Raw genomic sequence first — 57,237 nt, forward strand, 5'->3', positions numbered from 1 at the left:
TCTTCGCTGTATCTTGATCGCTTCATTGTCCGTCCCTTCGGTGGGTCGGACTCTAATCGCCGGTGGAGGAAAAATCCCGTGGCAGGTCAACCGCTGCCCGACAAATCTGCACGGAAAGTGAGGCAGATCCAATATTGCACGCCTAGAGGGGTCAGCTTTGTGAGCCGCTTGACAGCCACTGGTTCGACACCAGTCCCTTCACTGAAGAGGCCCGCCGCGATACTCAGCGAGATCCGACGTAGGTTGCCGCATTGCTGATTTCCATCGAGCCGCGAACCGGTTCCGGTGCGACCTCATGAAATAAATCCCACCTTATTGGATTTTTTTCATTGGCGTTTGACGATTCGTCCCGGCGCTTTTTATTTCTTGCACTGTGCAACATGCATCATGTTGCGAGATTAATTTCAGGGGTTGGCGGGGAGGCCGACCTTCATGGCGCTGCGGCCATCCCGCAGATAGGGAGGATAATATGAAAAGCACGACTTGGGCGGGGCGCCTTGCCACCGCCACGGCAGCGTCTTGCCTGATGGTTGCGGGCACGGCCCAGGCTCAGGACACCTTGCGATGCGCCCCGGGCGAAACCTATGTGATGAACGTCATGGTCTCGGCCCACCCCTATTGGGTGCCGGTCTATCAGGGCTTCAAGCAGGCCGCGTCTGCCTTTGGCTGCGAGACCGTGCTCTCGGGCACGCCTGATTACGACATCACCAAGCAGATCGCTTCCTTCGATCAGGATCTGGTCAAGCAGCCCGCCGGGATCCTGCTGCATCCGATGCAGTCCGACCCGTTCATCGAGCCGATCAACCGCGCCATCGACAGCGGGATCGACGTCGTGACCTTCGCCGCAGATAGCCCGCTGTCGAAGCGCACGGCCTATGTCACCTCGGACAATCTGGCAGAGGCCAAATTCGCCGCGGAAGAGATCGTGAAGCAGGTGGGCGACAGCGCCGAATATGCCGTTCTTGAAAACCCTGGCCAATCGAACCATGACCTGCGGGTGACGGCGCTGATCGCCTATATGGAGCAGCACTATCCGAACATGAAGCTTGTCGGTCGGCAGGCCTCGAACCAGGATGCGACCGCCGCATATCGGGCCACCGCCGCGATCCTGCAGGCCAATCCGAAGCTTGCCGCGATCTGGATACCCGAGGCGGGCTCGGCCGAGGGCGCGGTGACCGCCATCCTCGAGGCGAAGGCCGATGTGCTGGTGATGCATGCAGACATCACCCCCGCGACGCTGGAGCATATCAAGGCGGGCAACATCCACATGGCGCTGAATCCGAACCAGGGCATCCAAGGCTATATGGGGTTCATGGCCGTGTTCCTTGCGGCGCATCACGATGGCTTCGATCCCTTCAACGACTACAAGGTCTCGGGCTACAATCCGATGCAGATCCCCTTCATCGACAATGGTTTCGCAGTCATCACCAAGGCCAATGCCGACAGCTTCGACCTGAACGCCTACATGCAGGGCCGCGACCCCGGCTGACATAAACGCGCCCTCTGGCCGCCCGTCCGCCACCGGGCGGCCATTTCCGCAAAGCCACGAGCGTTTGATGACCGAGACACCCATCCTTGAAGTCAGGGGCGTGACCAAGAGCTTTGGTCCGATCCACGCGCTGCGAGGCGTCGATTTCCGCCTGATGGCGGGCGAGATCCACGCCCTGGCCGGCGAGAATGGCGCGGGGAAATCCACCCTGATGAACATCATCGACGGCATCCTGCAGCCCAACGGGGGTGAGATCTTCTGGCAGGGCCGCCCGGTCCGCATCCCATCGCCCACCGCCGCACAGGCGCTTGGCATCGGCTTCGTCCATCAGGAGATCGCACTTTGCCCCGACGTCTCGGTGGCCGAGAACATCTTCATGGCGGCCACCAATATCAGCCGCGCGCCCTTCATGGACTATCGCGCGCTTGAACGGCGGGCGGGTGAAATCCTGTCTCAGATCTGCGGCATCGATCAGCGCCGGATGGCGGGCGATCTGGCGATTGCCGAACAGCAGTTGGTCGAGATCGCCAAGGCGCTGACGCTGGACTGCAAGGTGTTGATCCTGGACGAGCCGACCGCTGCGCTGACCAACCGCGAGGCCGAGGCGCTGTTCCGCATCATGCGCCGCCTGGCCGACCGCGGCATCGCGATCATCTTCATCTCGCATCGAATGGCCGAGGTGTTTGAGAATTGCGACCGCGTGACGGTATTCCGGGACGGGCAATACATCGCCACGATGAACATCGCCGACATCACCCCCGACGATGTGGTCAAGGCCATGGTCGGCCGGGTGATCGGGGATCTTTATCCGCCCAAAGCGCGCGCCGGCAGCATCAGCGAGCAGGCTGTGCTGGAAGTCAGTGGCCTGACCGACGGGTGCCGGTTCCACGACGTTTCGTTCCGCCTGCGCAAGGGCGAGATCCTTGGCATCGGCGGTTTGATCGGCGCGGGCCGCAGCGAGATCGTTCGCGGCATCTGCCGGCTGGAGGGCGAGGTTCAAGGCGAGATTGCGCTGGACGGCCGCCCGCTGGCGCTGCGCGACTATCGCGACAGCATCCGAGCGGGCCTTGTTTACCTGTCCGAGGATCGCAAGGGGGATGGCGTCTTTCTGGACATGTCGATCGCCGCGAATGTCTCGGCCCTTGACATCAGCCGTGTGGCGAGCCGCGCCGGGCTGATCTCGGAAGCGCGCGAGCGGGCACAGGCGGACGAACTTGGCCGCAGGCTGAACCTGAAATGCGACCAGCTTTCCGACCCGGTCGCCTCGCTTTCCGGCGGCAACCAGCAGAAGGTCGCGATCGCCAAGATGCTGACGGTCGGCCCGAAGGTGATCTTTCTCGACGAGCCGACACGCGGCGTCGACGTGGGCGCGAAGGCCGAGATTCATCGCATCCTGCGCGATCTCGCCGGGAAAGGCACCGGGATCGTCGTAATCTCGTCCGAAATGCCCGAGCTGATCGGGCTTTGCGACCGGGTAATCGTGGTCTGCGAAGGCCGCATTACCGGCGAGGTCGAGGGCGAGCGGATGACCGAGGAAAACATCATGCAACTTGCCTCAGCCGCCTTGCCGCGCGGACGGGTGGCCTGAGGGGGAGGCGCGACATGGAGAACTCGATGAAACTGGCAGGCACCGACCGGACCCGGAGCACGGGTCTGGCAAGGCTGCTGAAAATGCGCGAGACCGGGCTGATCGCGATCATTCTGGTGCTGTTTGTGGCGATGTCCTTCGCCTCGCCCTATTTCCTGACCTGGGTCAACATCCGGGCCATGGTCATGGCTTTCGCGGTCGAGGGGATCGTCGTCGTCGGCATGACGGTCCTTCTGATCTCGGGCGGGATCGACCTTTCGGTGGGCTCGGTCACGGCGCTGGCCATGGTGATCGCGGGGCTGTTGTTTCTGAACGGGGTCGACCCCTGGCTTGCCTCGGCCATCGCCATCGCGGCCTGCACCGGGATCGGCGCGCTGATGGGATTTTTTGTGACCAGGATCGGCTTGCACCATTTCATCGTCTCACTGGCAGTGATGGTGATCGCGCGCGGGCTATGCCTGCTGGGCACCGGGGGACGTCCGCTTGGCCTCTACACCTTGCCCGAAAGCTTCAAGTTCATCGGGCAGGGCTCGATCGGACCGATCCCGGTGGTCATCCTGATCTTTGTCGTGGTCGTGGTGGTCTTCGACTTCCTGCTGCGCCGCTCGACCCCGTTCCGCCGTGTGTTCTATACCGGCTCCAACGAAAAGGCCGCCGCCTATTCCGGCATCCGCACCAAGAAGGTGATCTTCCTGACGACCACGTTATGCTCGGCGCTGAGCGGGGTGGCGGGGGTGATCTACATGGCGCGCTTCGGCTCGGCCCAGCCGACCTTCGGCACCGGGATGGAGCTGAACGTGATCGCCGCTGCCGTGATCGGCGGGGCCAGTCTCAAGGGGGGATCGGGCACCATCCTTGGCGCGATCCTTGGCGCGGTGCTGCTTTCGGTGGTCTCAAGCTCGCTCGCACTGCTTGATGTGTCGGTCTATTGGCAGGACATCATCCGCGGCTCGATCCTGCTCGCTGCGGTGACGGTCGATCACTACCTGAACAAGAAACGCGGCTAGGGGGCAAGGTGATGGTCGACACGCTGCTTGACTATGCGCTGGCTCGGCAGATCCAGACGGTTCTGGTGATGCATTTCATCGAAGGCATGAAGCAGTCCAAGATTTCCGAACGCTTGAACCTGTCCACCTCCAAGGTGAACCGGCTGATCGCGCAGGGCCGCAAGCTGGGCATGGTCCAGATCGAGATCAGCAGCCCGTGGCAGCGGCTGACCGACCTTGAAAGGCGGCTGGTGGCCGCAAGTCGCCTGCGTTCCGCCGTAGTGACGCCGACCCTGTCCGATAAACCCGACACCCAGCTTGGGCAGGTCGGCGGGGCGGCGGCGAACCTGTTGGTCGAAACGCTGCGAGACGGCGATGTGGTGGCGATCACCGGCGGCAAGGCGATCTCGGCCGTGGTCGAGAAGCTGTCGCCCGAACGCTCGCTGGACGTGACCGTGGTGCCGCTGACCGGGGGGGTGCAAGGCAAGTATTACACCGACGTCAACCACCTTGTGTCGCGTATGGCCGAGCGGTTGGGTGGGCGCGCGATGCTGGTTCATGCCCCGCTCTTGGCCGAGAACCGCGAGCAGCGCGAGATGCTATGCGCCATGCATCCGGTGCGGGAGGTGTTCGAACTGGCCCGCCGCGCCAATGTGGTGCTGACCGGCATCGGCTCGATCGCGCCACGCGGGTCGAGCTATTACGACCTGGCGCCGCTGAGCGAGGCCGACGGCAAGGCCCTGGTCAATCTGGGGGTGGGGGCCGAGTTCATGGCCTATCTGATCGGCCAGAACGGCCGGGTGGCGGATTATGCGCTGAATTCGCGTCTGGTCGCGGTGCATCCGTCCGAGCTGGCCTCGTGCAGGCAGGTGATCGGGGTCGCGAGCGGCGCACAAAAAGTCGACCCGATCCGCGCAGTACTGCGGGGCGGGTTCCTGAGCACATTGGTGACGGATGAGCGCACGGTCGAGGCCGTGGTGGCGAGACTGGAAGGAGAGGTTCATGTCGCATGACATGCTGACGCGCCCGATCGGGGGATCCGGGATCACGGCCTCGGTCATCGGACTGGGCACCTGGGCGATAGGCGGCTGGATGTGGGGCGGCACCGACCGCGCCGCATCCATCGCGGCCATCCAGGCGGCGATCGACGAGGGGGTAAGCCTGATCGACACCGCCCCGGCCTACGGTCAGGGCGTGGCCGAGGAGATCGTCGGCGAGGCTTTGCAGGGCCGCCGCGACAAGGTCGTCTTGGCGACGAAATGTGGCCTGATCTGGCACGCGCGCCAAGGCAACCACTTCTTCGACTACGACGGCCAACCCGTGCATCGCCACCTTGGCCGCGCCTCGATCATCCATGAGGTCGAGCAGAGCCTGCGCCGCCTGCGGACCGATTGCATCGACCACTACATCACCCATTGGCAAGATCCGACCACGCCGGTCGAGGAAACCATGGCCGCGCTGGAGGAGCTGAAGCGCGCGGGCAAGATCCGCTCGATCGGGGCCAGCAATTGCTCGGTGTCGGATGTGCGGGCCTATCTGGGGGCGGGACAGCTTGACGCCGTGCAGGAGGAGTATTCGATGCTGAAGCGCGACATCGAAGACACGCTGCTGCCGGTCTGCCTGCAGGCGGGCGTCTCGGTCCTCAGCTATTCCTCGCTGGCGCTTGGTCTCTTGTCCGGGCGGATCGGTCCGGATCGGGTGTTTTCGGGCGATGACCAGCGCAAGGACAATCCGCGCTTCTCGCCGGAGAACCGCCGCAGGGTGGCGGCGCTGATGGAGGAGATCGCCCCCGTCGCCCGCGGTCATTCGGCGACGCTGGCGCAGGTGGTGATCGCCTGGACCGCGCAGCAGCCGGGCATCACCTTCGCACTTTGCGGGGCGCGCAATCCCGAACAGACGCGCGAGAATGCCGCGGCGGGCCGCCTGCGGCTGACCTCCGCCGATCTGCAAACGATCTCCGATGCGGCGAGGCGCCACCTGACCACGCTCAACGCCTGAGCCAGTCCCGAAGACCAGTTTCAATGCCGCCGGAGCCGCTTCCGGCGAATGGATGAGCCATGTCCAGAACCCGAGCCGACGAGATCGAGAGCCTGCGCCGCGACAGCGATTTCGATGTGCTGGTCGTCGGCGGCGGCATCAACGGGATCGGCGTGTTCCGCGAACTTGCCTTGCAGGGACTGCGGGTGCTGCTGGTCGAGCGCGAGGATTTCTGCTCGGGCTGCTCGGCAGCGCCGTCCCGCATGATCCACGGCGGGTTGCGCTATCTTGAAAATGGAGAGGTGGGTCTTGTCCGGGAATCCCTTGCAGAACGGGACAACCTGCTGCGCAATGCCCCCCATCTGGTCCATCCGCTGCCGACGACCGTGCCAGTGGCCTCGCGGTTCAGCGGGCTGTCGAACGCCGTTGCCGGGATCTTCGGCGGCAAGGGAAAGCCAGCCCCGCGCGGCATCGTTCCGGTCCGGCTGGGGCTGATGCTTTATGACCTGATCACCCGCCGCAATCGGCTGCTGCCCCGGCACCGCGCCCATTCCGCGGTCGAGACGCGCCGCCTGTGGCCCGAACTTACGCCGGAGGCGCGTTGGTCGGCCACGTATCACGACGCCTGGATTTCGCATCCCGAAAGGCTGGGAATCGAACTGATCCTCGACACCGCAAGGGACGCGCCGCAATCGGTCGCCCTGAACTATGCCAGCGTCGCGCCGGGCGCGCCGGGCTTTATCCTGACCGATGGCGAAAGCGGCGCATCGCTGCCGTTCACCGCCCGGCTTGTCGTCAATGCAACCGGGGCCTGGCTTGACCGGACCATCGCCGAACTGGGCGGGCGGCAGGACGGGCCGCTGGTTTCAGGGACCAAGGGCTCGCACCTGATCCTCGACAATCCGGCGCTGTTCAGCGCGCTGAACGGTCACATGATCTATTTCGAGAATGCCGATGGCCGGGTGTGCATCACCTTTCCCTATTTGGGACGGGTGCTGGCGGGATCGACCGACATCCGCGTCGACCGCCCCGGCCGCACGCGCTGCGACGAGGCCGAGGCCGAGTATATCCTCGCCTCGCTGCGCCTGATCTTTCCGGGGATCGCGCTGGGTCCTGGGCAGATTGTCTTCAGCTATTCCGGCATCCGCCCGCTGCCCACCAGCAACCACGACTTCACCGGCCGCATCTCGCGCGGGCATTTCATCCGCCGGATTGCGGGCAAAGTGCCGCAGATTTGCATGGTGGGGGGGAAATGGACGACCTTCCGCGCCTTTGCTGAGCAGGTCGCGGATGAGGTGCTGGCCGAACTGCGCCAGCCCCGGCGGCAGCCCACGCAAGACCTTTCCATCGGCGGCGGCCGCGATCATCCGGGGGCGGAGCGGCTTGCGCGGGCCCTGCAGGAGGAATTCGCCATTCCCGCCCCCCGGGCCCAGCGTCTGGCCGCCGTCTATGGCACGCGGGCGCGCGATCTGCTGGCGCATTGCCGCGACGATGACCCGCTGGCTCCAAACTGCCCGCTGAGCCGCGCCGAGGTCGTCTGGATCGCGGCGCAGGAACGGCTGGAACACCTTTCGGACCTGGTCCTGCGCCGCAGCGATCTTGCGATCACCGGCGTGCTTGACGCGCGCATGATCGACGCCGCTGCGGGTGTGCTCGCCGAGGCGAAGGGGTGGGACGCCCCTCGCCGCGCCGCCGAGGTCGCGGCGATCATAGATGAACTGGCGCGCTTTCATGGCGTGTCCCATGCAACTTTGACCGAACGAAGCGAAAGGAACCTGACACCATGCGTCTCAGCCCAAAGGCCCGCATGAACCGGATGTTCACCAATGGCCGCTGCCTTGACGTGGCGCTGGACCACGGTGTCTGCAACGAACCCGGCTTCCTGATCGGGCTGGAAAACATGGGGGGCGTCGTCGATGCACTGATCGGCGCCCGGCCCGACGCTATCCAGATGGCCTATGGACAGGCCGACCTGCTGCAAGCGCGCCCCGAAAGGGACAAGCCCGCGCTGGTCATGCGCATCGACATGGGCAATCCCTATAATGCACAGCGCCACCGGGTGATGTGGTCGATGCTGCAAAACGCCGAGGAGCCGATCATCGGAGCGCTGGAGATGGATGCGGCCTGCGTGGTTGTGAATTTGTTCATGCTGCCGGATGAACCCGAACTGTTCCGCCAGTGCGTCGGGAACATCAGCCGCGTGCGCGCCGCCTGCCACCACTACGGCATGCCGCTGATGATCGAGCCGCTGGTGATGTTGCCGAATGACATTCGGGGCGGCTATCAGGTCGATGGCGATGCGGAACGGATCGTGACGCTGGTGCGGCTCGCCTCCGAGATGGGTGCGGATATCATCAAGGCAGATCCGACCGACGACCCCGAGGCCTTTCACCGCGTGGTGGAAACAGCGCGGGTTCCCGTGCTGGTGCGCGGTGGCGGGAAAGAGGACCTGCGCGCTGTCTTGGACAAGTCCGCGCGGCTGATGGGGCAGGGGGCGCATGGCATGGTCTATGGTCGAAACATTTATCAGCACGACAACCCAAAGGCGATCGTGGCGGCCGTGATGGCGATCATCCATCACGGTGCCAGTGGCGAGGAAGCATGGGAGATCTACAAGAATGGCTGAGGGTATGCGTTATCTTCTGGGTCTCGATGCCGGAAACACCGTCATCAAGGCCGTGCTTTTCGACCTGACCGGCCAGCAAGTCGCGATGAGCGCGATGGACGGCCAGTCCTCGCGCCCCGCGCCGGGTTTCGTCGAGCGCGATCTGGACGAACTCTGGTCGAATGCCCGCAAGGTGATCCGCGATTGCCTGCATCAGTCGGGGATTGCGCCGGGTCAAGTCGCGGCGATCGGCTGCGCCGGGCATGGCAACGGGCTTTACCTGATCGACGCCGCGGGAGAGGCGCTGCTGGGGGTGCAGTCGCTCGATACGCGCGCGGCGGGCATGGCGGCGGAATTGACCGCGCAAGGCGATGCTTTCCACGCCATCGCGCTGCAAAAGCCGTGGCCGGCGCAGACGCCGACCCTGCTCGCTTGGGTCAAGCGTCACCGCCCCGAGGTCTTTGCCCGTGCTGCCACGCTGATGATGAGCAAGGATTTCATCAATTTCCGCCTGACCGGCGAGCGCACCGGCGACATTTCGGACATGTCCGGCGCGGGTCTGCTGCGGCTGCCGGAATGCCGCTATGACGAAAGCCTGATGGCGCTTTACGGGCTGGCTGACGCCATGGCGATGCTGCCCCGGCTGGTTGGGCCCAGCGACATCGCCGGGCGGGTCAGTGCAACGGCGGCGCAGGAGACCGGCCTTGCCGAGGGGACGCCGGTCATAGGCGGCTTTTTCGATGTCGTCTCCTCGGCCCTGGGGGCGGGGTCGGTGCGGGCGGGCTCCGCCTCGATTATTGCCGGAAGTTGGGGAATCAATCAGGTGTTTTCGCCGCACCCGGCGATCAATCCTGATGTCTTCATGGTCGCGTGTTTCGGGCCGGGGCGGTTCGTCAACATCGAATCCAGTGCAACCTCGGCCGCCAATCTGGAATGGTATGTTCGCGAATTCCTTGAACGCGGCGGCCATCACGACGATCCGTTCGGTTATTGCAACACCCTGATCGCCGGGGTGACCCCGAGGGACGACGGCCCGTTCTTTCACCCATTCCTCTACGGCTCGGGGCAGGGGGCCGCGTTCCGCGCCGGCTTCTACGGAATCGCCGGCTGGCATGGCGAAGCGCATCTGCTGCGCGCATTGTTCGAGGGCGTGATGTTCGAGCACCGCCGTCATATCGGCGTCTTGCGCGGCGCGGGCCTTGCCGTGGCTGCGGCGACGCTAACGGGGGGTGGCTCGCGCAGCCCGGTCTGGCCGCAGATGTTCGCAGACGGGCTGAACCTGCCGGTGACCGTGGCCGCCGCCCGCGAAACGGGCGCGCTTGGCGCGGCGATCGGGGCGGGCGTGGGGGCAGGCCTGTTTTCGGATTATGAGGCTGGCGCCGCCGCGATGTCCTCGGCCGTCACCCGCTATGTTCCCGATCCGACGCTGGTCGCGCATTATGACCGACGCTATTGCCGCTATCTCGACCTGACCTCGCGCATGCGCGGTTTCTGGTCCGGCGAGTGAGCAGAGGGGACGCACCCTGGCCAACCACCCGCGCAGAGAGGTGGCCGCAAGTATTCGGACCAGCAGTTGATTGGTCTCCTGCAGAGGTTGGGGAGCAGCGCAGGATGCCGATGATCCGTTCATCGCTGAATTGGTCCGCTTCAACACACGCAGGCCACATGTACCGCCACGCGTCCTCTGCCGTCATGGGTCTGGTGGCGGCAACCGGCACCTGCGCAATGGGATTATGTGCAGGACCGGCTCGCGGGCCTGGACAACCTGTTATTCCATCAGAAGATCCGCCGCCCGTTCGGCAATCATGATGGTGGCCGCGTTGGTATTGGCCGAAACCAAGCGGGGCATGACCGAGCTGTCGCATACCCGCAGCCGATCGATGCCGCGCAGACGTAACTGCGGATCGACCACGGCGTCGTCACTCCCCCCCATCCGGCAGGTGCCGACCGGGTGATACGAGGTGCGCGCGTGCTGGCGGGCGAATTCCTGATATTCAGACTGTGTGCGCACCTGCAGGCCGGGCAGATGAATGTCGCGCAGATAGCGGCGGAACGAAGGTTGGGACAGAATGTCCTGGCACATCCTGATCCCGTCAACGGCGCGGTCCAGGTCGTAGGGATCGGCGAATGAATTCGGATCGATACGCGGCGCGGCGCCGGGATCGGCCGAGGCCAGCGTCACGCTGCCGCGCGAGCGCGGACGAAGGTGATAGGAGTTCAGCGTGCAACCATGTCCGCCGGGAACGGTGCCGATGCCCTCCTCGATTCCCGCGCCGGGCAGGAAGTGCATCTGGATGTCGGGTGTGGTCTCGTTCCGGTCGCCCCACCAATAGCCGCCCGCCTCGACGATGTTGGACGCGACGGGACCTTTGCGGAACAGCGCATATTCCAGACCGGCCGCCACCTGCCAGTGCCGCCTTTTGTACCGATCGATGCCGAAGGGGCCGCGCAGTGCTCCGATGACGTCAACGGCGGTGTGATCCTGCAGGTTCTGGCCGACCTGCGGCAGATCGCGCAGGACATCAATGCCGTGCGCCCGCAGGTGATCGGCCGGCCCGAGCCCCGACAGCATCAGCAGCTTGGGCGAGCCGATTGCACCCGCAGTCAGGATCACCTCGCGTTCGGCACGGACCAGCGTCGGTCGGCCGTTTTCAAGTATCTCGACACCGATGGCGCAGCCGTTCTGGACCATGATGCGCAGAATCGTCGTATCCGTGCGCACTTCCAGATTCGGGCGCGACGCAGCGGGATGCAGGTAGGCGGTCGCGGTACTGCTGCGGCGGCCATTCCGGGTCGTGGTCTGGTAAAAGCCGATGCCTTCCTGCCGACCGTTGTTGAAATCGGCGTTGAAGGGCAGCCCCGCATCCTGACCCGCCTGCACGAAGGCGCGGGTCAGGGGGTGTGGCGTTTGAGAACTGACCCCAAGCGGGCCGTCGCTTCCGTGACAGTCGCCACCGAAAGTGTCGTTGCCCTCGGCCTTGCGGAAATAGGGCAGGACATCGGCATAGCCCCAGCCCATGCAGCCTTCGCTGTCGCGCCAATCGTTGAAATCCTCGGGACTGCCGCGGGTATAGACCTGGGCATTGATCGAACTGCCCCCCCCCAGAACCCTTGCCTGCGGATAGACCAGTTGCCGCCCACCGATCTGGCGGCCTGCCTCGGTCCGGTAGCCCCAGATCAACCGACCGGCGGTCATCTTGAAGAAACCTACAGGCAGATGGATGTAGGGATTTCGGTCACGCGGCCCAGCTTCGATCAAAAGAACCGAGATGTCCGGGTTTTTGCTGAGTCGCGCGGCCAGGACGCATCCCGCCGAGCCGCCACCGATGATGATGTAGTCGGGCAACCTTACTCCTCCATCCTGCCAGCAAATCCCCGGAATATCTTGGATTTCGGCCGATCATGACCGCGGGGTTCGCGCTCACAATCTGAATTCTCTTGCCCGGCGTCAAGACAGTGAGTAGCGTTGTAACTTGAAGGGTTGTCATACAACAGTGCAATAGCAAAGTCCGATTTTGTCGATCAGTGGGAGGATCTCGAATGTCAGACCAGACGCATTTCCGGGGCATCGCGCGCCGGTCATTCCTTGCGACCATCGCCGGAGGCGTGACGGTTGCCGCGCTGCCGCGCCGCCTGCTTGCGGCCGAGCAACCGACGCTTGTGACGTCGATCCGGTCCTTGTCCAACCCCTATCATGCGGTCTGGAAAACGGGCGCCGACGCCTTTGCCGCCAGCATCGGCCTGAACCACGTCACGCTGGTGTCCGAGGGCAACAGCGAAAAGGGCATTGCCGACATCAAGGCGATGCTCGCCAAGACGGGCGGCAACATGGTCCTCAACTCTGACCCGAACGACACGCCCGATGCCCGCCCCATCGTCGAGGCCTGCGCCGCAGCCGGGGCCAGCGTGGTGACGCAATGGAACAAGCCGACCGACCTGCATCCGCGCGACTTCAATCCATTCTATGTCTCGCATATCGAGTTCGACGGCATCGCCAGCGGCAAGCAGATCGCCGAGATCCTGTTCAAGTCGATTGGTGGATCGGGGGGGATCATCGCGCTTGGTGGCCAGATATCGAACACCGCCGCGATCGAACGCAAGACCGGGCTGGAGCAGGCGTTGGCCGCGAATTCCGGGATCGAGTTGCTGGATTTCCAGGTCGCCAACTGGAAATCCGGCGAGGCTTATGACCTGACCAGCAACCTGCTGACCCGCTTCGGGGACGACGTTAAAGGCATCTGGGCCGCGAATGACGACATGGGGACCGGTGCATTGGAAGCTCTTCGGGCCGAGGGGCTGGCGGGGAAGGTGCCGGTCGTCGGAGTGGACGGGATCAAGGCTGCGGTCGACGCCGTGCGGGCGGGCGAGTTTGCCTGCACCGTGACCTCGGATCCGTTCTGGCAGGGCGGCATGGGTCTGGCGATCGGCCTCGCGGCGCATCAGAAGAAATTCGACCCCGCCGCCGAGCCGCCGGACCACCGCGAGTTCTATGGCCAGGCCGTCCTGATCTCGAAGGACAATGTCGAGGAATACTACAAGACCAATGTCGAAGCTCAGCCCAAGCTTGACTGGACCGATCTGTGGGGCCGTGTCACCGGGCCCATCCGCAGCGTCTAATCGCATTCGGACTTTTGCTGCGGGCTGATGCTCCGGCCCGCAGCTATCCGGGATAACGCAGGGGAGGCGTGGTTTCCGTTGACCGACAATGTCCAGAAGCTCAAATCCATGACCAAGCTCGACAACACCCGAATGCCGCGCGCGAAGGATGGCCTGTTCGGCGGCCTGAACCGCGCGCGCCTGCGCCGCTGGGCGCCTGCGCTGGTGCTGGTGCTGGTGTGTGCGCTGATCACGCTCGCCAATCCGAACTTCATCGAGCCGCGCAACCTAATTCGCATTGCCAACTCCGCCGCTGTGCCGCTGACGCTGGCGATGGGGCTGACATTCATCATCCTGATGGGCAGCATTGACCTGTCGGTCGAAGGGTCGCTGTCCATCGCCGCCATGGTCACAGTGCTTCTGGCCACCAACGACGCCAACGCCAATTCCTACGGCTGGCTTGCCGTCGTCGCGGCCATTGCGGCAAGCACGGCGATGGGGGCCTTTACCGGCACGATCCAGACGTTCCTGCGCATCCCGTCCTTCATGGCGACGCTGGGCATCTGGTTCATCGGGCTGGGCATCTCGGTCTATATGCTGGGCGGGTCTGCGGTGCGGCTAATGGACCCGGCGATCCGCGATCTGGCGCTGGCACGGTTTCTGGGCTTTCCGCTGTCTGTCTGGATTGCGCTGGCCGCCTTCCTGCTAGCCTGCGGGATCCAGTATTACAGCCGCCTTGGCCGTCACATCCTTGCGATCGGCGGCGGTGAAGAGGTTGCGGAACTGTCCGGCATCAACCTGCGCCGCGTTCGGATCATGGCCTTTGCCCTGGCCGGCTTCTTCTTCGGGGTGGCTGGCGTGCTGGCCGCCGCGCAGCTTGGCAGATCCGATGCAGTGATCGCAGACGGCCGTCTTTTCGCGGCCGTCACCGCTGTGGTCGTCGGCGGCACCGCCCTGACCGGGGGCGAAGGCGGGGTGGTGAACACCCTGATCGGCGTTTTGATTGTCACCATCCTTGGGAATGGCATGATCCTGTTGGGCGTGTCTCCCTATGTGCAGCAATCGGTGCAGGGGTTGCTGATCATCGCGGCGGTCGCGCTGTCGCTTGATCGCCTGCGCCTTCAGATCGTGAAGTGACCGCAATGCTGACAGCCAACAAGATCTGCAAATCCTTCGCCGGGGTGCCGGCCCTGAAGAACGTCTCTATCGAGGTCAGGCCGAAAGAGGTCGTGGGCTTGATCGGCGAGAATGGCGCCGGAAAATCGACCTTGATGCGGATTCTTTCCGGGACGCATCAGCCCGATGGCGGCACTTTGATGCTGGATCAGAAGCCGCTGCGGCTGCGCCATGCCGCCGACTCTGCCGCGCATGGCATCGGCATGGTCTTTCAGGAGCAATCACTGCTGCTGAACCTGTCCGTGGCCGAGAACATCTATCTGGGGCAAGAGGACCAGTTCGTCCGCTTCGGGGTGTTGAACTGGAAGGCGATGCGCGCCGCCGCCCGCCGCCAACTCGACAAGATCGGGGTCGATATCGATGTTACCGCCCGCAGTTCCGAGCTGACCTTTGCCGCGCGCCAGATGGTCGAGTTGGCCAAGGCGCTGACCCTTGAGGAAACAGTCTCGCGCCCGCTGGTGATCCTGCTGGACGAGCCGACCTCGGTCTTGGGTGCCAGCGACATCAACGTGCTTTTCAACCGGGTCCGGGCGCTGAAATCGCGCGCGAGCTTCATCTTTGTCTCGCACCGTCTGGACGAGGTGCTGGCGATCTCGGACCGGGTCTACACGATGAAGGATGGTGAAGTCGTGGCAGAACATCGGGCCGACAGCGTCAGCGGCCCGGAACTGCACGAAATCATGGTCGGGCGCGGCCTGCAGGCGAGCTATTACAAGGAAGACCGCCAGAAACCGCCGCAGGGAGAAGTCGTCGTCGAAGCCACGGGCATCGGTCACGCGGACCATTTCCAAGGCGTTGACCTGCAGATCCGGGCGGGCGAGATCGTCGGCATCTCGGGCGTCGTCGGCTCGGGTCGCGAGGAGGTGACCCGCGCCATCGGGGGCTTCCTGCCGCATACCGAAGGCACCTTGCGCATCCGGGGAGAGCCCGTCCACCTGCGCTCTCCGGGGGATGCGGTGCGGCGTGGCATCGGCTACGTCCCACGCGAAAGACGGGTCGAAGGGCTGGTCATGTTCCTGTCGGTGGCCGAGAACATCACTCTTGCCGATCTGTCTGCAGTCACGCGCCGGGGTGCGATTGACTACCGACGCGAGCGACGGCTGGCGGCCGACTGGATCAAGCGGCTGAGGATCAAGGCGCCGGGTCCGGACATTGCCTGCCGCAAGCTTTCAGGTGGCAACCAGCAAAAGGTGGTGCTGGCGCGCTGGATGACGGCGGGATCGCGGATCCTGATCCTGGACCATCCGACGCGGGGCCTCGACGTCGGTGCCAAGGAGGAGGTTTACGAACTGGTGCGGCAGCTTTCCGACGAGGGGGTCGCGATCCTGCTGATCTCGGACACTCTGGAGGAGACGATCGGCCTGTCCCATCGGGTTCTGGTCATGCGCGACGGCGCGGTGACTGCGCATTTCGACGCCCCCGCGGGCAACAAGCCGGACCAGGTCGACCTGATCCGCGCCATGGTCTGAGGAGGGACGCATGGGACGCATCCAAAGCATCAGGTCGGCGCTGCCCACGGGCTGGATCAGCGCCGCAACCCCGCTTGCCCTGCTGGTGGCGCTGGTCCTTGTGATCGGCAGTATCGCGCCAGGTTTTCTGAAGGGCGACACGCTGCTGCTGCTGCTGGCGAACACTGCGGTGCTGTTCATCCTGGCCGCGGGCGCGACCGGAGTGATCCTGATCGGGGGGATCGATCTTTCGATCCAGGCCATCGCCTCGCTGTCGAGCGTCGTTCTGGCCCAGCTTCTGCCCAGTTTAGGGGTCATGGCGTTTCCCGTCGCGCTCCTGTCGGGGGTGGTCTTTGGTCTGGTCAGTGGGATCGTCCATGTCAGGCTGAAGGTGCCGTCCTTTGTCGCGACCCTTGCCACCGGGGGCGTGGTCGCGGGGATCGCCCTATGGGCAGCGGATGGCCGTTCCATTACCATCGAGGCAGACGGGCGGGCCTATACCGCCTGGATCAACGGAGACTTCGCGGGCCTGCCCACGGTGGTGTGGATCGCGGCAGTCATCGGATTCCTGCTATGCTTGGCGATGCGCTACACCCCCTTTGGCCGCTACAGCCTTGCCATCGGGGCTGGTGAGCCTGCCGCAATCGCCGCGGGCATCAATGTGGATCGCAACAAGATCATCGCCTTTGTCGTCTCGGGCGCGATGGCGGCCATTGCCGGGATCATTCTTGCCGCGCGACTGTCCAGCGGTTCTCCGACGCTGGCAAACCAGCTGCTGCTGCCTGCCATCGCGGCGGTGATCGTCGGCGGTACCGCGATCACCGGCGGGCTGGGTGGGGTCGGGCGGACCGCCATCGGCGCGCTGATCATATCGATCGTGCGCATGGGAATGACCTTTGTGGGCATCAATATCTTTGCCGAGAACGTCGTCTTCGGCGCGATGCTGATCCTCGCGGTCGCCATCACCATCGACCGCAGCAAGATCGCAGTCATCAAATGAGGGACGGCAGGTCAGCCGGGGCCAGTGCGGGCCACGCAATCCAGCGCGGCCCCGGCCCAAGCGGTTCACATCGTATCGAGCCCGATCAACTCGATCTTGTAGCCGTCCGGATCTTCGATGAAGGCAATATGGGTCGTGCCATGCAGCATCGGTCCCGGCGGTCGGGGGATCTTTGCGCCCTGCTGGGCCAGCGCATCGCAGACCGCGTAGATGTCGGTGACCCCCAGCGCGAGATGCCCGAACCCGGAGCCGATCTCGTAAGGCTCCTCGCGGCCCCAGTTATGGGTCAGCTCGACCACGGTGTCCGACTCCTCCGGGCCATAACCGACGAAGGCGTTGGTAAACTTGCCGTCGGGATAGTCGTCACGGCGCAAAAGCGTCATGCCGAGAAGTCCGGTATAGAATGCGATGGATTTGTCCAGATCCAGAACCCGGATCATTGTGTGCATCATGCGGAATTGGCCGGATGCCTCGTTCATGGCGGTCGCTCCCCTGTAAGGTAAGGTTATGGCTGAAGAAATTCTGCACGAGGGATCGTGCTCAAGCTGCTTATCATCGGCACGCACTGCCGATGTTGTATGATAACCCTGCAAAATACTTGCTTGTCCAGATGTTTCCCCATTAATCCGGAGCACGCCAGATGAACGCCTTTAACTCGCTTCAGCACAGCGTCGCCGCAACGCTTGCAAGTGCGGTTCCTGCATCGATCCTGCTGACCGATCCCGACGCGCTGATCCGCTACAGCAACGACGTTTCCGGCATCCGGCATGGTCGGCCGCTGCTGGTCGCCCGGCCACGCTCGACCGAAGAACTGAGCAACCTGATGGCCTGCTGTCACCGCCACGGTATCCCAGCGGTGCCGCAGGGTGGGCTGACGGGACTGGTCGGTGGTGCCGTTGCAAGCCGTCCCGAAGGCGAGATTGTCGTCTCACTCGAACGGATGGACCGCATTCGCTCTGTCAACGTGATCGACTACGCCATGGTGGTCGAGGCGGGCTGCGTTCTGGAAAGCGCCAAGGCGGCGGCCGATGCGGCGGGGTGCCTGCTGCCGATCGCGCTGGGATCACAGGGTTCATGCCGCATCGGCGGCAACGTCGCGACCAATGCCGGGGGGTTCAACGTTCTGCGCTATGGCATGACCCGTGACCTGGTCCTGGGGCTGGAGGTGGTGCTGGCCGATGGCCGGGTCTGGAATGGCCTGCGCACCTTGCGCAAGGATAACCGGGGCTATGATCTGAAGCAGCTTTTCATCGGCAGTGAAGGCACGCTGGGCATCGTGACGGCAGTAGCTCTCAAGCTGTTTCCGCGGCCAGAACAGGTGGAGACCGCATTTCTGGCCGTCGAGTCTATCGAAGCGGCGATGCAGCTATATGCGCGCGCGCGCCGGCAGTGCAGCGACCTTCTGTCGGCATTCGAGTTGATCCTGCGGCCGGGACTGGAGGTCGCGTTGAGAAGCCGCACCGATCTGCGCGATCCGCTGCAGGAAGCCCATCCGGTCTATATCCTGGCCGAGGTATCGGCGACGGGCCGGATCGACCTGCGCGGCCTGATGGAAGGATTTCTATTCGATTCCGGGGATATCCTGCGTGACGGGGTCATCGCGTCCAACCGTGCACAGGCCGACCGCCTGTGGCTGCTGCGCGAAGTGATGGTCGACCGGCAGGGCAGGGGCGGGCCATACTTGCGCAGCGATGTGTCGGTTCCGATCTCTCGCATCGCCGGCTTCGTCTCGGACGCGCTGGCGGCGCTGGCGCGAAGCCACCCGGACGCTACGCCGATTACCTATGGCCATGTCGGTGACGGCAACCTGCACCTGAACGTCATCCCGCCCGAAGGGATGGCGCCCGAGGCGATCCCGGCGATGATCCACGAGGCCGAGGAAGTGCTGTTCGATATCCTCGACCGCCACGGCGGCTCGATCAGCGCCGAGCATGGCATTGGGTTGGTCAAGCAGGCCGCATATCTGCATCGCGTCGATGCGACGACGCTGGACTTGTCACGTCGGATCAAGGATGCGTTTGACCCATGCCACCTTTTGAGCGAAGGACGGATCTTCAACGGGCACGCAAAGTAGGGGCCGGATGTCGCTGAAGCTCGATAAGGTCAGCCGGGGGCCGCACCTGTCCACGCTGGTCGCTAGTTCCATCTCGCGCGAGATTGCGCAGGGACGGCTGACCCCAGGCGACCAACTGCCAACCGAACAGCAACTGGCCCAAACATTCGGGGTCAGCCGCAATATCGTGCGCGAGGCGATCGCCAGGTTGCGATCTGAGGGACTGGTCTGGTCGCAACAGGGCCGGGGCGCCTTTGTCGCCACGAAATCTGACGCCCCCGCGCTCAAGCTGGATCTTGGTCCGGCACAGGACACCACCGCTTTCGCATCGCTGTTCGAATTGCGCGGCTTGCTTGAGGTCGAGGCCGCGGCGCTCGCGGCAGGACGCCGTGGCACCGCGGATCTTGACGCGATGTCGCGCGCGCTGGTCGAGATGGGGCAGGCGGCCTATGGCAGCCGCGCCTGGCTGGCGGCCGATCTGGCCTTTCACCAGGCCATCGCCAGCGCCACGCGGAACGACTACATCATGCAATGCCTCGCCGCAGTTTCGGAACGGGTGCGCGACAGCATCCTGGCCTCGGGACATCACCGCGCGTCCGACGAGCTTGCCGAGGCGACACTGGGTGAGCATCAGGACATTCTGTCGGCGATCGGGGCCGAAGACCATCGGGCCGCGCGTCACGCCATGGCACGCCATCTGAAGAATGCCGCCGGGCGCGTTGGTCTGGACGTCCCGGACAATGAAGGAGGCAGCGATGGCGGATAGGCCTCTTTTCAAGGCAATCGCGCAAACCCCCAATCTGCGCAGTGAACTCGTGGACACCCTTTCGGCCCAGATCGAAGCCGGAGATCTGCAGCCCGGTCAGCGCCTGCCGACGGAACAGGCCATCATGGAGGCGACCGGCGTCAGCCGTACCATCGTGCGCGAAGCACTTGCGACATTGCGGGCCAAGGGCATGATCACCACCCGGCAGGGCCTTGGGGCGTTCGTGTCGAGCGATCCGGTATCTCGCGCATTCTCGATCACGTCGAGCGACCTGGAATCCATTGACGACGTGCTGCATGTGATCGAACTGCGCATCGGGATCGAGACCGAGGCCGCGGGGTTGGCCGCCCTGCGCCACACGGACGAGGATCTTGCCCGCATGGAAGGGCGCCTTGACGCGATGGACGACGCAATCCGGGCGAACCGCTACGGCGCCGAGGAAGATTACGCATTTCATCGCTCTATCTTGCTGGCGTCCGGCAATCCCTATTACGCGCGGCTGTTCGATACTTTCGGCTCGGTGATGGTGCCGCGGCAGTGGACACGGCTGGCGCATATGACAGACTCGGAACGCAAGCGACACAACGCCCGCATCGGTCGCGAGCACCGTGCAATCCTGGCGGCAATCCGCGAGGGCAATGAACGCGCTGCCAGACGACTGCTGCGCGACCACCTGACCACCAGCGCCCGCCGCTTCGCCCTTCTGCGGGACGGGCACTAGAGGCGAACTCTCATGGCGATAGCCTGAGATGGGTAAGACCGCATGTCTTCCGCAAACGCGGCTGTGAGGGATCGGTCTTTATCCTGATCGCGGGGGACAGCTATCGTTTCCTTGATCTCCCCGCTCATCAGATTGGGCTTCGTGTCCACCCTCGATATGGATTTATGGTGATTGCGTGGCGCGCCGTACGAAGCAGATTCGAACGGAGATGAGTAGTGATCGATCTGTTTCCAGACGACTGCGCCCGGCGTTCTGGTCGCTCAGGTGGTTTGTTCATCACTACAAGTCTCATGTCGAAGCCCTCATGCCACGTGGTCAACGCCAGCGTCAGCGGTGAGGAAGGAGGCGCCAAATCAACTTTGCCAGTTCGCGACAACTCTATCTGGCGCGTATAAGTGAAATCGAAATAATGTAGATTATGTAGTTGATATATTCCCTTTCCCGGTCGACCAGCGCCGGGCCATTGTGCCCCGTCCATCCGGGGACTAATGCGGTGCGCATACCGGTCGCAGCCTACCCGGTCATCAAAACAAGGGTTCAGGACATGAATGCGGGCGTAGGTCTGCCCAGACGGAGCCGATTCCGCGCTGCAGTTGCGGAGCCGCGCGTCGGCCCTATTCCGGTCCCGGAGCAAGGAGACGGCGATGACAGAAAACATCTACGGCAATCTGACGCAACTTGGCGGCAATACTGAATTGCCTGCCAGCCCCGACCAGGCGGTCCTTGAGCGGGTGCGGAATCCGCAGGCCGACGTGGACTACAATGTCCGCTTCACCGCGCCAGAATTCACCTCGCTTTGTCCGATGACGGGACAGCCCGACTTCGCGCATCTCGTCATCGATTATGTGCCGGGAGATTGGCTGGTCGAGTCGAAATCCCTGAAGCTGTTCCTGGGATCGTTCCGCAATCATGGAGCCTTTCACGAGGATTGCACCATCAGCATCGCGCGGCGATTGGTCGAGTTCCTGGAACCACGCTGGTTGCGGATCGGCGGATATTGGTACCCGCGAGGGGGTATCCCGATCGACGTCTTCTGGCAGACCGGCGCAGTGCCAGCGGATGTGTGGATTCCGGATCAGGGCGTACCCCCCTATCGCGGCAGGGGCTGAACCTTGCTTCGCGCGATTCCGGGATCTTTGGGATCACGGCGCTTGAGTTTCAATCGACATCGCCTCGTGCACACGCGCAGGCGGATTAAGTTCGCCCGGCGCCCTTCACATGAAGCTGGAAACGTCCGCCTGCCTCTGCGATGATGGCGCGTCAACCTGGCTGCACTACGGGACGATCGGTCCTCCCGACCGCCCCGGATCGTCAGGTTCAAGAGCCAGCTTACCATCAGCCGGAATAGGGCACGGGCCACGGACAAGCGCATCGCACCATCAGGACAGCACCGCTTGGAAGGCGTGAGCCGCGGGCCACAACCGGCACGGAATCCGGATGTGACCACAAAAGGGTGGTGGAATTGGAAGCCTATGATTTCATCGTTGTCGGCGCGGGATCTTCCGGTTGTGTCCTGGCCAATCGCCTTTCCGAAAGCGGCAGATATGCGGTCCTGTTGATCGAAGGTGGGGGGCGAAACGCCCATCCCTTCGTCCGCATGCCGCGGGGCTATGCCAAGATCGTTGGCAAACCCCCCTTCTATCGCTTTTTTCCGGTGCGACCGCAGTTGGGGCGTCCGGCAGAAAAATGGTACTATGGCAATGGCCTGGGCGGATCCAGCGCGGTAAACGGTACTTGGTATCTGCGCGGATTGCCCCGTGACTATGACGGGTGGGAAGATCGCGGCAATCCCGGTTGGGGGTGGAAGGACATGCTGCGCGTGTTCCAGTCGCTAGAGGATTATCGCGGTGGCAATGCGCATCCCTCCCGTGGCCGATCTGGGCCGCTTCAGATCACGATGAACCCTTATCGCTCGCGGGTGATCGACGCCGTGATGAAGGCCGGGGTCGAGGCCGGATTGCCAATCCTTGACGACATCACCACGCCAGAGACCGAGGGTCTGGGATATTCGCAATCGACCATCGACCGCGCAGGGCGTAGGGCCTCGGCCTATTCCGCCTTCGTCAGGCCGGTGCGTCGTCGTCCGAACCTGACGGTGGTCACCGACGCCGAGGTCAAGCGGATCACGTTCGAGGGGACGGTCGCCACCGGGATCGTCTGCGATCGGCACGGACGAGAGGTGGCATATTCGGCCCGGCGTGAGGTGGTCCTGTCGGCGGGCGTCTTTTCCTCACCCAAGATTCTGCAACTGTCGGGCGTGGGCCCGAAAGGGCTCCTGGAACGATTGGCTATTCCGCTTGTTTTCCCGCTGGAGAATGTCGGGAAGAACCTTTGCGACCATTCGATGTTCACGATGACCTATCGCCTGCTCGGGCATCCGGGGATGAACCGAGAATTCACGCAATGGCGCCTGCTGTGGCACATCATCCGCTATTACCTGGGCCTGCGCGGTTATATGGCCTATCTGGGGCCGCCGGTGACGGTGCTGAAGGCCAGCGCGGGCAATCTCGGCTGGCCGGATATCCAGTTCGGCGTCGCGCCCTGCTCGACCCGCCAGAGCCGGGACGGGTCGGCGACGACCATCGAGGTGGAATCAGAGCCGGGGATCATGTTCAGCGGCTTCTACAACCGGCCGCGCAGCCGGGGTGAGATCAACATCACCAGTGCCGACCACCGCGACAATCCCGAGGTCGATGCCCGCTGGTGGAGCGATCCCGCCGATCGCGACATGGCCGTCAGGATGGTCAGGTTTGTTCGCAGCCTTGTCTCGATGCCTTCGTTGAAAGATCTGATTGGCAATGAGACCCTGCCCGGCGCCGCGGCGGGCACGGATGACGAGATTGTCGAGGAACTGAAATGGATGATGACTCCGGGTCTGCACGGCACTGGCAGTTGCAGCATGGGGCCGGACCCTGCAAGTTCCGTGGTGGATAGCCGCCTGCGGGTCCATGGCCTGTCGAAGCTGCGCGTGGCCGACTGTTCGATCATGCCGACACCTGTTTCCGGCAATTCGAACGGGGCGGCCATGGCCGTTGGCGCCCGCGCGGCCGAGTTCATTCTTGAGGATGCAGAGGCTTCGGCGATTGCACAGCACGCGATGGCGGCGGGTTAGCACCCGGTCAGGCAATCGCAGGCACTCCGTGCGGTGCAATCGCGGCCCGCAAGGTCAGGGAGAAGTGTCTCGGCCACCAGAACCCGGTTGCAGCAGCAGCGTTTAGAGCGTGCCTCATGCGATCAGCGCCGGGCTGGATGGATGTCAGGGTTCGTTTCCGTGCCAAGTAATTTGCTTTGCAGCAAAATTACGCAACGACAGTTTGCGGGGCGCTGTCGTATCCCGCAATCCTCATCATAACTCCGGGCCTTGGGCTATTCCGCCGGGTGTCGTGAAGGCGCCCGCATCCGTGTTCTGCGGATTGAGTGGAGTGGCCGAATTGGGAACCACGAGGTGTTCTGATGGGAACCGGAAGCAGGGCCGATGCCTGATCTGCCGCATGACGCGGCGCTGTCCAATTGTGGCGTGCAGGCAGGCGCGACTGGCCATCGCATGGAGCGGGTTGCGCCGGACCGGCGGGTGAAGGACGCCTATGACTGCGACTACCTGATCGTCGGGTCCGGTTTCGGCGGATCGGTTTCGGCCTGTCGCCTGACCGAAAAGGGCTATGACGTGGCCGTGCTGGAACAGGGGCGGCGCTGGACGCCGGACAACCTTCCCTCGACCAACTGGAAACTCTGGGACTATCTCTGGCGACCGGGCCTGAGGCTGAAGGGCTTCCTGAACCTTGCCCTGTTCAAGCATGTGCTGATCCTGCACGGCAACGCGGTCGGTGGTGGTTCGATCACCTATGCCCAGACACTGCTGGTGCCGCCCGACACTGTCTGGAAGGACGGCGATTGGGCGGGGCTGGATGACTGGGACAAGGTGATGCCCCGGCATTATGCGACCGCGAAGCACATGCTTGGCGTCACCCGCAACAAGCGTCCGGATGCGGCGGACTGGAAGCTGCGCGAGATGGCCGAAAAGGCTGGCGGGGCCGAGACCTTTTACCTGACCGATGTCGGCGTCTTTTTCGGTGATGCCGATGACACGACCGGGGGCAAGGAATATCCCGACCCCTATTTCGGCGGCGAAGGTCCGGCGCGCAAATCCTGCAATGGCTGCGGCGGCTGCATGGTCGGTTGCCGTCATGACGCCAAGAACACGCTGGACAAGAACTATCTTTATCTTGCCGAAAAGCGGGGCGCCAAGGTCCATGCCGAAACGCGTGTCGTCGACATCCGCCCGATTGGAGGCGCGGCCGACGGCGCGGCTGGGTATGACGTAATCTCGGAGCCGACATGGGGCGGCGGTCCCCAGCGGACATGGCGGGCGCGCAACGTGATCATCGCCGCCTCGTCCCTTGGCAGCCAGTCATTGCTGTTCAGCCTGAAGGAAAAAGGTTCGCTGCCGAAGCTTCCCGACAGCCTGGGCAAGCGGGTTCGGACCAATGCCGAGTCCCTGCTGGGCATCCGCTATCCCGGCAGCAAGGAAGACCTGTCCACGGGTGTCGCCATCGGATCGGGCATCTATATCGACGACCACACCCATATCGAGGCCGTGCGCTATCCGGCGGGATCCAACCTGATGAGCAGCCTGTTTACGGTCCTGACCGGCGGTCGCCCCGGCGCGACGCGGCCGCTGTCATGGCTGTCTGCGATGGGCAAGCTGCTGGTCACGCGCCCGATGGCGGCGCTGCGCAGCATCCTGCCCTATCGCTTCTCGAACGAGACGGTGCTGTTTCTGGTCATGCAAACGCTGGACGGGCATCTGGACATGAAATGGAAGCGCCCGTGGTACTGGCCTTTCCGCAGCAAGCTGACCTCGCATGGCGATCCGATCCCGACCTTCATTCCGCAGGCCAATGCCTTCACCGCAAGGGCGGCCGAGGCGACTGGCGGGGTCGGCCTCAGTTCGATGAGCGAGATCCAGTTCAACGTGCCGATGACCGCGCATTGCATGGGCGGATGCGGCATGGCGGCTACGCCAGATCGCGGGGTGATCGACCACCAGAACCGGGTCTTCAACTATCGCAATCTCTATGTGATCGACGGCTCGATGCTGTCGGCGAACCTGGGTGTGAATCCCAGCCTGACGATCACGGCCCTTGCCGAGCGGGCGATGACCTTCATCCCGCCCCGCGGAGAGATGGCGGATGCGTCTTCCCAAGACACGCGCTACCCCGGCGCATAACACCGTGCTCGCCGATGTGCTAGAATTGTCGGATGGGCCCCTATGGCTGCTGGCAAGCGCATCGATCCATTCCCCGACCCGGCAGATGGCGCGGGTCAGCCCCACGATCATCCCGCGGCCCGAAATGCAGGCCGTCCGATGATAGCGACAGAAAGCGAAGAAGATGATGGATACGCAGATTGTCACCCAGCATCAGGACGGTCTTGCCGATCTGCACCGGATTTTCGACGTGCAGCACGGCGTCACCCGCGGCGGCCTTGCGCCGACGCTGCAGGCGCGGAAATCGCGGCTGGAGAAGTTGCGGCAGATGCTGGTCGCCAACGAGGCCGCCTTTGTCGCCGCGATTTCCAGCGACTTCGGCAACCGCTCGGCCGACGAAACCCGGATGCTGGAAATCGGGCTGGTTCTGAATGGCATCCGCTGCGCCCGCAAGGGTCTTGCCCGCTGGATGCGCCCCGAAAAGCGGCATGTCGACGTGGCATTCCAGCCGGCCAAGGCCTGGGTGCGTCATGAACCGCTGGGTGTGGTCGGCATCATTTCGCCCTGGAACTATCCCCTGTTCCTGTCGCTTGGCCCGCTGGTCGATGTGATCGCGGCCGGAAACCGCGCCATGATCAAGCCCTCCGAGCTGACGCCGCGCTTTTCGGATCTGCTTGCCCGAACCATTGCCGACACATTTGCCGAGGATGAGATCCGCGTCGTGACCGGCGGGGTTGAGGTCGCGCAGGCGTTTTCGGAACTGCCTTTCGACCATCTGGTGTTCACCGGCTCGACCGGCGTCGGCCGCAAGGTCATGCTGGCCGCCGCCGCCAACCTGACCCCCGTTACGCTTGAACTGGGCGGCAAGTCCCCGGCGATCGTCTGCGACGACGTGGATGTCGCGAAGGTCGCGAAAAGCGTGGCCTTCGGCAAGTTCCTGAATGCCGGCCAGACCTGCATCGCCCCCGATTACGCGCTGGTCCCCAGCTCTCAGGTCGAGGCCTTCGGCAAGGCCGTGATAGCGGCGGTCGGCAAGTTCTATCCGACGCTGGCGGGAAATGGCGATTACACCTCGATCATCAGCGACCGGCATTACAGCCGACTGGTCGGCGCCGTGGACGAGGCACGCGCGGCCGGGGCGACGGTGCTTTCCGCCAGGGATGACGGTGTCGCGGCCGTGCGCAAGGTTGCGCCCACGGTCGTCATCGGAGCGCCGGAAAACGGGGTGCTGATGCGCGAAGAAATCTTTGGGCCGGTCCTGCCCGTGATCGGCTATGACAGTCTGGACGAGGCTCTGGCCTTCATCAACCGTCGCGACCGGCCGCTGGCGCTTTACGCCTTCAGTCATCAGCGTGAAACGCTGGAAAAGATCGTCGATGGCGCGATTTCGGGCGGGGTCACGCTGAATGGCACGCTGCTTCACGCCGCGCAGGACGGCATGGCCTTTGGCGGTGTCGGCCCCAGCGGGATCGGCGGTTATCACGGGCGCGACGGGTTTATCCGGTTCAGCCACGCGCGTTCGGTGCTGAAGATCGGCTTCATCAATGTCTTTGAGAAACTTGGCCCGCCCTGGGGCGGACTTGCGCGGACCGTGTCGAAGATCCTTGCCCGTCGCCGCTGATCACGCGGCGGGGGGCAAGGCCCTCTGGGGTGCCGGTTCCTGCAACGCGCCAACGATCCGGTCCCAGACCGGGTGGCTGCGGCCGCGTTCTTCGCCGCGATAGCTGTAAAGCCTGATCTCGACCTCCAGCCGCCAGTGCGGGGCGTCCGAGCCAAGGATCAGCCGCCCCGCGTCCAGATCATCGCGCACAAGGCTTTCAGGCAGCCAGCACATGCCCCAGCCCTGCAAAGCCAGCATCCGCAGGCCGACGCTGATCGAGTTCTCGTGCACGGTCTTGCGCCGGAACGGGTGCTGCGCCATCAGCCGTTGCAGGGCGGTTCCGAAGAACGAGCTGCGGCCATAATCCAGATATGGGATGTCGAACCTGTCCTGCAGCGACCGTTCGATCACGTTCGGCCCCGTCGGCTCAATGCGGCCATCCAGCACGGGCGCGACGACCGGCAGGACCATTTCCCGGCCAAGTGTGATCCAGTCGAACTCGTCCGGGTCAAGCAGCATCGGCACGTAAGGATGGGCATAGCTGAGGAAAAGGTCGGCCTCTCCGCTGACCAGCGCCTCAAGATTGGCCTCGATCCCGCCACGATCGGGAATGACCTTTGATGGAACGCCCGGCAGGGCGGTGCCGATCCGCCTTAGCAGATCGGGCAGAAGCGTCACGGTCAGCGTATGCAGCGCGGCAAGGTTCAGCACGCGCTGGTGTCCGCTATGGGCGGGACGCAGGGTATCGCGGGTCGCATAGAAGGTGCGGATCGCATCCTGCGCCACGGGCAGGAAGGCCTTGCCCTCGGGCGTCAGTTCGGCCGGGATACTGGCGCGGTTGATCAGCGGCGTGCCCAGCCAGGATTCAAGCTGCTTGATCCGGCGGCTGAAGGCGGATTGCGTGATGTGCCGGGCCTCGGCCGCGCGCGAGAAGCTGGCCGTGCTTGTCAGCATGACGAAATCCTCGAGCCATTTGAGTTCCATGTCGTTCCCTTCATGTCCGCGGGGGTCTTAGTCCCGCAGCCGCTCAGAGGCCAGCCCTATGCAAATCCGGTCTAACTTCGGAACAAACCGGCATTGGCCATTTCACTGTGCCGGGACTAGCTTCCCGCCGAATTTCATGCAGGCGATGGATATGACGCGGCACATTTTTCTGAACGGTTCCTATGTCCCTGAAGATCAGGCGAAAATCTCGGTCATGGATCGGGGCTTCCTGTTCGGCGACGCGATCTATGAGGTCACGGCGCTGGTCGACGGGCATCTGATCGACAACGGGCTTCACCTTGCCCGCTTTGCGCGCTCGCTGGCGGAGCTTGGCATTCCGCTGCCGATGCCTCTCGAAAACGTGCGCGAAATGCAGATCGAACTGATCCGCCGCAACCAGATGACGGACGGGACCGTCTATCTTCAGGTCTCTCGTGGCGAGGCCGAGCGCAACTTCCATCCGGCGGCAGGGCTGAGCCCGACCTTCGTGGCCTTCACCCAGCCAGCCAAGCTTTACGACACCCCGGCGCAGCGGGACGGCATCGCGGTTGCGCTGATGAGCGATCCGCGCTGGGAACGACGCGACATCAAGACGGTCATGCTGCTGGGCCAGGTCATCGCCAAGGTCGCGGCCAGAACGGACGGGTTTTCCGATGTCTGGCTGCACGAGGATGGCTGCATCACCGAGGGGGCGTCTTCGACCGCCTTCATCCTGACCAAGTCGGGCACCATCGTCACCCGGCAGAATTCCCATGCCATCCTGCCCGGCTGCACCCGGCGCGCGGTGCTGGACCTTGCCGAACAGCGCGGGCTTGCCATCGAGGAACGCCCCTTCACCATCGCCGAGGCGCAGAACGCCGCCGAGGCGTTTCTGACCAGCGCGTCAAGCCTTGTCATCCCGGTGGTGAAACTGGGCGACAGCGTGATCGGTGACGGACAGCCGGGCCCGGTGACGCGCCATCTGCAAGAGATCTACCTTGCCGCGGCGCGGGCCTGCGAAAAGGTGATCTGAATCCATCCGGCAGGGACTGGAAAAAGGGGCCGGTTGGCTCCTTTTTTTTGTCTTGGGACGGCTTATGCGCCCCAGGTCCGTTCCAGCACCCGGATCCAGTTGCCGTGGGTGATCTTCGCCAGGTCCGCGCCCTGGTATCCGCCCTGCGCCAGCACGTCGGTCAGTTTCGGAAGGTCTGCGGCGTCCCGGATCGCGGCGGGAATGGTGGTGCCGTCGAAATCCGAACCAAGCGCCACGTGGTCGATGCCGATGCGATCGACGATATAGTCGACATGACGAACGATCTGCTCAAGCGGCAGGGAAAGGTCTCGCTCACCCGTCGGGTTCAGGAACATGACCCCGAAGTTGATCCCGACAAGGCCGCCGGTATCCTTGATCGCGTCAAGTTGGCGGTCGGTCACGTTGCGGCTGTGCGGGCAGATCCCGTGGGCATTCGAATGGGACGCGACCAGCGGCGCATCCGAGATTTTGGCGATGTCCCAGAAGCCGGCATCGTTCATGTGCGACAGGTCGACCATGATCTTCAACTCGTTGCAGGCACGGATCAGGGCCTTGCCATGCGCGCTGAGCCCCGGCCCGATTTCGGGCGTCGAGGGGAAGCGGAAGGGTACGCCGAAGGCGAAGATGTTCGGACGGCTCCAGACCGGCCCGATCGAGCGCAGCCCGGCGTTGTGCAGCAGGTAGAGCAGGTCCAGATCGGCGCCGATCGCCTCGACCCCCTCGATGTGGAAGACCGAGGCAAAGGCGCCCGTGTTCATCGCTTCCCGGATATCGGCGGCCGAGCGGCAAAGCTTCAGCCCGCCCCTGGACTCGCGCTCAATGCGGACCAGCAGCCCGGCCATCGCGGTCGTGACTTCCAGCGCTTCCTGCCGGGACGGGGTCGGCCAATTGCCATCCGAGTCCAGAACCCGCTCGGAAGGGACGTAGATCGCGCAAAGTCCGCCGGCGAGATTGCCCTTGCGGGCGCGGGGAAGATCGATGTGACCCACCTCTTCTCCGTCGATGAACCTGCGGGCCGCGTCGGGGCCGCCACTGCGCCACAACCGCAGCAGAACATCGTTATGGCCGTCGAAAACGGCGCTGTCGCAAAGGTCGGTCATCTCTGTTCTCCCACGGATAGTGGGGCGTTACTCGACCTCCGGCCGCTTCGGCGCAACCGCGGAATTCGCAGCGTCAGTGCAGGTGCGTCATTGTAACCTATTGATCTGAAAATACTATGCAAATGCAGACTGATCCAAGGCGGAATTGGCATTGGCAGGGGGCAAAAGCGACATGTTACCGCGCGTCCCGTAGCGGATCCGTGCGATGCCGCTGTCTTGACTCGTCAGAAGAACCGGTGTCTGGACCCCACTTCGTCCATTCGAACGGTCCGTGAACTTAGGGATTCAACCATGCTTTCCAGACGTCATTTCCTTGTCGGGGCCGCTGCATTCCCGGCAGTGTCCTATCTGTCGCTCGGCACGGCCTTCGCCGCAAACCCCAAAAGCGTGCTGGTCGCCGCGCAGCAACTCGACAACATGACGAGCCTTGACCCGCATGAAAGTTTCGAGGCCATCGGCTCGGAAATCTGCGGCAACATGTATCACAAGCTGGTTCATCCGAACCTTGACGATCCGAACAAGGTCGACCCCAAGATCGCGGAAAGCTGGACCGCCAGCGAGGACGGCAAGACCTTCACCTTCAAGATCAAGTCGGGCATCAAGTTCTCGTCTGGCGGCGACCTGACCGCCGAGGATTGCGCCTGGTCACTGCAGCGCTGCGTGTCGATGAACAAGGGCCCGGCCTTCATCATCACCCAGTTCGGCTGGAACGCCGAAAACGCCGCCGAGATGATCAAGGCAACCGACGCCCAGACGCTGGTGCTGACCACCGCCGCGCCGACCTCGATCGCCTTCCTGCTTTACTGCCTGTCGGCCAACGTCGGCTCGATCGTCGAAAAGGCCGTGGTCATGGCCAATGCTCAGGGCGAAGACTGGGGCAACGCCTGGCTGCAGAAGAACTCGGCCGGTTCGGGCGAATTCGTGCTGCAGGTCTGGCGTCCCAGCGACACCGTCTCGCTGCAGGTCAACCCGAACGGCGACTACAAGGGCGACCTGAAGCGGGTGATCCTGCGCCACATCGTCGATCCCTCGGCCCAGCTTCTGATGCTGCAGAAGGGCGACGTGGATATCGCGCGCAACCTGACGAGCGAGCAGCTGAAGACGCTGAAGGACGATCCTTCGGTCGTGCTGGTGCGCAAGTCCACCGCCTCGCTGAACCTGATCTCGCTGAACGTCTCGAACGAGAAGCTGAAGAACCCGAAGGTCTGGGAAGCGGTGAAATGGGCGCTCGACTATGACGGCATCCAGAGAAACATCCTGCCGATGACCCACGAGGTCCATCAGTCGATCATTCCCGACGGTCTGCCGGGCGCGCTGAAGGACAACCCGTTCCAGAAGGACGTCGCCAAGGCCAAGGCGCTGCTGGCCGAGGCCGGCTTCCCCGACGGGTTTGAGATCAAGATGGACCACTATTCGGCGCAGCCGCACCCGGCCATCGCCCAGACCGTTCAGGCCAACCTGGCCGAGATCGGCATCAAGGTCACGCTGCTGGCCGCAGAAAACCGCCAGGTCCTGACCAAGATGCGGGCGCGCGAGCACGAGATGGCGCTGTCGGCATGGGGCACGGATTACTTCGATCCGAACTCGAACGCCGATGTCTTCTGCATCAACACGGACAACTCGGACGGTGCCGCGACCAAGCCCTTTGCCTGGCGTTCGCATTTCCAGGACGACAAGATCGCCGAGATGGCGATCTCGGCCCGTGACGAGGCCGATCCGGCCAAGCGCGTCGAGAAGTATCTGGAACTTCAGAAGTTCTACATGGAGAACAGCCCCTTCGCGATCATGATGCAGGGCTCGGTGACGGCAGCGTGCCGCCCCGACGTGACCGGCGTGCTGCTGGGAACGCTTCCCGACAGCAACTCCTATGCGGGAACCACCAAGGCGTGAGCAGAACACTGAAAACTGCGGGCAGCCTGCTCGGCAGCGTCCTTGCGACGCTGTTCGGGCTGGCTGTCGTCACCTTCATGATCGGGCGGGTGATGCCGGTCGATCCCGTGATCGCGGCGGTGGGCGACAATGCGCCCGAAGCCGTGATCGAGCGCGTGCGCGTCGAGATGGGGCTGGACCAGCCCCTGATCGTCCAGTTCGGCCACTATATCTGGCAGCTCCTGCACGGCGATTTCGGCAAGTCGATCCTGACGCAGAACCCGGTCACGACCGACATCGCGCATTACTTCCCCGCGACAATGGAGCTGGCGACCTATGCGTTGATCATCGCCGTCGTCATCGGCGTGCCGCTTGGCATCCTTTCGGCGGTGAAGCAGGGGTCAGTCGTCGATCAGGTCATCCGTGTCCTCTGCCTTGCCGGGCACTCGATCCCGGTCTTCGTGCTGGCGCTGCTGGCGCTTCTGATTTTCTATGCCGCGCTTGGCATCGCGCCGGGACCGGGCCGACAGGACATCATCTTCCAGGACATGCTGCCCAGCGTCACCGGGTTCCTGACCATCGATGCGCTGCTGGCGCGGGACATGGATGCGTTCCGCGATGCCATGGCGCATCTGGTGCTGCCAGTGACGGTGCTCAGCTATTTCTCGATGGCCTATATCACCCGGATGACGCGCGCCTTCATGCTTGATGCGCTGAAGGGAGAATTCATCGTCGCGGCCCGCGCCAAGGGTCTGTCGATGACACGCGTGATCTTCGGCCATGCCTTCCCGACCGTCGCGGTCCAGCTGATCACCGTGATTGCGCTGACCTATGCCGGTCTGCTGGAAGGCGCAGTCGTGACCGAGACCGTGTTCGCATGGCCGGGTCTGGGCCAGTATCTGACCATATCGCTGCTGAACGCGGACATGAACCCGGTCATCGGGGCGACGCTGCTGATCGGCCTGATCTATGTCGGGCTGAACCTTCTGGCCGATGTTCTCTACCGCGTGTTCGACCCGCGCGTTCAATAAGGGCCAACGAACATGCTGAGCAATTTCCGCGCCTGGGCGCTGGACGACATGCCCACCTCGCGCGCACAGGCGGGGTGGGGCCGCCGCTATCGCACCTGGCTTGCGCTGCGGCGCAATCCCCTGGCGATGATCGGGCTGACCATCATTGCCGCCGCGATCCTGCTGGCGATCTTCGCACCTCTGTTGGCCCCTTATGACCCGGCCCTGCAGAACCTGGACAACCGCCTTGCCCGCCCCGCGGCCGAACATCTTTTCGGCACGGACGAGCTGGGACGCGACATCCTGTCCCGCATCCTTTACGGCGGGCGCGTCACGCTGGGGATGGTGATTTCGGTCGTCGTGCTGGTCGCGCCGATCGGCCTGGCCGTCGGCTGCATCGCCGGCTATTTCGGCGGCAAGGTCGATGCACTGCTGATGCGCGTGACCGATGTCTTTCTGGCCTTCCCACGCCTGATCCTGGCGCTGGCCTTCGTCGCCGCGCTGCGGCCCGGTGTCGAAAGCGCCATCCTTGCCATCGCGCTGACGGCGTGGCCGCCCTATGCGCGGATCGCGCGGGCCGAGACGATGACCATCCGCAACAGCGACTTCATCGCGGCCTGCCGTCTGACCGGCGCCTCGCGCTGGCGGATCGTGATGCGTCACATCGCGCCGATGTGCATCCCTTCGCTGATCGTGCGGGTGACGCTGGACATGTCCTCGATCATCATCACGGCCGCGAGCCTTGGCTTCCTTGGCATGGGCGCGCAGCCGCCTTCGCCGGAATGGGGTGCGATGATCGCGACGGCGCGGCAATACATGCTGCAGCAATGGTGGGTGGCGGTTGCGCCCGCGGTGGCGATCCTGCTGACCTCGCTGGCCTTCAACTTTCTCGGCGACGGTCTGCGCGACGTCCTCGACCCCAAGCAGAACTGAGGAGGCGACATGCAGGTTGATATCCAGAACCTCCGCATTGCCTTCGAGCGCGACGGCAAGCGGTCCGAGGCGGTGCGCGGCATCTCGTTGTCGCTGGGGCGCGAAAAGCTGGGGATCGTCGGCGAATCCGGTTCGGGCAAGTCGCTGACGGCGCGGGCGCTGATGAAGCTTCTGCCCAAGACTGCCCATGTCACCGCGGATCGGATGCAGCTTGGTGAAACCGATATCCTGTCCGCGCGCGAAAAGGACATGCGCAAGATCCGCGGCAAGCGCGTCGGCTTCATCCTTCAGGATCCGAAATATTCGCTGAACCCGGTGAAAAGCATCGGCACCCAGATCGGCGAGGCCTGGCGCGAGCACAAGGGCGGATCGCGCAGGCAAGTGCGCGAGGCCGTTCTGGACCTGCTGGATCAAGTCAAGATCCGTGACCCGAAGAAGGTGTTCGACAGCTATCCTCACGAGATCTCGGGCGGCATGGGGCAGCGCGCGATGATCGCGATGATGCTGGCCCCCGACCCGCATCTGCTGATCGCCGACGAACCCACCTCGGCACTGGATGCCACCGTCCAGGCCGAGATCCTGAAGCTGATCGACGATCTTGTCGAAAGCCGGGGCATGGGCCTGATCCTCATCAGTCACGACCTGCCGCTGGTCTCGCATTTCTGCGACCGGGTGTCGGTCATGTATATGGGGCAGGTGATGGAAGAGATGCGCGCATCCGAGCTTCTGCGCGCCCAGCACCCCTATACGCGGGGTCTGCTGAACGGGATGCCGTCGCTGCTTCACCCCAAGCGCCGCCTGCCGGTGCTGCAGCGGGATGAGGAATGGCTGAAGGAGAAGGCCCGATGAGCGCGCCGATGATCGACATTCAGGATCTGCGGATCGCATTCTCGGGGCAGGAAGTCGTCAAGGGCGTCAACTTTTCGGTCGCGCGGGGCGAAAGCTTCGGCATCGTCGGCGAATCCGGCTCGGGCAAATCCACGGTCCTGCGCGCGTTGGCCGGGTTGAACGAACACTGGTCGGGCCGGATGCTGATCGACGGGGCAGAGCTTCCGCATCGTCGTCCGCCGGAATTCTTCCGCAAGGTTCAGATGGTGTTCCAGGATCCCTTCGGTTCCCTGCATCCGCGCCAGACCATCGACCGCATCCTGTCCGAGATCCTGCTGGTCCATCGCATCGGCGATGTCGATGGGCGCATCAACCGGGCGCTGTCCGCTGTGGCCTTGCCGCAATCCGCGCGCTTCCGCTTTCCGCACCAGCTATCGGGTGGGCAAAGGCAGCGCGTGGCGATCGCGCGCGCGCTGATCTCGGAACCGCAGGTGCTGCTGCTGGACGAGCCGACCTCGGCGCTGGACGTGTCGGTCCAAGCCGAAGTGCTGAACCTGCTGGCCGACCTGCGCGAGGAAAGAGGCCTGACCTATGTCATGGTCAGCCACAACCTTGCGGTCATCAGCCACCTTTGCGATCGCTTGGGCGTCATGCAAGGCGGTCAGATGGTCGAGCAATGCACGGCCGATGAGCTGCGGGCGGGCCGGGTCAACCATCCCCATACGCAGGAACTGCGCCGCCTGAGCGTGGCGCTGGAAGAAGTCGAAGGCTAGGGAAACGGACGGGATGAGTGTGCTGAACTGGGCGGCCGCCGAAGCGGCCTTGCTGGCATCGGTCGCCTGGGACGGGGATGAACCCGGCGGCGCGGTCATCCTGTTCGATCGGGACGGCCTGCGCGCATCGCGCGCGGCGGGGGTCGAAAGCCTGTCGACCTTTGCCCCTTTCGGGATCGACACTGTGGTGCGCTATGCCTCGGTGACGAAACATGTCTTTGCCAGCTTCGTGCTGGCCCATCCCGATGTGATCTCGCTTGACGATCCGCTGGGCAGGCACCTGCCCCGGCTGGCCCCGGCCCTGGCACAGGTCACGGTGGGTCGCGCGCTGGACATGTCGGGCGGTATTCCCGACACCCGCGAATGCCTGACCCTGATCGGCCTCTCCATCTTCAGCGAGACGACGGCGCCCGAACTGCTGGCCTTTCACGAAGGGATGGCGCGCCTGAACTATCCGACCGGCACCGAGGTCCATTACTCGAACGGCGGCTATCGTCTGGTGGAAGAGGCGATGCGTGCCCACGGCCTGTCCTTTGACGATTTCCTGCGTCGCGAATTGCGCGAGGGGCGGGGCATCCAGATGCTGGCGGCCGAGATGTGGACGGACCCGGTCGCGGGGCTTGCCACCGGCTATTGGCACGATGGCGCGTCCTGGCGGATGGGTCTGCAGGGGATGCATCTGTCGGCGGCGGGCAGCCTGATCGGCAGCGGGCGCTCGCTTGCGGAATGGGGCCGTGCGCTTCTGGCGGGCGAAGGCAGCTTTGCCGGGCGCCTTGCTGCGCTGACGGCGACCCGCCATCTCGCCGATGGGCGGGCCACTGGCTATGGGCTGGGAATGCGGCGCCAAATTGTCGGGCAGCGCGAGCTGGTCGGGCATGGCGGTTCGCAGCCGGGCTTCAAAAGCTATCTGCTGCTCGATCCCGAAACCGGGACAGGCTGCGCGGTCGTCTCGAACCGGGACGACACCAACGGGTCGGGGCTGGCGGCGCAGGCGATGGCTGCGCTTCTGGGCGAGACACTGCCCGAAGCGGGATCAGACCTTGTCCCCGGCCTTTATGCCGCCGCCGAGGGCGCGGACTGGATCGAAGTTCGCGGTGCGTCGGTCACGCGCCTTGATGACGAGGTTGCGGTTTATCCGGTTGTCGGCGGTGGGGTCGACAGCATGTCCCCCACCTCGCGGCTTGAATTGCGGATGGAGGGCGATGCCGTCGTGGGCGAGGTCGGCCATTCACCCGCCCGCTTCCTGCCCGCGCAGGCCGAACTCGTTCCCGCGGATCTTGCGGGCGCTTGGCTTTGCGAGGAATTCGGCGCCGTGCTGGAGATCCGCGACGGGGCGGTGGTCATGGGTGCCGGGCCGAAACGCCGCGCCATGCCGTTGCAATCGCTGGGGGGCGGCCGCTTCCTGTTTACGCTGACTGACGGCCCCTGGATCCGGCGCGTCTGTCTGCACCGCGTCGGGCCGGATCATGTCGATCTGGTTCTGTCGCGCGCACGGATGATCCGTTACGCCCGGCGCGGCTAAACGCTTTCGCAGGCCTCCGGGGGCCGGAGCGCGTCATTTTCCCGGCGGCGGATCGGGAATCCTGCGCTGGTCCAGCCTGAGCTGCAGGAAAGCCAGATCCAGCCAGCCGCCGAATTTCGTGCCCACTTCGCTGAGCAGCCCGACCTGCTGGAACCCCAGTTTTTCGTGTAGCCGGATCGAGCCGGTATTGCCCGCCTCGATTCCGGCGACCATGACATGCTTGCCGATTGCCCGCGCGCGGTCGATCAGCGCCTCAATCAGCGCCCGGCCCAGACCCGCGCCGCGCTGATCGGCGCGGACATAGACGGAATGTTCGACCGTGTGGCGATAACCCTCGAAGGCGCGCCAGTCCCCGAACGAGGCATAGCCCAGCACATCGCCCCCCTCGCCCATTGCCACCAGCACCGGATAACCCGCCCGCGCCCGGTCGGCGAGCCAGGCTTGCCGGTTCGCAAGGTCCACCAGGGTTTCGTTCCAGATCGCTGTCGTGTGCTCGACAGCGTCGTTATAGATCAACATGATCCCTTCGAGGTCGCCCTCGGACGCATCGCGAATATGCATGGTCAGTCCCGCCGCCATCAAACGGCCCGAATGTCCACTATGTTGGACGATTGGTCAAGGATTCCCGGCGCCTCGCATCAATCATTCCGCAAGACAGTGACGGCGTAGATGCAAGGGAACTCGCCCGTATTGCGGAAGATGCAATCGGCAGGCGGGCCAAGTTGCAGACAATCGCCAGCGTTCAGGCGATGCCGAACCGGCCCTTCATCGAACTCCAACTCACCCTCGAGCACCCAGATCAGTTGCCGCTGGAATGCATAGGCAGATGCCGGCATAGGAACGTGCTTTCCTGCGGGCAGGACGATCTGGACCAGATCGAGCGGCAGGTCCGAGCGGGGCGAAACTTGCCTGCGAATATAGCCGGTTTCCGGATCGATCCAGACAGGCTGATCAAGCCTGCGCAGCAGGTGTCCGCCCGCGGCTTCAGCCCGCGCCAGCAGGGTCGACATGCTCAACCCGAAAGCCCCCGAAAGCTTGCCGAGCAGATTGGCGGTCGGGCTGCTGGTCCCCCGCTCTACCTTGTGGATCATCGCGCGTGAGACGCCTGCCCGCTCGGCCAGGTCGGTCAGGGACCAATTGCGGCTTTTTCGTTCCGCGCGGATGCGCGCGCCAATTCTGATGTCGATGTCATTCTGCTGCATCGTGATACAATAGTAGACAATCCTGCGATCCGGCAAGCCTCATCTTCCACTCGGGCCGAAGGAGTGCAGATAGGTTGGTGCAAATGCGTCGCATTTAGAAGTAATTGTTTTTATTGACTTAAACCTTCGCCTGACCTACCCCGCCCCTATCGGGGAGTAGCGACACCGGAAACGGTGGAGGCACGTCAACATACTCGCGGAACATTCCGCGTGGCGTGTCCGGTCCTTGGGACTTTGCGAGACCGTGGCGAGGGGACTCTGCGGGCGGGGTCCGTCCATCGCCCGGTTCAGCCCAGAGGAATACATCATGTCCCCGATTTCCATCGGCGTCCTTGCCGTCTCGATGTCCATCGACGCCTTCATCGCCTCGGTTGGAAAAGGTGCCTCGGCGCGTCGTCCCAGTTTTGGCAATGCGATCCGGACCGGTGCGATCTTTGGCCTTGTCGAGACGATCACCCCCGTGATCGGTTGGAGCGCCGGAGTCGCAGCCAGCCAGTATGTTGCGCAGGTCGATCACTGGATCGCCTTCCTGCTGCTGGCGGCGGTCGGCGTCCACATGGTCTTTCAGGCCTTGGCGCGGGATGCCGAGGAAGAAGCTGGCCCATCGTCGCTTTGGACCACGATTGGCACCGCTGTCGGCACCTCGTTGGACGCAATGGCGGTCGGGGTCTCACTTGCCTTCTTGGATGTGAACATCTTCATCATCGCCAGCGCCATTGGCCTTGCGACCATGGTGATGAGCTCGACCGGAATGCTTGCCGGGCGCTTCCTGGGCAAGCGATTTGGCCGGGTCGCAGAGGCGGTCGGCGGCTGTGCCCTGTTCGGGCTGGGTGCGCTGATCCTGTTCGAGCATCTGACTGCGGTTTGATTTGCGCAATGCGGCCCCCCCGATCGGTGGGGCCGCAAGGCCGCTCAGCTTGTCCTGACGCGACCGATGATCGTCAGGACGGCGGTCGCGAGGATCAGCCCGCTGGCCAGAAAGACGCCCCGCGGCCCTGAAACCTCCAGCAAGGCCCCGCCCAGACCCGCGCCGCTTGCGATGGCGAAGTTGATGGCGGCGACGATCAGGCTGCCCCCTGCCTCTGCCTGATCCGGCATCGAGCGCGTGATCCAGGTCGACCAGGACACCGGAACCCCGGCAAAGACCAGTCCCCAAAGCGCAACCAGCGCGGCATCCATCATCGGGATTCCCCCGAAGCTGGTCAGAAGCAGCGCCAGCGTCGCCATGACCAGCGGCAGCAGGATCAGGGCAAGCCGCAAGGAGCGTTCGATGACAAAGGCCACCAGATAGGTGCCTGCAAAGTTGGCCAGACCAAAGCCGAAAAGGATCGCTGTCACGCCATCGATCCCGACCCCAGTCACTGTTTCAAGGAAGGGGCGGATATAGGTGAAGAAGGTGAAGTGACCGGCAAAGACCAGAAGCACCGCGATCATCCCGATGCCGATCCCCGGTCGAGCAAGCACCTGAAACAGCGTGCCCATGCGGGCCGATCCCTGCGCGGGCAGCGGCGGCAGGGTGACTGATTGCACGAACAGCGCCAGCACCGCCAGACCGGTCGCCGCCACAAAGACGCCACGCCAGCCGATCAAAGCGCCAAGATAGCTGCCGACCGGCACGGCAAAGACCGTGGCGGCCGAGACCCCCATGAACATGATGGCCAATGCGCGGGGAATCGAATCCTCGGGGACCAGCCGCATCACGGTGGCGACCGACAGGCTCCAGAACCCGCCAAGCGCGATCCCCATCAGGATGCGGCCGACCAGCAGCACGCCCAGGCCCGGCGCGCTGGCGACCAGAAGGTTCGATACGATCAGCAGAACCGACAGGCCCATCAGCACCCAGCGCCGGTCCAGGCCCCGCACCAGAACCGACACGAACAGGCTGGTGACCAGCGCGACCAGTGCGGTTGCAGTAACGGCCTGCCCTGCCGCGCCCTTGCTGATCTGCAAGCCTTCGGCCAGAGGCGTCAGCAGGCTTGCGGGCAGGAACTCGGCCGTCACCAGCGCAAAGACACCCAGTGACATGGAAAGGACCGCGCCCCAGGCAGGACGATCCGGTGCGCCGACATCCGGGGCGACTGAAAAATCTGTTTCGATCAATGATGTATCGGTGGCCATGATCCGGTCCTTGCTTTCCGTGGCTTCAAGGATCTGAATTTGGCTGGATCGGCCGGACAAACCATGCCAGTTTATCCGGCATGTTTGATCGAAAATCCGAAACGCCGGAAACCCGTGATGCCGTCAGTGAACTGCTTCTGGGGATGCGGCTGCGCGGCGCGCGCTACTGGCGGCTGCGGTTGTCGCCGCCCTTCGGGATCAATTTCCATGCCCATGACGGCGCCAGGTTCCATTTCATCGGCCAGGGAGAGGCGCTGCTGATTCTGCCGCAGATGGCACCGCGCCTGATGAAGGCGGGGGACGCCGTCCTGATTCCGCGGGGGCACCCCCACCAGCTGCTTTCGGGTTCGCGCGTCACGTCGCGGGATTTCGACAGCTTCACGCCCGAAACGCTCTGCCCCGCCTTTTGCGAGATCAAGGCCTGCGATTCCCAGGCGTGCCGGACAGGCGACACGACCATCCTGACCGGCGCGATGGAACTGGACCTGGTGACCATGCACCCGCTGGTCGGGCTGATGCCCCAGGCGATGACCGTCGGCGCCCTGCTGGACCGCCAGCCCGAGATGCACGCCATCCTGTCCGCAATGGAGACCGAGATGGCGCAGGACCGTCCGGGATCGGCGGGCGTGCTGGCGCGTCTGGCCGATGTCATCTCGGCACTGATCGTCAGGGGATGGGTGGAATGCGGCTGCGACAGCGCGTCCGGTGTGATTACCGCGCTGCGCGATCCCCGGCTGGCCCGCGTTCTGGTCGCGCTGCACAAGGATCCGGGCCGCGACTGGGACATTCCGGCCATGGCGGGCCTGATGGGGGCATCCCGTTCGGTCTTTTCCGACCGTTTCTCCGAGATCGTCGGCGTCAGTCCCTCGCGCTATGTGACCGAGTTACGGATGCGGATCGCGGCCCAATGGCTGGAGCAAGAGGGCAGCTCGGTCGCCGATGTCGCCTTCAGGCTGGGCTATGGGTCGCAGGCGGCCTTCACCCGTGCCTTCCGTCGAGTGATCGGCGTCTCGCCCGGTCGTCAGCGGCGAAGATCGCTGGTTCAAGCGGCGGGCTGAAGCGGGACTTCGGCCCCTGTCCTTTTGAATTGCACACAGCCCCCACGGCCCGCCGAAACCCGCCCGGCCGCGGCCGGATTGGCATGTCGGTTCGTGATCGGGATTGACAGGATCGGACAACGGTGCGCAAATGCAGTTGCAAAGCATTCGCAACTTGGCTGACATGTCCGATCAATCGCAGACCTTCGCCTCTCTTCCCAAAGCCGGCCAGTCCGATGGCTGGCGCAGCAAAAGCTCCATCCCGTCGCTGTCCGAGGTCTTCGGCTCGGTCGCCGTTCCCCGCGGAGGCAGCGCATGGCGGCGCTTTCTGGCCTTCATCGGGCCCGGCTACCTTGTGGCCGTCGGCTATATGGACCCCGGCAACTGGGCGACCTCACTCGCCGGTGGGGCGAAGTTCGGCTATACGCTGCTCTTCGTCGCGCTTTTGTCCAACATCATGGCGATCCTGCTGCAATCGCTTTGCGCGCGCCTTGCCATCGCGTCAGGCCGCGACCTTGCGCAGGCCTGTCGCGATGCATTTCCGGCCTGGGTGTCCTGGCCGCTCTGGTTGTTCGCCGAAGCCGCGATCATCGCGACCGACCTGGCCGAGGTGATCGGCGTCGCCATCGGGCTTAACCTTCTGTTCGGGATCCCGCTGGAGATTGGCGTCTTTCTGACGGCGGCGGATGTGTTCCTGATCCTGTGGCTGCAGAATCGCGGGTTCCGCTGGGTCGAAGCCTTCGTCATCACCCTGCTTGTGGTGATCTCGGCCTGTTTCTTCGTGCAGATCGCGATGGCAGATCCGAACTGGAACGACGTGATCCGCGGATTTGCCCCCTCGGTCGAGATCGCCACCAATCCCGAGATGCTTTACCTGTCACTGGGGATCATCGGGGCAACGGTGATGCCACATAACCTGTATCTGCATTCGGGCATCGTGCAGACCCGGAACTGGGGCAAAAGCCCCGAGGGCAAGCGTCAGGCGCTGACCTTGGCGACATGGGATTCGACCATTGCCCTGATGCTGGCACTGGCGATCAACGCATCGATCCTGATCCTTGCGGCTGCAACCTTCCACACCAGCGGGAACACCGAGATCGTCGAGATCGATCAGGCCCACGCGCTGCTGGCCCCGCTTTTGGGGGGTGCTTTGGCGCCGGTCCTGTTCGGGGTCGCGCTGCTCTGTTCCGGCCTGAACGCGACCGTGACCGCGACAATGTCGGGCCAGATCGTGATGGAGGGCTTTGTCCACCTGCGGATCAGCCCGGTCCTGCGGCGACTGATTACCCGGTCCATCGCGCTGGTGCCGGCGGTGGTGGTGATCCTGCTGTGGGGTTCGGAAGGGACCGGCCAGCTGCTGATCCTCAGTCAGGTGGTGCTGAGCTTCCAGCTGCCCTTTGCGATCGTGCCACTGGTGATGTTCACAGCAAGCCGGGCGAAGATGGGCGACCTGGTCGCGCCGCTATGGCTGACCGTCCTGTGCGGGCTGATCGCGGTGCTGATCATCGGGCTGAACGCCAACCTGATCCTGTCGATCCTTGGCGGATAGGACCGCCCCGGTGACGCGCCGTTCCCGGCGCGTCCCATACCCTTTGTGCATCTAGAAGATCGCGACCTTGGTCCCGACCTCGGCCAACCCGTAAAGCTGCGTGATATGTTCGTTGTAGAGGCCATAGCACCCGCTGGAGGAGCGCCGCCCGATCTTGCGCGTGTCATGCGTGCCGTGGATCAGATAGGCGGGCCAGGACAGGTAAAGTCCGAACGGCCCCAATGGATTGTCGGGCGAGCCGCCCTCGACCCGCAGTGGCAGATCGGGGTTCCGTCGCCGCATGTCCGCGGTCGGGGTCCAGGACGGCTTCTCGGCCTTTCGGACCACCTCGGTCTTGCCGCGCTTGGTCAGCTCTTCCGACACGGGGATCGAGCACGGGAAAAGCCGATAGACCGCCTGATCTCCCGACCAGTAATGCAGCGCCTTCGAGTTCACATCGGCCAGGATGACGCCAACCCCCAGTTCCGGGAAGAACTCGCTCCAATGCCGGGAGCGGAAGGACGAGATGTTGCGGCGCGTGTCCGCGTTGGGGTCGATCTGGAAGGTTCCGACATCGGGCGCGCGGCCAGCCTCGGCGGTTCCATAGACCGGCGAGCCCGTGCTGGGATCGATCTGCTGGGCAAAGGCTCCCGAGGCGGCAAGGCCGACGCCCGCACCGGCCACCCCGTAAAGGAAACGGCGTCGTCCCATCTTTGCGCTGCGCGTGTCCGAATTCTGTGTCACTGCTCAGTCTCCGTTATCTGGCATGGATTTTCCGGCGACAGGGCGCTGCCTGCGGGCCGGTCTGGAATCCGGGGCCGCGGGGGCATCCCGCCCGCGATCCCGGCGGATGTCAGGCATGGATCATCACCGGCAGGCCAAGCGAGAGCATGGCGTAGATGTCCTCGATCTCGTCGTCGGTGACGGTGATGCAGCCGGCGGTCCAGTCCTTCCTTTGCTTGACAAGCTGCCGCCCCTCGGGACCGCGGCCGTGAAACATGATGTCGCCCCCGGCCGAAAGACCGTGCTGCGCGGCAAAGGCGCGATCATAAACATTCGGATAGGAGATCCCGGCTGACAGGTGATACCGGCTGCGGGGATTGAACCTGTCGATGAAATACAGGCCCTCTGGCGTCTTGCCGTCACCCTCGAACTGCTTGTGGCCGATCGGCTGGGTGCCCAGTCCGAAGTCATAGGACTTGAGGACGCTTCGCCCGCTCAGCAGGTACATTCTGCGATTGCTTTTCTGGACGACGACCTGCGTCACCGGCGGGCCGCCATAAGACTTGAAGACGGGCCCTCGGTTTTCGGAAGCGCCGCAGGCCGCCAGCACAGCTGGCAACAGCAGCGCAAAATTCCTGCGCGAGATTGTTGGCATGATGATATCCCGACGTGGCCGCGTCCGTGGCGGATCCCGTCCCGAGGTTTCACTGGAGGCAGGCGTCGTCAGGCGTCACGCGCGACCTTGGAATGGCGCGCGACTCCTGCATCGCCCGGCAAGGCGTCGTCCCTGAAATGGATCGGCAGATGATCCCGTGGGGGCACGCGCCACTGCACTTGATGGGCAAGTCAGCCCTTCAGATTGCCTCGATCCGCGGAGGCGGCTCGGGGCATGGCGGGGACACCCCCCTGACCAGGCTTTCTTCGGGAAAAGGTAGCTCCGCATGACCGGACCGAGGGTGCGCGTGGGACATGGGAAGCACGGCGAATTGCTGGTGGTCGTGATCCGCCGCATCGGGTGAGGCGGCTTCGCCGGTCTGATCGTCGCCCGGTTGCAGGCCGTCATCCTGCATGACCGGGATCGGCATCGTGAATTCGGTCGCGCCTGCGCCGAACGGCGCCAGCACGCTGGCCAGCAGCATCAGGAATGTCAGCAGTAGGGCTGGCGCCCTTAGATCCTGCATACTCGTCGCCTCAGTCACTGCCGATCTTCTGCGGATCGGTCGGCCGTCATTCGGCCGGGATTAGGCAGGATTATGCCGACGTGACCCATTTTTTCAACCAACAGTCGCTAACCGACCGATAACATTAGCCTGATCGACGGCCTCTGACGCCGGAATGCAATGCCGTCCCGATTTTCTCGCTGCGCGGTTGCCTTCGAGGCGATCCTGCGGGAACCTGTCGGAAAAGCGCAATCATGGGACGGGGTGACGATGAACAGGGAACAGCGCATCCTTCGCACCTCGATCGCGATGACCGTGGTGCTGGCCATCGCCGGGATCGTCTTCGGGTTGATGGCGGGGTCCGCCTCGATCGTCTTCGACGGCATCTTCGGGCTGACCGATGCGGTCATGACCGGGCTTGCCCTTCTGGTCGCCCGGCTGATTTCACTTTCCCGGTCACGCGACAACATCTCGCGCAAGCTGGATGAACGCTTCACCATGGGGTTCTGGCATCTGGAGCCGATGGTCCTTGGCCTGAACGGGATGCTGCTGATCGTGGCCGTGACCTATGCCCTTGTGACCTCGATCGACAGCTTCCTGAGCGGCGGGCGGCCACTGGCGTTCGGCTATGCCATTGCATTCGCCGTGGTCTCGCTGATTGGCGATCTGGTGATGGTGATCTATGTGCGTCGGGCAAACCGGAAGATCGATTCAGAACTGGTCGCGCTGGACGGCCGCTCGTGGATCATGGCGACCTGCCTGACGGCGGCGCTGCTGGTGGCGTTCCTGATCGGCGCGCTGATCCAGGGCACCTCGATCGCGTGGATGTCGCCCTATATCGACCCGGCGGTGCTGGCGCTGGTCTGCCTGGCACTGATCCCGGTTCCGGTCGCCACCGTCCGCACCGCGCTGGCCGAGATCCTGCTTGTGACCCCGCGCGACCTGAAGACCGAGGTTGACGATGTCGCCCGAGAGATTGTCCGCCGCCAGGGTTTCCTAGGCTTTCGCGCCTATGTGGCGCGGGTCGGGCGGGGAAAGCAGATCGAGCTTTACTTCATCGTTCCGCCCAACTCCCCCGCGCGAAAGCTTGAGGAATGGGACGCCCTGCGCGACGAGATCGGTGAAGAGCTTGGCGACGAAGGGCCGGATCGCTGGCTGACCATCGTCTTCACGACCGATCTTGAATGGGCGGAATAGGGGGCGTGGTCAGCCAGCCAGCGCGTCCTGCATCTCGCGTTCGATGGTCTGGCAGAACGCATCAAGCGGAAGGGCGTTGAGGGCCTGTCCGAAAGGATCTTCCAACTGGTGGCTCAGGGCGTCGAGCCCGAAGAAGGTATAGGCAACCAGCAGCACCGGCAGCAGCGTCCACCAGCCCAGCGAGCCGGCCAGCGCAAAGGGCAGCAACAGGCAGAAGATCAGCGCCGTGCGGTGCAGAAGCAGCGAATAGGCAAACGGAACCGGGGTCGAGGCGATCCGTTCACACGCGGCCTGCGCGGCGGAAAGCTGGGCAAGATGGCCCTCCAGCACCGACCAGCGGATTTCTCCCATCTGACCCGACAGGTTCAGTTCCGCAAGTCGCGCGCCTGCCAGTTGCAAGACTCGGTCGGTGGGATTGGGCCGGTCGGCCATGTCCTCGTCCGGCAGCCACCGCGCAAGGGCGGCATGTTCGTCCCGGCGGCGCAACCGGGCTGACAGGCCGGCGGCAAAGGCGCAGGCCGATGTCAGCAAACTCCGCCGTGCCGTGGGATCCAGCCCCGCGCTGGCGCGGGCAAGCCCCCGGCAGGCGACGATCACCTGACCCCAAAGCTGGCGCCCCTCCCACCAGCGGGCATAGCAGGTGCTGTTGCGAAAGCTCATGAACACGGAAAGCGCGATGCCGATCAGGGTAAAGGGGATGGCGCTGATACGGGCGAAGATGCCCGGATGCAGCCGCGCCGCCAAAATGGCGACAAGGCAGACAAACCCGATCACCGCCAGCCGCCCGACGATCACCGGAATGATCGAGCCGTTGAGTGTGAACAGGATGTCCCGAAGGTTGGGTTGCGCACGCATGTTCGTCATCCGATGTCGGCACTGTGGCGAAGCCATTCCGGCCAGCACAACGCCGGGGACCTGACAGGGCGGATCGCTTTGAGTGGCATTGCGGACTCCCCCTGCTTCCAGATGTCAAAGGAAAGCCCATTCGCGCGGATTTCGAAAGCCGTCAGCGTCGACCCCGATACCGAAGGTCCAGATGCAGGGGCGGGATTTGGGATGCCCGCCCCCAAGATTTTCGCCTTAGGCGCTGCGGCGTCGCAGCGCGGTAAAGGCCAGAAGCCCCGCGATGATCCCGGCCGCGGCCCATTTGAAGGGCAGGACATCGGCGGTTTCGCTGCGGATGGGCAGGACGGCCACCGTGCCGGGGCGCGTCTCGACCGAGCCGTTGTTCGCGGCGATCTCTTCGGGTGAGACAACCCATTCTGCACCGGTTTTCTTGTCATAGGTCATCAGCCCAAACCCGACGACCGCCGCCACGACCACTGCCGCGATAATTCTTGCGATGAATGACATGTCATGAATTCCTTGTCTGGCTGCAATCCGCGCCTCTTAGGCAGGGTGCCCGTCTGGCGAAAGGGGGTGGCCCGCATGTTTGGCGATCGGTGCGGGACGGCGGCGGCGATCCGTTGCCCTTGCGTCACAGGTCGCGTGCCTGCCTGCCCCGGCGGCGGTTGTCCTTAACAGGCCCGGGGCACTTGTGCTCTCAATGGCGAACCGTCGGGGCGTGATCGGTCCGGCCAAGCGGCAATGAACATCGGACAGGGAACAGCATGACCAAAACGCGCCACCAACCGATCGACGCGGCGCTGGTCCCGCGTTTTGCGGGACATTCGACCTTCATGCGACTGCCGGCCGTTGATAGCGCCGCCGGGCTGGACATCGCCCTGGTCGGGATCCCCTGGGACGGCGGGACCACCAATCGCGCGGGCGCCCGGCACGGCCCCGCGAGGTGCGCAACCAGTCCAGCCTGATGCGCAGGGCCAATCACCAGACCGGGATTGCACCCTATGACATCGCCTCGGTAGCGGATGTGGGCGACCTGGCGGTGCAGCCCATCGACCTCATGTCCGCGCTGCGCCAGATCGAGGAGGGCATCGCGGCAATCTGTGCCCAAGGCGCGCGTCCGCTCAGCGTCGGCGGCGATCACCTGACCACCCTGCCCGTCCTGCGTGCCATCAGCAAGGCATTGGGAAAGCCGCTTGGGCTGGTCCAGTTCGACGCCCATTCCGACACCAACGACAGCTATTTCGGCGACAATCCCTATACCCACGGGACGCCCCTTCGACGCGCGATCGAGGAAGGCGTCCTTGACCCCGCGCGGATCGTCCAGATCGGGATTCGCGGATCGGTCTATGCGGCGGATGAGCATCGCTGGGCAAAGGATCAGGGTATTCGCATCGTCTATATCGAAGAGTTTTCCGAACGTGGCCCTCCCGAGATCATGGCCGAGGTTCACGCCATCATCGGCGCTGGACCGGCCTATGTGACCTTCGACATTGACAGCATCGACCCCTCGATGGCGCCGGGGACGGGAACGCCCGAGATCGGTGGCCTGACCACGCGCGAAGCACAGACCATGCTGCGCCTGCTTTCGGGCCTGAATATCGTCGGGGCCGACGTGGTCGAGGTTGCACCGCCCTTTGACCTGGGCGGCATGACCGCGCTTGCAGGCGCGACCATGATGTTCGAACTGCTGTGCGTCATGGCCGAGGGGGTGGGACAATCGGTGGCTTCGGCCTGAACTGGCGCCATTTACTGGCACCCGAAGCGTGACCCAAGCCCAAGGGGATCAGGGACTTTCGCCAAAGATAAGCCCGCCGATCCTGAATTCCGCGCAGGGTGGATGGGTTCAAGTTCAACACGTCCGGACATGATCCAACCCTGTCCAAACCGTCAGGTTCACGCCGCTCAAAAAATCGTTAGAAATTGGGTTATTCACGAGTGCTCTGTTAAGCGGGCCGGGTGGGAAGGGTTTTGCCTACCCGGCAGCTCAGCGAAGGATATCAGGAATATCGGCAATGCCGATCCTTCAGACAGCAAAACGGCTGCTCCTTTCGGAACAGCCGCTTTGATCGTCCAAATCAATCAGACTGCCGGAATATATTGCCGATCAGATCGCAAGATCGTCCATGGATTTTCCGGCATCCAGCGCCTCTTGAACCCAACGCGGCTTGCGACCACGACCGGTCCAGGTCTGTTCCGGATTTTCGGGATGCGCGTATTTCGGTGCCACGGGCGTCGTCTTAAGCCCCTCATCCGAAAGAAGATCCTTCAGAGCAAATCCATGCTCCTGCGCCGCGACCCTGATTGCCTCCATCGCCTTCTGCTTTTGCTTGGCTTCAAAGCCATCGATGGCGCGATCAAGCTTGCTGCGCAGCGCCTTGAGTTCTTTCAGGTCCAGTGCGTCGATACTGAAATCCATGCCTGATGCTTTCCTTTGAAACATGAGCTCGTTCGGATCTTTTGATCCCTGTAAGATTTTCAGTTAGGTAATAAAATTGCACCCCGCAATGGCAATTGAAAATTCGCATTGATTTGTGCGAATTTCGCACGGAAATGTGCGAAATGTTGCCGATTGGGCATGGTCTGCTTAGCACAATGGCACCGCATCCAAAATCGGTCCAACTTGGCCATCCCCGATGGACCTAAATGCGATAAGGGCGGCGAAGTCGTGCTTCACCGCCCTTCCCTGAAAAATCCTTATTCCTGCACGACTTCAACGCGCAGGCGCCCCGCCATCAGATCACGCCGAAGGCGAGCATCGGTTCGGCAACCCGAATGAATCCGGCAATATTGGCGCCGCTGACATAATCGCCCGGCACGCCGTATTCCTCGGCCGTGGCAAAGCAGCTGTCATGGATATCGCGCATGATTTCAGCCAGCCGCGCCTCAGTTTTCTCGAACGACCAGCGGTCACGAGAGGCGTTCTGCTGCATTTCCAATGCCGATGTTGCAACTCCGCCCGCATTCGCCGCCTTGCCCGGGCCAAAGCGGACACCTGCTTCACGGAACAGGCGAATAGCTTCGGGCGTGCAGGGCATATTTGCGCCCTCTCCCACCGCGATCACACCATTCTTGATCAGGGTTTTGGCATCCTTTCCGGTCAGCTCATTCTGCGTCGCCGAGGGCATTGCGATATCGCAGGCCACGTCCCAGATCGCGCCGTCCGAGGAGGCCACGAAATAGACCCCGTCGCCTTCCCCCTTCAGTCGGACGTAATCGGTGACGCGCCCCCTGCGAAGTTCCTTGATCTCTTTCAGCAGAGCAAGGTCGATGCCATTCTCGTCGACGATATAGCCCGAGCTGTCCGAGCAGGCGATCACCTTTCCGCCGAACTCCTGGACTTTCTCGATCGTATAGATGGCAACATTGCCAGAGCCCGAAACAACCACGGACTTGCCATCGAAGCTGTCGCCGATCGCTTCAAGCATGGCGCGGGTGAAATAGGTGTTGCCGTAGCCGGTGGCTTCCTTGCGGGCCAGTGAGCCGCCATAGAACAGCCCTTTCCCGGTCAGCACCCCTGCCTCATAGCGGTTGGTCAGGCGCTTGTATTGCCCGAACATATAGCCGATTTCGCGGGCGCCGACCCCGATATCACCCGCTGGGACGTCCGTGTATTCGCCAAGATGGCGGTGCAGTTCCGTCATGAAGCTTTGACAGAAACGCATCACCTCGGCCTCGGACCGGCCCTTCGGATCGAAATCGGACCCGCCCTTGCCGCCGCCGATCGGCAGCCCCGTCAACGCATTCTTGAAGGTCTGCTCGAAGCCAAGGAACTTGATGATTCCGACATTGACCGAGGGGTGAAAACGCAGCCCGCCCTTGTAAGGCCCCATTGCCGAGTTGAACTGGACACGGAAGCCGCGGTTGATCTGGACATTGTTGCGATCATCCAGCCACGGCACGCGGAAAATGATCTGCCGTTCAGGTTCGCAGATGCGTTCGATCAGCGCATTCTCAAGATACTCGGGATGCTTGGCGACGACGCGGCCAAGACTTTCAAGAACCTCGCGCACGGCCTGATGGAACTCGGCCTCGCCAGCATTGCGGCGGGTGACTTCGTCGTAGATGCCGACCAGTTTGTCGTCAATTTGCACAGATACCTCGATTGCTTGAACGGTTTCTGTGCAGAGCTAGCTGAAAATTCAGGCAGATCAAAACAGTTTCGACCAAATCTTTACGCCGCGAGGCCCGCGGCAATCACCTGAACAAAGTGCCACGACATTTTCTGTCAGGCGACATACCCCCGCCGGCGCTTCATGCGCACCAGTTTCAGCAAGGCGCTGATGGCTTCGCCCTCGTCGGTATGCGGCTCGATCAGACGCTGGGCACGGGCGCCGATCCGCCCCCATTCCCGGATCAGGCTGGCGCCGCCGAACAGATCACGTTCAATCGACATGCGGTAATAGCGCCGCATGTTGCAGCCGGGATCGATGCGTCGAAGCAGGTATTCGCGCGGAAACATTTCAAGTTGCGTTCCCGGCTCGGCGGGATGGCGTTTCTTCATGTGGCCAGCCTAGCCGGGACGGTTCGGACCGAGAATCAAATTATATGTGAATGACCTCAGCCTGTTGGCGACAGGACACGATCCGCCACACGGTCCCGATCATCCCCTGCCGCGAGCCCCGGTCCGAAGGGTCGGAAAGTCCAGCGGAGCACGCCAGCCTTGGCTGTTGGCCAGTGCCATGCAGGCTTCGATGCTTTCCATCGCCCCATAGGTATCGACGGATCGCAGCGAGGCGGCAGCAGCGGCATGGGCAAATGCAAGGCATTCGTCAATATCGCGATCGCGATGCAGCCCGCAGAAGAACCCGGCCGCAAAGGCATCGCCCGCCCCGTTGGTTCCGGCGACCGTGGATCGGGGCACATCGACCGACGCACGGTGGTGGACAGAACCGTCCCGCAGGACGGCCACGGCGCCCATTGGAAAGTGGACGACGATCAGCGCCATCGCGCCCTGATCCAACGCCTGCCGTGCCGCATTGATGACATCCGGGACCGAGGTCGTGCCATCCCGAAGCGTCTCGGTTCGGGTCAGCGCACCGATCTCGTAATCATTGACCACCAGGTAATCCAGATGCGGCAGGCAAGGCAGGACCAGTTCCCGCAGCGCCTGCTGATCGATGGTCATGACCTCAAGGTTTGTGCGCAGTCCGGCGGCACGCGCCTTGCGCAGCACCGCAACCCAACCATTGGCGTCGCCCTGCCACGGGGCATCCATGACGGCATGTGTCCCCGGCAGGCCGAGATGCAGCATGAAGGCGGTCGAGCCGGTGAAGTCGAAATGATCGGGGGTCAGGTGGTCGCTCGATTCCGCTTCGAACAGGTGGGTTCGGCGGCCATCATCCAGTGCCGTGAAGGCCATCGTGCGATGGGTGCGGATTCCGGGATCGACGTGAAAATGCGCGTCGATCCCGTTTTCCAAGGCGATGGCGCGCAGCAATTCGCCATCGCTGTCCGCACCGCACAGCGCGATGGTGGCGACCGGGATCTCGGGTGCCAGCCTGCGCATGTCGACCGCGAAATTGCAGCCCGATCCGCCGCCCTGTCGACTGCTCGACAGGATGCGGGTCGCGCTTTCCTCGCGCGGCCAATCGGGCAGGGTCATGTTGTAATCGACGCACCAGGTGCCCCCGGTGACGAAACCCGAACGTTCCATCGCTGATCCTGTCGATGCTAGGGGGTCAGGCTGCGGCTTTCAGGACCGCCTCGGTGATCTGGACATCCTCGTCCAGCGCGCGGGTCGGCGTGATGCCATTGCGAGCAAGACTGCCGTGATATTCGCGCACTGCCGCCTCGGAGTTCAGCTCGCCATCGGCCACCGCGCGCATCATCCGCACCATTTCAAGCGGGTCATCGGCAAGGTTGATCTTGCGCCCGAACAACGCGACACGCGCGCCGTACCGCTCGATCTGGGCGATCAGTTCAAGGCAGTCCCGCGTCGTTCCGGCGCCACCGCCCAGGATGCCGACGATCACCGACGGATCGAACGAGGCCAGCTCTTCCAGCGCCGCCGGTCCGTTATAGGGAATCTTCAGGAATTCGGGCCGCTCGCGCCTGCTCAGGCCGGCAAGGCAGCGGATCATCGCGTCATTGACGAAGGCCGGGATATCCTCGGCGGCTAGGCCGAGCGGGGCATTTGGATTGAACACCTCCAGGAAATACTTGAAGTCGTTCTGCAAGGCGTCCTGCCGGAAGGCTGCGAACTCTTCCAGCGAGAAGTAATCGGCATCAAGGTCGTTGTTGAAGGTGATCGAATAGAGCCCCAGATCCGCCCCCAAAGACTTTGCGACGGCAAGGTCCGCGGTGCGGAACGGTCGCGATGGTTCGCTGGCATAGCTCGCCCCCCGGAACACCCAGCAATCGGTAGCGTCATTGGCGCGGATCACCGGCTTCACCCGGCTGTTGCTGTAGACCCCGCGCTCGTTCAGGGCCTCAAGGTTGGACACCGAGGTCAGCATGATGTCGACGACGTCCTGTTCGACCACCGCCTGGATCTTGTCGAGGAACTCGGCGCGGGTGCGATAGCGCGACCAAGTTCCGTCCTTGGCCCGGTGTGGTCCGGTCGAATTGATCGACGGCCCCATGTCCCCGTCCTTGGCATCCGCGATGATGAAATCGCCCTTGGCATATTTTCCCGCCCGGATCTGCGCGAGCTTCTCGTCCATCCTGTACATCGGCTTCTCCATTGATCTCAGATTGAAACTTGGGGCGGTGCCATCGCGCCCGTCATGATGGCGACGGCATCCGACATGCTGATCTGCGCAGGGCTGACCTGCGCGATGCGACGTCCCAGCCTGTGGATATGCACGCGGTCGGCAATCTCGAACACATGCGGCATGTTGTGACTGATGAGCACGACCGAGATGCCGCGCCTGCGCACGTCAAGGATCAGGTCCAGCACCTTGCGGCTTTCCTTGACGCCAAGCGCCGCGGTCGGTTCGTCAAGGATGATGACGCGCGAGCCGAAGGCGCAGGCGCGGGCGACGGCGACCCCTTGCCTTTGACCGCCCGACAGGGTCTCGACCACCTGGTCGATGTTCTGGATCGTGGCTAGGCCAAGCTCGCTCAGATGACGCCGTGCCTCGGCCCGCATCCGTCCGCGATCGAGTGCGCGAAACATGCGACCGCGAAGCCCTGGCTTGCGATACTCGCGGCCCAGGAAAAGGTTGTCGACGATGGTCAGCGCGGGCGCCATCGCCAGGGTCTGGAAGACGGTTTCGATCCCCTTGGCACGCGCGTCCATGGGATTGGCGAAGCGCACCTCCTGGCCGTTCAGCCAGATCTCGCCGCTGTCGGGACGCACCGCCCCCGCCAGTGCCGCGATCATCGAGGATTTTCCCGCGCCGTTGTCGCCGATCACGCCCAGAATCTCGCCGGGGTAAAGGTCGAAATCGGCCCCGTCCATGGCGACCACCCGGCCATAGGCCTTGCGCAGATCCCGCGCGGCCAGGATCGGCAGGCGCCCCGCCGCATCGGGAGCCGGGCCGCTCAATTCGAGATCCTCCGCAGCCACTGGTCGAAACCGACAGCCATGATGATGAGGCATCCGATCGAGAATTCCTGCCACAGCACGTCCAGCCCGGCCAGTGCCAGCCCGTTGCGGAAAAAGCCCACGATCAGTGCCCCGATCAGCGTGCCAAGGATCGAACCGCGTCCCCCGAAAAGCGAGGTGCCGCCGATCACGACCGCGGTGATGCTGTCCAGATTGGCCGAGCCGCCGCCCAGCGGGCTGACCGCCCCGATCCGGCCGATCAGAACCCAGCCCGCCAGCCCGCAGATCAGTCCGGCCAGAAGATAGGCAGAAAACAGCACGCGCCTCGTGCGGATGCCGGACAGACGCGCGGCCTCGGGGTCGTTGCCGACGGCATAGACGTGGCGGCCATAGGCGGTCCGGTTCAGCATGTACCACAGGAAGGCCGCCAGCCCCAGCATCAGGACCGAGCCGATGGTCAGCCGCCACGCCCCGAACTGCATTGCGGTGCCGGTCCATTGCAGGATCGCGGCGTCGGCCTGGATCTCTTGCTGGCGGATCGTCTGGCCGCCCGACCAGAATTGCACGATGGCGTTGAAGATGCTCCATGTGCCCAGCGTCACGATGAAGGGCGGCAGACGCAGCCAAGTGATCAGCAGCCCGTTCAGCGCCCCGCATCCGGCGCCGACAAGAATGCCCCCGATCAGTGCGATTTCCGGCGGCAAGCCCAATGTCAGCGCCATCTGACCCATGGCGATCGAACTTAGAACCATGATCGCCCCAACCGACAGGTCGATCCCGGCGGTCAGGATGATCAATGTCTGGGCCAGCGCCAGCATGCCGATGACGGTCACCTGCTGCAGGACCAGCGACAGGTTGAACGGATGGAAGAAGCGCTTGCCGACGATCGCGGAAAAGACCGCAAGACCGATCAGCAGAACCAGAAGCGGAATGATCGTCGGATTGCTGTGCAGGAAATTGATTGTGCGATGGCCAAGACCCGCACGTTCCGAGAAATGCGGCGTGTCGTCGGACGACATCCTTCACCCCCGTGATGCATCATGTTGAAGATGCGGCCCACCGGTCCCGGCAGGCCGCGCACCCCGGCGCTTCAGCCCCAGCAGAGCTTCATCGCCTCGTCGCTGGTGATCGATTCAAGCCCCTCGACGGGCTTGTCCGTGACCAGCTTGACGCCGGTATTGGTAAAGGTCAGCCCCTCGGACGGGGCCGGGACCGTGCCGTTCCGCGCATGTTCGACGATCGCCTCGACCCCCAGGGATGCCATCAGCAGCGGGAATTGCATCGAGGTCGCGCCGATGACGCCGTCCGCAACGTTCTTCACGCCGGGGCAGCCGCCGTCGACCGAGGTGACAAGCACCGAGCCGTCATTCTTGCCAGCGGATTTCAACGCCTCCCACGCGCCTGCCGCTGTCGGTTCGTTGATCGTGTAGACGACGTTCACGTCGAAGTTCTTCTGGAGCAATGTCTCCATCCCGTTGCGGCCGCCGACCTCCGAACCTTCACCCATCTCGTGGCCGACGATACGCGGATCGTCCTCGTCCCCGCGGCGGGCGGCATCCTTGATGTCGATCCCGAACCCGTCCATGAAGCCCTGATCGCGGGCCACGTCGACGGTGGGCTGGCTTTCATGCGCGTCGATGAAGGCGATATTGGCCTTGGCCGCAGCATCGTCGCCCAAAGTCCGCTTGGCCCATTCGCCGATCAGCTGTCCGGCATGGAAGTTGTCGGTCGCGAAAGTCGCTTGCGCGGCCTCCATCGGTTCCAGGGGCGTGTCCAGCGCGATCACAAGCAGGCCCGCATCTTTGGCCTTCTGGATCGTCGGCACGATGGCCTTGGTATCGGAGGCCACGATCAGGATGCCCGAGGCGCCGGCCGCGATCAGGTTCTCGACCGCCTGGACTTGCGTATCGTTGTCGCCGTCGAACTTGCCCGCGAAGGCCTGGAACTTGACGCCCAGTTCGTCGGCCTTGGCGGACGCTCCCTCGCGCATCTTGACGAAGAAGGGGTTCGTATCCGTTTTGGTAATCAGCCCGACCAGGATGTCCTTGTCCTGGGCCTGTGCCGCCGAGACGCCGAGACAAAGCGCCGCCACGGCCGCGCCCGAGGCGAGCCAGCTTGTTTTGCTCATGATTTCCTCCCTTTATGCGTGCTCCTCCACGCACCGGCCCAGTGAACGGGCGGGCTCCAGTTCTGTCAATAAAAACATTGAACACCAATCTTTTGCCCAATATTATGCAGAAGTTGAAATGGGATGCTGCACTGTAGAAAGCCAAGGAAATCATGAGGAAAGACGCGGGCGCGACGATCTATCATCTGGTCCGCATGGGAATCGCCACCACGCAGCGCGAAATCGAACGCGAAAGCGGGCTGTCACGAGGGACCGCCGCGCAAAGAATCAGTGAGCTGGTCGAAACCGGCCTGCTGCGCGAGGGCGAAGCCCGTCCCTCGGGCGGCGGCAGGCCGGCGCGGGGCTATGCGATCAATCCAGATTATCGCAATGTCGTCGGCGTCGATCTGGGCGAAAGGATGGGACGTGCCTGTCTGTTCGATCTGTCCGCGCGCATCCTTGACGAGCAGGTTTTTGACCTGGACCTGCGCGCCGATCCCGACACCACGCTGGGCCGCATCGCAAAGGCGACTGACGCACTGGCGCGATCGCCGCAGCGGACCGCCCCCATTGCGGCATTGGGGCTTT

53 protein-coding genes and 1 riboswitch (1 of these 54 only partly in view) are annotated in these 57,237 nt (G+C 63.6%); of the genes, 33 read left to right on the forward strand and 20 right to left on the reverse strand.

The window, feature by feature from the left end; all coding sequences use genetic code 11:
- Window positions 1–469: 469 nt before the first annotated feature.
- From RM190_RS19240 to RM190_RS19275, 8 genes are all read left to right on the forward strand, one after another.
- Window positions 470–1,489 (forward strand): substrate-binding domain-containing protein, encoded by a 1,020-nt coding sequence (locus RM190_RS19240; protein WP_311761092.1) that lies wholly within the window; start codon window positions 470–472, stop codon window positions 1,487–1,489.
- Between the two features lie 67 nt (window positions 1,490–1,556).
- Entirely contained in the window at window positions 1,557–3,077 is a 1,521-nt protein-coding gene (locus tag RM190_RS19245) for a sugar ABC transporter ATP-binding protein (RefSeq protein ID WP_311761093.1), read from the forward strand.
- Between the two features lie 26 nt (window positions 3,078–3,103).
- Window positions 3,104–4,084: an ABC transporter permease gene (locus RM190_RS19250; protein WP_311761094.1), complete on the forward strand. Its 981-nt coding sequence runs from the start codon at window positions 3,104–3,106 to the stop codon at window positions 4,082–4,084.
- Window positions 4,085–4,095: 11 nt separating this feature from the next.
- Window positions 4,096–5,076, forward strand: coding sequence for a sugar-binding transcriptional regulator (locus RM190_RS19255; protein WP_311761095.1), 981 nt, complete (start codon window positions 4,096–4,098; stop codon window positions 5,074–5,076).
- The gene (locus RM190_RS19260; protein WP_311761096.1) at window positions 5,066–6,061 is read left to right on the forward strand and encodes an aldo/keto reductase; all 996 of its coding nucleotides are present in this window, start codon (window positions 5,066–5,068) and stop codon (window positions 6,059–6,061) included. Before RM190_RS19255 ends, RM190_RS19260 begins: the two co-directional genes overlap by 11 nt.
- A 59-nt stretch (window positions 6,062–6,120) precedes the next feature.
- Complete coding sequence (locus RM190_RS19265) at window positions 6,121–7,851, forward strand: glycerol-3-phosphate dehydrogenase/oxidase (RefSeq protein WP_311761097.1); 1,731 nt, start codon at window positions 6,121–6,123, stop codon at window positions 7,849–7,851.
- Window positions 7,824–8,666: a class I fructose-bisphosphate aldolase gene (locus RM190_RS19270; RefSeq protein ID WP_311761098.1), complete on the forward strand. Its 843-nt coding sequence runs from the start codon at window positions 7,824–7,826 to the stop codon at window positions 8,664–8,666. Before RM190_RS19265 ends, RM190_RS19270 begins: the two co-directional genes overlap by 28 nt.
- Complete coding sequence (locus RM190_RS19275) at window positions 8,659–10,152, forward strand: FGGY-family carbohydrate kinase (protein WP_311761099.1); 1,494 nt, start codon at window positions 8,659–8,661, stop codon at window positions 10,150–10,152. The genes RM190_RS19270 and RM190_RS19275 overlap by 8 nt, the downstream gene beginning before the upstream one ends.
- A 261-nt stretch (window positions 10,153–10,413) precedes the next feature.
- On the opposite strand, the gene RM190_RS19280 is transcribed toward RM190_RS19275, so the two are convergent.
- Window positions 10,414–11,991, reverse strand: coding sequence for a GMC family oxidoreductase (locus tag RM190_RS19280; RefSeq protein ID WP_311761100.1), 1,578 nt, complete (start codon window positions 11,989–11,991; stop codon window positions 10,414–10,416).
- A 194-nt stretch (window positions 11,992–12,185) separates the two neighbouring features.
- Between RM190_RS19280 and RM190_RS19285 the strand changes: the two genes are divergently transcribed.
- From RM190_RS19285 to RM190_RS19300, 4 genes are all read left to right on the forward strand, one after another.
- Complete coding sequence (locus RM190_RS19285) at window positions 12,186–13,262, forward strand: sugar ABC transporter substrate-binding protein (RefSeq protein ID WP_311761101.1); 1,077 nt, start codon at window positions 12,186–12,188, stop codon at window positions 13,260–13,262.
- Between the two features lie 108 nt (window positions 13,263–13,370).
- Complete coding sequence (locus tag RM190_RS19290; RefSeq protein WP_311761102.1) at window positions 13,371–14,378, forward strand: ABC transporter permease; 1,008 nt, start codon at window positions 13,371–13,373, stop codon at window positions 14,376–14,378.
- 5 nt (window positions 14,379–14,383) lie between these two features.
- Window positions 14,384–15,886 carry a sugar ABC transporter ATP-binding protein gene (locus tag RM190_RS19295; RefSeq protein WP_311761103.1) on the forward strand — a complete coding sequence of 501 codons (1,503 nt, stop codon included), beginning with the start codon at window positions 14,384–14,386 and terminating at the stop codon, window positions 15,884–15,886.
- Between the two features lie 10 nt (window positions 15,887–15,896).
- Window positions 15,897–16,865 carry an ABC transporter permease gene (locus RM190_RS19300; protein WP_311761104.1) on the forward strand — a complete coding sequence of 323 codons (969 nt, stop codon included), beginning with the start codon at window positions 15,897–15,899 and terminating at the stop codon, window positions 16,863–16,865.
- A gap of 65 nt (window positions 16,866–16,930) precedes the next feature.
- On the opposite strand, the gene gloA is transcribed toward RM190_RS19300, so the two are convergent.
- On the reverse strand, window positions 16,931–17,344 hold the full coding sequence (gene gloA / locus RM190_RS19305) for a lactoylglutathione lyase (RefSeq protein WP_311761105.1): 414 nt from the start codon (window positions 17,342–17,344) through the stop codon (window positions 16,931–16,933).
- Window positions 17,345–17,505: 161 nt separating this feature from the next.
- On the opposite strand from gloA, the gene RM190_RS19310 reads away from it, so the two are divergent.
- The 7 genes from RM190_RS19310 (at window position 17,506) to RM190_RS19340 (ending at window position 27,232) form a co-directional block, all read left to right on the forward strand.
- Entirely contained in the window at window positions 17,506–18,939 is a 1,434-nt protein-coding gene (locus RM190_RS19310) for an FAD-binding oxidoreductase (protein WP_311761106.1), read from the forward strand.
- 7 nt (window positions 18,940–18,946) lie between these two features.
- Window positions 18,947–19,684 (forward strand): FadR/GntR family transcriptional regulator, encoded by a 738-nt coding sequence (locus RM190_RS19315; RefSeq protein WP_311761107.1) that lies wholly within the window; start codon window positions 18,947–18,949, stop codon window positions 19,682–19,684.
- Complete coding sequence (locus RM190_RS19320; protein ID WP_311761108.1) at window positions 19,674–20,405, forward strand: FadR/GntR family transcriptional regulator; 732 nt, start codon at window positions 19,674–19,676, stop codon at window positions 20,403–20,405. The genes RM190_RS19315 and RM190_RS19320 overlap by 11 nt, the downstream gene beginning before the upstream one ends.
- A 644-nt stretch (window positions 20,406–21,049) precedes the next feature.
- Window positions 21,050–21,514 (forward strand): preQ(1) synthase, encoded by a 465-nt coding sequence (gene queF, locus RM190_RS19325; RefSeq protein WP_311761109.1) that lies wholly within the window; start codon window positions 21,050–21,052, stop codon window positions 21,512–21,514.
- Window positions 21,515–21,867: 353 nt separating this feature from the next.
- Window positions 21,868–23,517 (forward strand): GMC family oxidoreductase, encoded by a 1,650-nt coding sequence (locus RM190_RS19330; RefSeq protein WP_311761110.1) that lies wholly within the window; start codon window positions 21,868–21,870, stop codon window positions 23,515–23,517.
- A 363-nt stretch (window positions 23,518–23,880) separates the two neighbouring features.
- Window positions 23,881–25,632, forward strand: coding sequence for a GMC family oxidoreductase (locus tag RM190_RS19335; RefSeq protein ID WP_311761111.1), 1,752 nt, complete (start codon window positions 23,881–23,883; stop codon window positions 25,630–25,632).
- Window positions 25,633–25,798: 166 nt separating this feature from the next.
- Window positions 25,799–27,232 (forward strand): coniferyl aldehyde dehydrogenase, encoded by a 1,434-nt coding sequence (locus RM190_RS19340; RefSeq protein ID WP_311761112.1) that lies wholly within the window; start codon window positions 25,799–25,801, stop codon window positions 27,230–27,232.
- On the opposite strand, the gene RM190_RS19345 is transcribed toward RM190_RS19340, so the two are convergent.
- On the reverse strand, window positions 27,233–28,195 hold the full coding sequence (locus RM190_RS19345; RefSeq protein WP_311761113.1) for a LysR family transcriptional regulator: 963 nt from the start codon (window positions 28,193–28,195) through the stop codon (window positions 27,233–27,235).
- Window positions 28,196–28,346: 151 nt separating this feature from the next.
- Here RM190_RS19345 and RM190_RS19350 point away from each other — a divergent pair, with 151 nt between their 5' ends.
- Window positions 28,347–29,207 (forward strand): D-amino-acid transaminase, encoded by an 861-nt coding sequence (locus tag RM190_RS19350; RefSeq protein WP_311761114.1) that lies wholly within the window; start codon window positions 28,347–28,349, stop codon window positions 29,205–29,207.
- Window positions 29,208–29,269: 62 nt separating this feature from the next.
- Here the strand turns inward: RM190_RS19350 and RM190_RS19355 are convergent, their stop codons facing one another.
- Window positions 29,270–30,307, reverse strand: a complete 1,038-nt coding sequence (locus RM190_RS19355; protein WP_311761115.1) for a dipeptidase — start codon at window positions 30,305–30,307, stop codon at window positions 29,270–29,272.
- A gap of 291 nt (window positions 30,308–30,598) precedes the next feature.
- Here RM190_RS19355 and RM190_RS19360 point away from each other — a divergent pair, with 291 nt between their 5' ends.
- From RM190_RS19360 to RM190_RS19385, 6 genes are read left to right on the forward strand one after another with little or no spacing between them, the layout of a single operon-like run.
- Window positions 30,599–32,197: an ABC transporter substrate-binding protein gene (locus tag RM190_RS19360; RefSeq protein WP_311761116.1), complete on the forward strand. Its 1,599-nt coding sequence runs from the start codon at window positions 30,599–30,601 to the stop codon at window positions 32,195–32,197.
- The gene (locus RM190_RS19365) at window positions 32,194–33,207 is read left to right on the forward strand and encodes an ABC transporter permease (RefSeq protein ID WP_311761117.1); all 1,014 of its coding nucleotides are present in this window, start codon (window positions 32,194–32,196) and stop codon (window positions 33,205–33,207) included. Before RM190_RS19360 ends, RM190_RS19365 begins: the two co-directional genes overlap by 4 nt.
- A gap of 12 nt (window positions 33,208–33,219) precedes the next feature.
- Window positions 33,220–34,119 carry a nickel transporter permease gene (gene nikC, locus RM190_RS19370; protein ID WP_311761118.1) on the forward strand — a complete coding sequence of 300 codons (900 nt, stop codon included), beginning with the start codon at window positions 33,220–33,222 and terminating at the stop codon, window positions 34,117–34,119.
- A gap of 9 nt (window positions 34,120–34,128) precedes the next feature.
- The gene (locus RM190_RS19375; protein ID WP_311761119.1) at window positions 34,129–34,968 is read left to right on the forward strand and encodes an ABC transporter ATP-binding protein; all 840 of its coding nucleotides are present in this window, start codon (window positions 34,129–34,131) and stop codon (window positions 34,966–34,968) included.
- Window positions 34,965–35,720, forward strand: coding sequence for an ABC transporter ATP-binding protein (locus tag RM190_RS19380; RefSeq protein WP_311761120.1), 756 nt, complete (start codon window positions 34,965–34,967; stop codon window positions 35,718–35,720). Before RM190_RS19375 ends, RM190_RS19380 begins: the two co-directional genes overlap by 4 nt.
- 13 nt (window positions 35,721–35,733) lie before the next feature.
- Window positions 35,734–37,242: a serine hydrolase domain-containing protein gene (locus tag RM190_RS19385; protein ID WP_311761121.1), complete on the forward strand. Its 1,509-nt coding sequence runs from the start codon at window positions 35,734–35,736 to the stop codon at window positions 37,240–37,242.
- 33 nt (window positions 37,243–37,275) lie between these two features.
- Here the strand turns inward: RM190_RS19385 and RM190_RS19390 are convergent, their stop codons facing one another.
- The gene (locus RM190_RS19390; RefSeq protein WP_311761122.1) at window positions 37,276–37,803 is read right to left on the reverse strand and encodes a GNAT family N-acetyltransferase; all 528 of its coding nucleotides are present in this window, start codon (window positions 37,801–37,803) and stop codon (window positions 37,276–37,278) included.
- Window positions 37,804–37,880: 77 nt separating this feature from the next.
- On the reverse strand, window positions 37,881–38,444 hold the full coding sequence (locus RM190_RS19395) for a helix-turn-helix domain-containing protein (protein ID WP_311761123.1): 564 nt from the start codon (window positions 38,442–38,444) through the stop codon (window positions 37,881–37,883).
- Window positions 38,445–38,583: 139 nt separating this feature from the next.
- A riboswitch (yybP-ykoY riboswitch) is annotated at window positions 38,584–38,746 on the forward strand.
- A gap of 5 nt (window positions 38,747–38,751) precedes the next feature.
- Between RM190_RS19395 and RM190_RS19400 the strand changes: the two genes are divergently transcribed.
- Window positions 38,752–39,312 (forward strand): manganese efflux pump MntP, encoded by a 561-nt coding sequence (locus RM190_RS19400; protein WP_311761124.1) that lies wholly within the window; start codon window positions 38,752–38,754, stop codon window positions 39,310–39,312.
- 44 nt (window positions 39,313–39,356) lie between these two features.
- On the opposite strand, the gene RM190_RS19405 is transcribed toward RM190_RS19400, so the two are convergent.
- Window positions 39,357–40,562: an MFS transporter gene (locus RM190_RS19405; RefSeq protein WP_311761125.1), complete on the reverse strand. Its 1,206-nt coding sequence runs from the start codon at window positions 40,560–40,562 to the stop codon at window positions 39,357–39,359.
- 80 nt (window positions 40,563–40,642) lie between these two features.
- On the opposite strand from RM190_RS19405, the gene RM190_RS19410 reads away from it, so the two are divergent.
- The gene (locus RM190_RS19410) at window positions 40,643–41,620 is read left to right on the forward strand and encodes an AraC family transcriptional regulator (protein WP_311761126.1); all 978 of its coding nucleotides are present in this window, start codon (window positions 40,643–40,645) and stop codon (window positions 41,618–41,620) included.
- Window positions 41,621–41,783: 163 nt separating this feature from the next.
- Complete coding sequence (locus RM190_RS19415) at window positions 41,784–43,148, forward strand: Nramp family divalent metal transporter (RefSeq protein WP_311761127.1); 1,365 nt, start codon at window positions 41,784–41,786, stop codon at window positions 43,146–43,148.
- 51 nt (window positions 43,149–43,199) lie between these two features.
- Here the strand turns inward: RM190_RS19415 and RM190_RS19420 are convergent, their stop codons facing one another.
- From RM190_RS19420 to RM190_RS19430, 3 genes are all read right to left on the reverse strand, one after another.
- Complete coding sequence (locus tag RM190_RS19420; RefSeq protein ID WP_390908723.1) at window positions 43,200–43,838, reverse strand: L,D-transpeptidase; 639 nt, start codon at window positions 43,836–43,838, stop codon at window positions 43,200–43,202.
- Window positions 43,839–43,980: 142 nt separating this feature from the next.
- Window positions 43,981–44,505, reverse strand: coding sequence for a L,D-transpeptidase family protein (locus RM190_RS19425; RefSeq protein WP_311761129.1), 525 nt, complete (start codon window positions 44,503–44,505; stop codon window positions 43,981–43,983).
- A gap of 199 nt (window positions 44,506–44,704) precedes the next feature.
- A complete protein-coding gene (locus RM190_RS19430; protein WP_311761130.1) occupies window positions 44,705–45,031 on the reverse strand; it encodes a hypothetical protein in 327 nt (108 codons plus the stop codon).
- Window positions 45,032–45,280: 249 nt separating this feature from the next.
- Here RM190_RS19430 and RM190_RS19435 point away from each other — a divergent pair, with 249 nt between their 5' ends.
- Window positions 45,281–46,207, forward strand: a complete 927-nt coding sequence (locus tag RM190_RS19435; RefSeq protein ID WP_311761131.1) for a cation diffusion facilitator family transporter — start codon at window positions 45,281–45,283, stop codon at window positions 46,205–46,207.
- A 9-nt stretch (window positions 46,208–46,216) separates the two neighbouring features.
- Here the strand turns inward: RM190_RS19435 and RM190_RS19440 are convergent, their stop codons facing one another.
- Both RM190_RS19440 and RM190_RS19445 read right to left on the reverse strand, forming a co-directional pair.
- Complete coding sequence (locus RM190_RS19440; protein WP_311761132.1) at window positions 46,217–47,062, reverse strand: bestrophin family protein; 846 nt, start codon at window positions 47,060–47,062, stop codon at window positions 46,217–46,219.
- A gap of 225 nt (window positions 47,063–47,287) precedes the next feature.
- A complete protein-coding gene (locus RM190_RS19445) occupies window positions 47,288–47,560 on the reverse strand; it encodes a hypothetical protein (protein WP_311761133.1) in 273 nt (90 codons plus the stop codon).
- A gap of 257 nt (window positions 47,561–47,817) precedes the next feature.
- Between RM190_RS19445 and RM190_RS19450 the strand changes: the two genes are divergently transcribed.
- Window positions 47,818–48,018: an arginase family protein gene (locus RM190_RS19450; protein ID WP_311761134.1), complete on the forward strand. Its 201-nt coding sequence runs from the start codon at window positions 47,818–47,820 to the stop codon at window positions 48,016–48,018.
- Entirely contained in the window at window positions 47,997–48,788 is a 792-nt protein-coding gene (locus RM190_RS19455; RefSeq protein WP_311761135.1) for an agmatinase, read from the forward strand. The genes RM190_RS19450 and RM190_RS19455 overlap by 22 nt, the downstream gene beginning before the upstream one ends.
- Window positions 48,789–49,157: 369 nt before the next feature.
- Here the strand turns inward: RM190_RS19455 and RM190_RS19460 are convergent, their stop codons facing one another.
- The 8 genes from RM190_RS19460 to RM190_RS19495 form a co-directional block, all read right to left on the reverse strand.
- A complete protein-coding gene (locus RM190_RS19460) occupies window positions 49,158–49,469 on the reverse strand; it encodes an H-NS histone family protein (RefSeq protein ID WP_311761136.1) in 312 nt (103 codons plus the stop codon).
- 316 nt (window positions 49,470–49,785) lie between these two features.
- Window positions 49,786–51,144 (reverse strand): NADP-specific glutamate dehydrogenase, encoded by a 1,359-nt coding sequence (gene gdhA, locus RM190_RS19465; RefSeq protein WP_311761137.1) that lies wholly within the window; start codon window positions 51,142–51,144, stop codon window positions 49,786–49,788.
- A gap of 134 nt (window positions 51,145–51,278) precedes the next feature.
- Complete coding sequence (locus tag RM190_RS19470) at window positions 51,279–51,554, reverse strand: WGR domain-containing protein (RefSeq protein ID WP_311761138.1); 276 nt, start codon at window positions 51,552–51,554, stop codon at window positions 51,279–51,281.
- Window positions 51,555–51,653: 99 nt separating this feature from the next.
- Window positions 51,654–52,706, reverse strand: coding sequence for a carbohydrate kinase family protein (locus RM190_RS19475; protein WP_311761139.1), 1,053 nt, complete (start codon window positions 52,704–52,706; stop codon window positions 51,654–51,656).
- A 25-nt stretch (window positions 52,707–52,731) separates the two neighbouring features.
- The gene (locus tag RM190_RS19480) at window positions 52,732–53,724 is read right to left on the reverse strand and encodes a hypothetical protein (RefSeq protein WP_311761140.1); all 993 of its coding nucleotides are present in this window, start codon (window positions 53,722–53,724) and stop codon (window positions 52,732–52,734) included.
- 17 nt (window positions 53,725–53,741) lie between these two features.
- Window positions 53,742–54,455 carry an ATP-binding cassette domain-containing protein gene (locus RM190_RS19485; protein WP_311761180.1) on the reverse strand — a complete coding sequence of 238 codons (714 nt, stop codon included), beginning with the start codon at window positions 54,453–54,455 and terminating at the stop codon, window positions 53,742–53,744.
- 83 nt (window positions 54,456–54,538) lie between these two features.
- A complete protein-coding gene (locus RM190_RS19490) occupies window positions 54,539–55,561 on the reverse strand; it encodes an ABC transporter permease (protein WP_311761141.1) in 1,023 nt (340 codons plus the stop codon).
- Window positions 55,562–55,632: 71 nt separating this feature from the next.
- Complete coding sequence (locus tag RM190_RS19495) at window positions 55,633–56,670, reverse strand: substrate-binding domain-containing protein (protein WP_311761142.1); 1,038 nt, start codon at window positions 56,668–56,670, stop codon at window positions 55,633–55,635.
- Window positions 56,671–56,822: 152 nt separating this feature from the next.
- On the opposite strand from RM190_RS19495, the gene RM190_RS19500 reads away from it, so the two are divergent.
- Window positions 56,823–57,237 carry the beginning of an ROK family transcriptional regulator gene (locus RM190_RS19500; RefSeq protein ID WP_311761143.1) on the forward strand. It continues 713 nt past the right edge of the window, so 415 of the gene's 1,128 nt are visible here — the first part of the coding sequence; the start codon lies at window positions 56,823–56,825; its stop codon lies off the right edge, out of view.

The sequence above is a fragment of the Paracoccus broussonetiae genome, assembly GCF_031854425.1.
GTDB lineage: Bacteria > Pseudomonadota > Alphaproteobacteria > Rhodobacterales > Rhodobacteraceae > Paracoccus > Paracoccus broussonetiae.

Bases quoted from the DNA above. Each gene is read 5' to 3' on its own strand.
- RM190_RS19240 (WP_311761092.1), top strand. From the start codon at position 470: ATGAAAAGCACGACTTGGGCGGGGCGCCTTGCCACCGCCACGGCAGCG.
- RM190_RS19245 (WP_311761093.1), top strand. From the start codon at position 1,557: ATGACCGAGACACCCATCCTTGAAGTCAGGGGCGTGACCAAGAGCTTT.
- RM190_RS19250 (WP_311761094.1), top strand. From the start codon at position 3,104: ATGAAACTGGCAGGCACCGACCGGACCCGGAGCACGGGTCTGGCAAGG.
- RM190_RS19255 (WP_311761095.1), top strand. From the start codon at position 4,096: ATGGTCGACACGCTGCTTGACTATGCGCTGGCTCGGCAGATCCAGACG.
- RM190_RS19260 (WP_311761096.1), top strand. From the start codon at position 5,066: ATGTCGCATGACATGCTGACGCGCCCGATCGGGGGATCCGGGATCACG.
- RM190_RS19265 (WP_311761097.1), top strand. From the start codon at position 6,121: ATGTCCAGAACCCGAGCCGACGAGATCGAGAGCCTGCGCCGCGACAGC.
- RM190_RS19270 (WP_311761098.1), top strand. From the start codon at position 7,824: ATGCGTCTCAGCCCAAAGGCCCGCATGAACCGGATGTTCACCAATGGC.
- RM190_RS19275 (WP_311761099.1), top strand. From the start codon at position 8,659: ATGGCTGAGGGTATGCGTTATCTTCTGGGTCTCGATGCCGGAAACACC.
- RM190_RS19285 (WP_311761101.1), top strand. From the start codon at position 12,186: ATGTCAGACCAGACGCATTTCCGGGGCATCGCGCGCCGGTCATTCCTT.
- RM190_RS19290 (WP_311761102.1), top strand. From the start codon at position 13,371: ATGACCAAGCTCGACAACACCCGAATGCCGCGCGCGAAGGATGGCCTG.
- RM190_RS19295 (WP_311761103.1), top strand. From the start codon at position 14,384: ATGCTGACAGCCAACAAGATCTGCAAATCCTTCGCCGGGGTGCCGGCC.
- RM190_RS19300 (WP_311761104.1), top strand. From the start codon at position 15,897: ATGGGACGCATCCAAAGCATCAGGTCGGCGCTGCCCACGGGCTGGATC.
- gloA (WP_311761105.1), bottom strand. From the start codon at position 17,344: ATGAACGAGGCATCCGGCCAATTCCGCATGATGCACACAATGATCCGG.
- RM190_RS19310 (WP_311761106.1), top strand. From the start codon at position 17,506: ATGAACGCCTTTAACTCGCTTCAGCACAGCGTCGCCGCAACGCTTGCA.
- RM190_RS19315 (WP_311761107.1), top strand. From the start codon at position 18,947: ATGTCGCTGAAGCTCGATAAGGTCAGCCGGGGGCCGCACCTGTCCACG.
- RM190_RS19320 (WP_311761108.1), top strand. From the start codon at position 19,674: ATGGCGGATAGGCCTCTTTTCAAGGCAATCGCGCAAACCCCCAATCTG.
- queF (WP_311761109.1), top strand. From the start codon at position 21,050: ATGACAGAAAACATCTACGGCAATCTGACGCAACTTGGCGGCAATACT.
- RM190_RS19335 (WP_311761111.1), top strand. From the start codon at position 23,881: ATGCCTGATCTGCCGCATGACGCGGCGCTGTCCAATTGTGGCGTGCAG.
- RM190_RS19340 (WP_311761112.1), top strand. From the start codon at position 25,799: ATGGATACGCAGATTGTCACCCAGCATCAGGACGGTCTTGCCGATCTG.
- RM190_RS19345 (WP_311761113.1), bottom strand. From the start codon at position 28,195: ATGGAACTCAAATGGCTCGAGGATTTCGTCATGCTGACAAGCACGGCC.
- RM190_RS19350 (WP_311761114.1), top strand. From the start codon at position 28,347: ATGACGCGGCACATTTTTCTGAACGGTTCCTATGTCCCTGAAGATCAG.
- RM190_RS19355 (WP_311761115.1), bottom strand. From the start codon at position 30,307: ATGACCGACCTTTGCGACAGCGCCGTTTTCGACGGCCATAACGATGTT.
- RM190_RS19360 (WP_311761116.1), top strand. From the start codon at position 30,599: ATGCTTTCCAGACGTCATTTCCTTGTCGGGGCCGCTGCATTCCCGGCA.
- nikC (WP_311761118.1), top strand. From the start codon at position 33,220: ATGCTGAGCAATTTCCGCGCCTGGGCGCTGGACGACATGCCCACCTCG.
- RM190_RS19375 (WP_311761119.1), top strand. From the start codon at position 34,129: ATGCAGGTTGATATCCAGAACCTCCGCATTGCCTTCGAGCGCGACGGC.
- RM190_RS19380 (WP_311761120.1), top strand. From the start codon at position 34,965: ATGAGCGCGCCGATGATCGACATTCAGGATCTGCGGATCGCATTCTCG.
- RM190_RS19385 (WP_311761121.1), top strand. From the start codon at position 35,734: ATGAGTGTGCTGAACTGGGCGGCCGCCGAAGCGGCCTTGCTGGCATCG.
- RM190_RS19390 (WP_311761122.1), bottom strand. From the start codon at position 37,803: ATGCATATTCGCGATGCGTCCGAGGGCGACCTCGAAGGGATCATGTTG.
- RM190_RS19395 (WP_311761123.1), bottom strand. From the start codon at position 38,444: ATGCAGCAGAATGACATCGACATCAGAATTGGCGCGCGCATCCGCGCG.
- RM190_RS19400 (WP_311761124.1), top strand. From the start codon at position 38,752: ATGTCCCCGATTTCCATCGGCGTCCTTGCCGTCTCGATGTCCATCGAC.
- RM190_RS19405 (WP_311761125.1), bottom strand. From the start codon at position 40,562: ATGGCCACCGATACATCATTGATCGAAACAGATTTTTCAGTCGCCCCG.
- RM190_RS19410 (WP_311761126.1), top strand. From the start codon at position 40,643: ATGTTTGATCGAAAATCCGAAACGCCGGAAACCCGTGATGCCGTCAGT.
- RM190_RS19415 (WP_311761127.1), top strand. From the start codon at position 41,784: ATGTCCGATCAATCGCAGACCTTCGCCTCTCTTCCCAAAGCCGGCCAG.
- RM190_RS19420 (WP_390908723.1), bottom strand. From the start codon at position 43,838: ATGGGACGACGCCGTTTCCTTTACGGGGTGGCCGGTGCGGGCGTCGGC.
- RM190_RS19425 (WP_311761129.1), bottom strand. From the start codon at position 44,505: ATGCCAACAATCTCGCGCAGGAATTTTGCGCTGCTGTTGCCAGCTGTG.
- RM190_RS19430 (WP_311761130.1), bottom strand. From the start codon at position 45,031: ATGCAGGATCTAAGGGCGCCAGCCCTACTGCTGACATTCCTGATGCTG.
- RM190_RS19435 (WP_311761131.1), top strand. From the start codon at position 45,281: ATGAACAGGGAACAGCGCATCCTTCGCACCTCGATCGCGATGACCGTG.
- RM190_RS19440 (WP_311761132.1), bottom strand. From the start codon at position 47,062: ATGCGTGCGCAACCCAACCTTCGGGACATCCTGTTCACACTCAACGGC.
- RM190_RS19445 (WP_311761133.1), bottom strand. From the start codon at position 47,560: ATGTCATTCATCGCAAGAATTATCGCGGCAGTGGTCGTGGCGGCGGTC.
- RM190_RS19450 (WP_311761134.1), top strand. From the start codon at position 47,818: ATGACCAAAACGCGCCACCAACCGATCGACGCGGCGCTGGTCCCGCGT.
- RM190_RS19460 (WP_311761136.1), bottom strand. From the start codon at position 49,469: ATGGATTTCAGTATCGACGCACTGGACCTGAAAGAACTCAAGGCGCTG.
- RM190_RS19470 (WP_311761138.1), bottom strand. From the start codon at position 51,554: ATGAAGAAACGCCATCCCGCCGAGCCGGGAACGCAACTTGAAATGTTT.
- RM190_RS19475 (WP_311761139.1), bottom strand. From the start codon at position 52,706: ATGGAACGTTCGGGTTTCGTCACCGGGGGCACCTGGTGCGTCGATTAC.
- RM190_RS19480 (WP_311761140.1), bottom strand. From the start codon at position 53,724: ATGTACAGGATGGACGAGAAGCTCGCGCAGATCCGGGCGGGAAAATAT.
- RM190_RS19485 (WP_311761180.1), bottom strand. From the start codon at position 54,455: ATGGACGGGGCCGATTTCGACCTTTACCCCGGCGAGATTCTGGGCGTG.
- RM190_RS19490 (WP_311761141.1), bottom strand. From the start codon at position 55,561: ATGTCGTCCGACGACACGCCGCATTTCTCGGAACGTGCGGGTCTTGGC.
- RM190_RS19495 (WP_311761142.1), bottom strand. From the start codon at position 56,670: ATGAGCAAAACAAGCTGGCTCGCCTCGGGCGCGGCCGTGGCGGCGCTT.